A 57671-nucleotide genomic window follows, 5' to 3' on the forward strand; every position below is an offset into this window, starting at 1 on the left:
CGCCAACGCAAAAACGTTGGCGTGTCGCGCAAACCAAAGTTTGCGCTTGGCGCGGGGTGGAGCAGCCCGGTAGCTCGTCAGGCTCATAACCTGAAGGCCGCAGGTTCAAATCCTGCCCCCGCAACCAGTTCATGCATAAATCGCTGACCGCCTCGGTATAACCGGGGCGGTTTTTGCGTTTGGGGGATCCTGATAAATCCGCCAATACCACCATCCTGTCACTGCCGCCCAAGTCCCCGGAACTCAACCCGGTCGAAAATCTCGAGCTCTTCATGCGCGAGAACTGGCTGTCGAACGCACCTTCAAGTCCTACGAGGATATCCTCACCCATTGCTGTGAAGCCTGGCGCAAACTTTAAAACCAGCCTTGGTGCATCATGTCCATCGGGCGCAGCCATTAGGCGCATGGGTTCTGATCAGTGAGGACGCGTATAAGCAGAGGCTGCCAATGCCGTGCCGACCGCGGCTGAGATTTTACAAACCTCCAATGCCGGAAGCGCATGTCGGTCTCTCTAGCTTGTCACGCGGATGTAATCATCGAACTTGGTGACCAACCGGGCCTCCTTCGGTGAAGTTCGCTATCTCCTTCTCTAGCGTCTGCCGCTCTGCTTTCAGACGATCGAGGGCAGCGATGCGCCCCCCATGCCGGACTACAGAAAAGCAATGGGGGGCGACTTGGAAGCTCGCGTCTATAGCGGTAACCCGCGCTTACGCGGCCTGTTTCTCTCCGAGGTTTCCGGCTTCGACAAGGGCCGAGACGATCACGCCGGCGACCAAAGCCCAAAACGGTGCGCTGATACCGAGGAGCGTAACATTCGACATGGCGACAGCAAGCGCCACGAAGGCGCCGGTCTGGTTGCCGAGCGACTTGCCAAAGGCGTTCTGGAAGGCCGACAGCAACACGCTGATCATGGCGAGACCGGCGACAGTGCCGATGAGTGCTGATGGCAGGCTGAGCACGATCGGAACGGCAGCACCCGCGATGAGGCCGAAGGTGGCGAAGAGCACGCCGTTGACAACCGTCGCGGCATATCGCCCTTCTTTGTTTTCGCCAGCTTGTTCGGACGAGCATATCGCTGTCATCGGACCCGCAATATTGGCATTGTGGCCGCCGAGGAAGCCGGCCGCAACGCCGCCGATGCCGGAAATGATCGTCATCGCGTTGACCGGCGGACGATAGCCTTCGGCCATCAGGACACCGGTGGCCTGCGCGTTCTCGGCACCGATCACGAGAAGGGCGAGTGGGATGGCGATCGCGAAGAAGGCGTCAATGGTGAATACCGGCATGGTGAATTCCGGTGCCGCGAAGGCGATGTTGGCCGCTCCGCCGCCGATCGCGCCCGTCGCAAATGCCGCGATCAGGCCGGCGACGAGGGCGGCCAGCACTGGCGGGATGGTCTTGGTCAGCCGCATCGAGACGAAGAAGGCGAGGATCGCGGCACCGGCAATGAAAGGTGCCGAGCCAAGCGCCGTGACGGTTCCGATCGCAAAGCGGATCAGCGCTCCGGCGATCATCGCCATGACGATCGGCATCGGCAGCCAGCGCATGACCTTGCCGATGAGCCCGGTTACGCCGAGCAGCAGAACCAACAGCCCCGCCAGGATGAAGGCGCCAACCGCTTCATTGAAAGGAATGGTCGCAAGCGAGCCGGCGACGAGGGCAGCACCAGGGATCGAATAGGCGCCGTTGATCGGCTGCTTGTAGTGGAGCGCCAGCAGCATGCTGATAAACCCGCCGAGCACATAGATCGCAAACAGCCAGGCGGCGGTTTGCCCGTTGGTCAATTTGCCCGCCTCGGCCGCGCCGATGACGATTAGGGCCGGGCCGGAGCAGCCGAAGATGGCGGCGACGAGCCCGGCGCTCATCGTCTTGATGCCGAGATGTTTCGGCAGGTCGCGGAGACCCGACACGATGCCGGGTCCTCTTTCGACAAGGCGTCTTTCCTGTGTGGTCTGGTCGATTGTTTCCATGTTGGTTCCTCCCGAAGCGGATACGAGGCCGCTCCCTCCTCTTGGAAATAAAGCCGGGTTCCTGCCCGGCCGGTGGTTCAAAGTCCCTCTGGTTCAGCGTCCGACGAAGGCCGGCGTGCGCTTTTCGTGGAAGGCGAGCACACCTTCGCGGAAATCCTCCGATGTCCGAAGCCGGCTGTAGCAATGGCCTTCGAGCTCGATGGCCGTTGAAAGCGGAGCGTCGTCGGTATCGTTCAGGAGCTTCTTTGCCGTGCGCTGGGCGAGCGGCGAGAAGCCGATCAGTTCCTCGACCAGCGCATCGACGGCCTTTTCCAGATCGCCATCCGCAACGATCTCCGAGGCGATGCCCCAGTCGTAGGCCTCCTGGCCGGTGACCCGCTTCGAGCGCATCACGATGTTCTTGGTGCGGGTGACGCCGACCATCTTCTGAAGGCGGGCCGAGCCGCCGGAGCCCGGGATCTGGCCGAGCTTCTGCTCGGGCAGCGCGTAGCGGGTGGTCTCGGTCGCGATGCGGAAGTCGCAGGCGAGCGACAGTTCGAAGCCGACGCCGAAGCAAAAGCCGCGATTGGCGGCGATGACCGGCTTGGAGCAACGGGCAGGTGCCGCAATGTTCCAGGCGAGGTGCGAGACGTGCTCCGGGCTCGCCTCGAGGAAGCCCTTGATGTTGCCGCCGGACGAGAAGTGTTCGCCCTTGCCGGCAACCACGATGATGCGCACGCGATCGTCCTCGTCGAGCGCCTCGAAGACGAGGCGCAACTGGTCGCGTGCCAGCATGGAGACGACGTTGTAGGGCGGACGGTCGAGCGTGATGTCGGCGCGCTGGCGTGTCGTGTCGATCGTGATGGTGAAGCCGTCGAGTTCGGCGAGGCGCGGGTCCTGGAATGTGGCGTGTTCGGGCATGGAATGTCCTTTCATGGGTCTTGTGGCGGTCTGGCCGCTCACTGGTGTTCGGGAATGCGTTCCTCGGTGTATTCGCCAGCCACCAGAAGGCGGCGCAGCAGCTTGCCGACGGGGGATTTCGGGATCGCCTCGACGAAGACGAAGCGGCGTGGGCGGCGGAAATTGGCAAGACCGGAATCGCGGCAATGGCGGTCGAGATCCTCGGCCGTGACATCCCCCCGCCGCTTGACGAAGGCGACGACGATCTTGCCCCAGCGCTCGTCGGGCAGGCCGACGACGGCGACCTCGGCGACGCCCTCGTGCAGCGACAGGCAGCTTTCCACCTCGACCGGTGACACGTTCTCGCCGCCGGTGATGATCATGTCGTCGGCCCGACCGGTGACGAAGAGATCCCCGTCTTGGTCGACGAAACCGGTGTCGCCGGTGAAGTACCAGCCGCCGTGAAGTGCCTTGGCGTCCGCATCGGGCCGCTTCCAGTAGCCCTCGAAAGCCTCGTCGCTCTTCATCAGCGCGATGATCTCGCCTTCCTTGCCGACGGCCGCCCGCTCGTCCGGATTGCGGCTGCCGAGCTTGACGACGCGGATCGTCTGATTGATGCCGGCGCGGCCGGCGGAGCCGGGTTTCGCGGTCGCCGTCTGCTCGATCGTAAAGGTGTAGATTTCCGACGAGCCATAGTGGTTGACGAACAGCTCAGGCCGGAAGGTCTGGTCCAGACGCTTCAGCAAGCCGTCAGTCATCGAGGCGCCGGCATAGCCGAGCTTGGTGACGGAGGCGACGCGCTCGGGCGAGAATGCCTCGTGATGCACGAGGTCGTGGTAGAGCGTCGGCACGAGGTACAGATTGGTGATCTTCTCCGCTTCGATCAGGTCGAGCGCCTTCGCCACGTCGAAACGCGGCAGGCAGATGAAGGTGCCGCCGATCAGCGAGGATGCGATCAGGGAGCGCACGCCCATCGTGTGGTAGAGCGGCATGACGCCGAGCGTGCGCTCGCCATGCCGGTAGAGGTTCTGCGCCACGTGGGCGACGGCACCGGCGCGTTCGGCGCGGTGACGCCGTGGCACGCCCTTCGGCTTCGAGGTCGTGCCTGAAGTGTAGAGCATCAGCGACCAGTCGGCAGCGTCGGCGAAAGGCACTACATCGGGGGCCGTGCCTTCCATGAGGTCGGCGAGCGCCTCGGCCGAGAATTGCGGCAAGTCCTGCGCGCGCCGCGACAGGCGCACGGCCTCTTCCGTCGATGCCTCGTAGAACACGGACTTCGCGCCGGCATCCTCGATGCCGAAATCGATTTCATCGGCTTTCGCCCGCCAGTTGAGCGGCGTGACGACCAAGCCGAGAAACTGGCAGGCCCAGTGCAGCGACGCGTTCTCCCAACGGTTCTGCATGGCGGTCAGCACATGGTCTCCGCGCTGCAGACCGGTCTCGCGAAGGGCCGCGGCAAGTGCCGAAACTTTGTCGTACCATTGGCGATAGCTCAGTCGCATCTCCCCGTCGACGATCGCGAGCGCGTCCGGGTCGCGCTCCACGCTCGCGAGGAAGCTCGTTCCTAGATCAAGCATTGGGTGTCTCCTCCTTCCGTTGTTCCTCCGCGGCGGCGAGCGCCGCCTCGACGATGGTCGCGTAGCCCGTGCACCGGCAGAGATGGCCGGAGAGGTGTTCGCGTATCTCTTCCCGGCCGGCGTCCGGCTGCTCGTGCAAGAGCGCGTCGAGCGACATCAGGATGCCGGGCGTACAGAAGCCGCATTGCAGGCCGTGATGGCGGCGAAAGGCGGCCTGAAGCGGGGAAAGCTCGGCCGGACCGGGGGCCAGCGCTTCCACGGTCCGCACATCGCTGCCGCGCACCTGCTGGGCAAGCGTCAGGCAGGCGCGTGCCGGCTTTCCGTCGATCTGCACGGTGCAGGCGCCGCAGACGCCGTGCTCGCAGCCGACATGGGTGCCGGTCAGCCCGACTTCGTGGCGCAGCAGGTCCGAAAGCAGCATGCGGTTTTCGGCCTCTGCACGGACCTTCTGGCCGTTCAGCGTGAAATCGACCACATGCCTCTGGGCAGCGTTCATGCGCGGCATCGGCTTGCCTCCTCGAGGGTCTCGCGACCGAGATTGCGGACCAGTTCGCGCCGGTAGCGGGCGCTGGCGTGAATGTCGTCGCGGGCGTTTAGCGACCAGGCGATATCGTTGAGGGCATCGTCGAACTGGACGTCGTCGAGCGCGGGCAGCGCGAAAACGCGCGGCCGGTCGTCGACGCCGGCAATGCCGAGTCGCAAACCCTTTTCGTCGGCGACGGCAGCGCAGGCGACGATGGCGAAATCGCCATGCCGGCGGCCAATCTCGCGGAAGGCATAACCGCTGCCGGGGCGGGCTTTGGGGAAATGCACGGCTTCGATCATCTCGCCCTCGGCGAGATCGGTCGCCATCATGCCGATGAAGAAGTCGTCCGCCTTGACCTTGCGCTTCTGCTTTCGGCTGCGCAGGCTCACCGAACCGCCAAGCGTCACCAGTGAAAGCGGCAGCTCGGCGCTCGGGTCGGCATGGGCGACAGAGCCACAGACCGTGCCACGCGCCCGGGTCTGAACATGGCCGAGCCAGGGGAAGGCGGCGGCCAGAAGCGGCAGGTCGCACGAAAGATTTGTCCAGGCTTCCAGTTCGGCCTGCCGCACGCCGGCGCCAACGGTGATCTCGTCGCCCGACGTTTCGATCCGCCGCAATGCCTCAAGCCGCATGATGTCGACCAGCAGGCCTGGACGGGCGAGCCGCATGTTGAGCATCGGCACCAGAGACTGCCCACCGGCGATGACGCGAGCCTCACCGCCGCCCTCGGCGAGTGCGGAAAGCGCTTCCTCCAGCGTGTCCGGGCAGAGGAAATCAAAGGATGCAGGCTTCATCTGCGCCTCCTGAAAAGGCTCAAAAGCCGTTGAGTGAAGCCGGCGTCGGCGCTGGGAGGCCCTCCGCCGCCGGCATGACGGGCGAGCGCCTGGAAGAACTGTCCGATCACCACGCGCGCCGCGCCGTCAAGAAGTCGGCCACCCACAGAGGCGACCTTGCCGCCGATCGCGGCCTGATATCGATAGTCTATGCGGGTGCCGGTCGCCGTTTCCGTCAGCGTGACACGGCCCGTGCCGCGACCGGAACCGAGTGCGCCCTCCGTGCCGCCGGACAGCGTGACCGCCTCCGGCGCAAGCATGTCGGAGAGGCGGATGTCGGCGCGGTATCGGCCCTTGACCGGACCGATCCCGAGCGTGACCTCGGCGCGAAAATGCGTGTCGGAGACCTTTCGGACCTCATGTGCGCCTGGAATGATCGCCTTCAGCGTGTTCGGGTCGAGCAGCATCGTCCAGACGGACTCACGCGTGGCGACGACGTCGGCCGAGCCCGAGCCGGTCAGCAAACGTTCTCCGGAGGCGCCGGTGGCGACGGGGGGCGAATCCTGAGGTTTCGATGGCGGGCGCTCCTCGCCATAGAGCCATTCGCTGACCCGACTCGGCGACAGCGGCAGCCGGATGTCCTCGACCCCGAGCGCATCGGCGACGGCATTGGCGATGCAGACCGGCGTCGACATGCAATTGCCCTCGCCGACGCCCTTTGCGCCAAGTGGTGTGAAGGGCGATGGCGTCTCGTGATGGAGGATCAGCGGTTCCGGCGTCTCCATCACGGTCGGGATGAGGTAGTCGGCGAGCGTGCCGGTCAGGAAACTGCCGTCGCCGCCATAGGCATATTCCTCGTAGAGTGCGGCGCCTATAGCCTGGGCGAAGCCGCCGCGGACCTGGCCGTCGACCATGCCGGGATGCAGGATGCGGCCGCAGTCATGCATCGTTACATAGCGGTCGATGCGGACCTGGCCGGTCGCCCGGTCGATTTCCACGCCGCATATGTCGAAGATGAAGCCATGGCAAAGCGACGAGTTGATGCCGTCCGCTGCCGTCGGCGCCTCGAGTTGCTCCGGCGTCCAGAAAACTGTCTCGCGGATGGTCTGGCCGGTTCCATCAGGCAGCGTGCCGGGCGCCCAGTGGCTTGCTGCCGCCACACGCCCGAAGGAGATGGTATTGTCCGGATTGTCGCGATCGAAGAGCTTTCCGGCTCTGAAGTCTATGCGATCCGCCGTGACATTGAGTTGGCTAGCAGCGATCGCTGCAAGACGGTCCCTGATGCGGTCGGCGGCAAGGGCAGCGGCGCCGGCGACGGCAGCGGCAAACCGGCTTGCATAATTGCCGGAGGCGATCGACCAGGCGTCGCGCGCCGTGTCGAGTTCGGTATTGACACGCACGGCCTCCAGGGGAAGGCCGAGCCGCTCGGCGACGACTTGCGCCAGAACGGTGCGATGGCCCTGGCCCTGCGGCACTGATGCGACCTTGACGGTGACGGAGCCGAGTGGATCGATGGCCACCGTTGCAACGGATTGGGCGCCGTTCTTCGGACCCGCCTTCGCCCGTTCCTCCGGCGTCAGGACCGTCGTGATATAGCCCATATTAGAGACGCTCGGCTCGACAACCGTCGCATAGCCGATGCCGTAGAGGCGCCCTTCGGTACGTGCTTGATCCCGTCGCAGCAGGAGAGCCTCCAGGCCGCCTTCCTGACAGGCCCGATCGATTGCTGTCTGATAGTCGCCCGAATCCAGCAGCCCGCCGGTCGCTGTGCGATAGGGGAAGGCGTCGGCCGGCACGAGGTTCCGGCGGATGACAGCAAGCCTGTCGAGGTCCAGTTCGTCGGCGATCTTGTGGACGAGCCGTTCTAGCGCGAAGTAGACCTGCGGTCCGCCGAAGCCGCGGTTGAGCCCGGTCGGCGTCTTGTTGGTGAGCACGACGCGGTTGCGGATGGCGACGTTTTCGATCGCATAGGCGCCGGTCATGTTGCCATGCATGCGGTAGAGCGTCGCCGGCTCCGGTGCGCGGAGATGCGCGCCGCAATCTTCCAGTTGATCCCAACAGAGTGCTGTGATGCGGCCGTCGGCGGCAACGGCCGCCTCGAGCGTCGTGACACGGTTGGTCGCCGAAACCGAGGCCGTCAGGTGTTCGAGCCGGTCCTCGATCCATTTCACCGGACGCCCGGCGACGCGTGCGGCGACGGCCGCGAGGATGACATAGGGAAACACGCCCTGCTTGATGCCGAAGGAGCCGCCGGAATCGGGCGGTGTGCGCAGCCGCATGCGGTTGCCGGGCACGTTCAGCGCCCGGGAAATCACGGCATGGATCGAGAACGGTCCCTGAAAATTAGCCGTGACGTCATAGGCGTCCTCCCCCGGATCGTATTCCGCGATGACACCGTAGGTCTCGATCGGCGTGCAGGAATTGCGGGGATAGGCGATACGGATGGAAATGCGGTGGTCGGCAGTCGCAAGCGCTGCTTCCGGATCGCCATAGCGAAAGCTGCGCTCGTTGATGAGGTTGGTGCCGAGCGAGGGATGCAAAACCGGTGCATCCGCAGCCAGTGCCTTTTCCGGATCGACAATGGCGGCGAGCGTCTCGTACTCGACCTCGATCAGGTCGAGCGCATCCTCGGCGAGATAGCGGTTTTCGGCAACGACGAGGGCCACGGGTTCACCGACATAGCGGACCCGGTCCCGGGCGATCGGCCAGCATTCGACATTCGCCTTGACCCCCACGGTCATGCTGCGGGTGAGCCGCGCAACGTCGTCCCCGGTCAGCACGGCGGAGACGCCGGGCAGGGCCCGGGCAGCGGTCGCATCGATGGCACGGATTGCGGCATGCCCATGCGGCGAGCGCAGGATCGCCAGATGCGCGGTGTCGCGGCGGACCGGCAGATCGTCGATGTAGCGGCCGCGGCCGGTCAGAAGTCCGGCATCCTCGACACGTTCGACGGTCCGGCCGATCAGGCCTCCCGCCGTTTCCAAGTTCCTCATGCGCTCCTCCCGCACCCGTTGGTGAAGGGGTGCCGTCTGGGAAGAGTGAAGAAGAGCACGCGATCGGGCGATACCGCCGCGTCTCAGACCTTACCGAGGAGTCTCAAAAACATCAGCCGAGAGACGGCTGACGTTGCGAAAGATGCTCGGCGAGGAGCCGGCATGATCGTGGAAGAAACGCGAAAAATGGGCCGGCACGGAAAAGCCGAGCTGGTCGCCGATCGCCGCGAAGCTCTCGCTTCCGTCGGCGACAGCGGCAACCGCGCGTTCCAGTCGCTGAACGTTGAGGAAAACCCGCGGGGTCACCCCCATCGAGGTCTCGAACAGCCGGAAGAAATGCGCCCGCGACAGACCAACGTCGGCCGCCAGAAGATCGAGATCGGAGATCTCGCCGGGGGTTGCCTTGATGCGTTCGACGGCCTTGCGGATGCGGAAGTCGAGGACCGGGCGCGCGGCGAGATCACGGATCGAGTTCGGCACGGCGCGCCAGTCGGCGAAGCGCTCGATCACGGCGACCATGAGTTCGCCGAGCAGCACCTCGTGCACTTCGGCGCTGTTGGGCTCCTTCACCATGGCCTCAGCAAGTGTGCGCGTGCACGAACGGATGTGGGGTGTGATCGAGCCGACATTCGACGCGAAGAAGTCCGGCGCGTGGCTCGCCGCCCAGTTGGGTCGGAAATGACCGAGCCATTGCGGTTCAATATAGAGCGCGAGGATCACCGTCTTCGGTCGCGCCTGGTCATGCGCATAGGCATGCGGCTCCCAGGTATTGATCAGGACGGCGCTTTCGTCCGTGAGCGGCACGAGCCGGTCGCGCACTGAAAACTGCGTGTCTGCGCCCTCTACCTTCAACAGAACATGGCAATGCGGATGCGCGTGCCGCACCAGGGGCCGATCCATATCCAGCAGCGCCACTCTCCCGAAGCGACCACGTGCGATGCGTAAAGCATTCGACATTGCTTAAATATTGGGTTGTTCCGCAGAAACTACAAGTTCGAAAGAGCTTTCGCGCTCAAGACGGGTGTTGATCGGAAGTCTTCAGGCCGACGAGCCTGAGCCTTCGGAGAACTTCCTGGGGTGCGGGCGCCCGCCACACGGTCTGGAAGCACTCCACCACATTGCTTGCGGTGACCGCAAGGCCGGGAAGCGCGACCCAGTCGGGGGCCGGCCGGCCGAGGAGCGCGGTCACTGTGATGGAGCCTGCGCTCTCACCCTGGCGAAACGGCTGCTGGGCGGCAATCGCGACGAGGGGATCGCTGGCAGCAAGGCCGATCGCCGCTGAATGACCGAGATCCACGGTCGTCATCGGAATCTTGCGCCCGAGCGTTTTGAGAACGCCGGCGGCCATCATTGCCGGCGTGTCCCAGACGACAAAGAGGCCGGCGAGATCCGGATGGGCTTCGGCAAGAGCGCGCGTGGTTGCGGCAACTGCCGACAGGGATGGAAACCGCTGGACGCGCAGAGACACGTCCGGACGGTTGACCTGCATCCATTTGACGAAGGCGATTTCCCGCTCGTTGGTCGCGAAGAAATCGGCGTCATAGCCGAGGACGCCGACCTCCGCGCCATCAGGCAGATGCGGCGACAAGCCTTCCGCGGCGATCTTGCCGAGGCCGAAATTGTCCGCCGAGACGAGGGAGATGTAGTCCTTTCCCGGAAGAAGCCCGGTCGGTGCGTTGTCGAGCAGGATGAGCTTTATGCCGGCCGCAGACACGCGCGCATGGGCGGCCGCCACTTTCGAATTGGCGACGGGCAGGGATATGATGGCATCCGGTGCTTCCTCGATCAGCCGCCCGAGTGCCTCGATCTGGACCTCCGGCGTGAAGGCGCAGTCGATCACGTCAATGACCGCAACCCCGCAATTTCCGAGCATGCCGATGATGCCGGAAAGCTGCTGTTTGGCCCAGTCGCTTTCGAGCGTGTGCAGCACTACCGCGACCCGCAAGCCACTGGCCCGCGCCCGCTCCATGTCCTCCGGCAGCAGCAAAACCCGCTCGGGCGCCGATGCCCGCTCCCCATGAGGGCCGAGACCCGCAATCGTCATTCAATCCTCCTCACATATCCGGCGGCCGGACAATATCCCCCTCGATGACCTTTCGCCGGGCAATTTCTTTTTTCATCTCCTGGAAAAGCGGATGCGCCTGAGGCTGCCCGGCCATGATCCAGTCTTTCAGCATCGATGGTGCAAATAGCCCTTCGGACGCAACGATTGCGGCCCCGACAAGACCGGAAGAGCTGCCCATCTGGGAGCGGATGATCTGCATGTCGCGGCTGACGAGGGGGTGGCAGGCACCGTAGATGGCCTCCCGTGCGGAGGCGAGAAGAATGTCATTGGTCTGCGCGATCGAGCCGGACAGCACGATGAGCGCGGGGTTCAGCATGTTGGCGAGCGTCGCAACCACCTGGCCGATCAGCCGGCCGCTCTGAGCCAGGATATCGATGGCGGCGGCATCGCCCATCTGGGCGGCCTGGGCGACTTCCAGTGCCGTGATGTCGGCGCCACGCCGAACGAGATCGGCGATAACCGGGCTGGTGCCGTTCTCTGCCGCAAGCCTACCATCCTGGGCGATGCGATCCGATCCCGCCATCGCCTCAAGAGTGCCTGTCCTTTCGCCTACGGTGACCGGAACAGAACCGATGAGGCCGACGGCCCCCTGCGCGCCACGAAAGAGAATTCCGTCGCTTGCCAGCCCGGCCCCGATGCGTTTGCCGACCTTGACGAACATCATGGTGCGCTGATTGCGCCCGGCTCCGGCATGCAGTTCGCCCATCGTCATGGTCTCGACGCTGGAACGGAGCCAGACGGGCGCATCGAAGGCCGCAACGAGTGTTTCGACCAGCGGAAAACTCTCCCAGCCCGGCAGGACGCCGGGGGTGGCGCGTTGGAAAAGCGTCTCGGCACCGTCGGAGACGGCGCCTGGAACCGAGATGGAGATGCCGTAGAGCTGGATGTCCGAATGCCGTTCCAGGATCCAGCGAAAAAGCGTGACCAGACGATCGGCGAGGGCGGACACAGGTTGGCTGAGCTCGGTCGCCTCGTGATGCTCCATGAGCAGGGAGCCGCCGAGATCGGCAATCCCGACGCCGAGCGCGGTTTGGTCGAGCGTGGCAACGAGGATGCGGCCGCGATCTGTGGCAAATCGCACAAGGCGCGGCGCCCGCCCACCGGATGCGGTCGCAAGTTCGCTTTCGTCGACCAGACCGAGTTCGCCGAGCGTACCCAAGCGGTCTGCGACGACCGCGCGGCCGAGTTCACTCTGCCGCTCGATTTCCTGGCGTGTGGTGGCCTGTTCTGTCCGCACCAGATTGAGAATTTCGACAAGGCTCGGCGCCGCGGTCTCGGTGACGCGGGGCCGGCCTTTGCGCCGGGGAGCGGCGTCATTTGCCGCGGTTGCCGTCGTCGGCATGAATTCTTCCTTCCGGCGGATTCGCCCTCTCCATCCTTCTTAAAGCGGAGGCTTCCGACTGGCAACATCGATCTTTTGCATTAAATCAGCAAAAGTATGCTTAGTTATGCAGGTAAATAGTTGACATGCACTTTTTATGGACGTAAGACAGCTCGCACATCAACACGGTCACTGGGAGGAGGCGCCGATGTCGAACTTCAAGCTCGCCTATCATGCGAATTGCTGGGGCAGTCTTGGCGGAGACGCAGTCGGCGTCACGTCAATCACCAATCTCGCCTACCGCACCTTTGGCGACATGCGTCGCGCCTTTGCCGACATCGCGTCGGCGGGTTATGAGGGCGTCGAGCTCTTCGACGGCAATCTTCTCGATTTCGGCGTGGACGAGATGCGGGCTCTGCTTGCCGACAACGGGCTGACGCTCGTGGCAACCTATGCCGGCGGCAACTTCATCTTCGACGATATCCTGCCGGAGGAACTGGCCCGGGTGACCCGCGCGGCGGATCGTGCCGCCGAGCTCGGGGCCCCGCATCTCGTCGTCGGCGGTGGGGCCAAACGCTTCGATGGCATCCGCGAGGCTGACTATCACAAGCTCGCAGCCGCGCTCGACCGCGTGAAGGAAATCGCCGAGGCACGCGGCCTCACCGCCCATTACCACCCGCATCTCTCGACGATCGTCGAGGGGCCGGCGGAGGTGCGCAAGATCTTTGCGCTCACCGGCATTCATTTCTGCCCGGACACGGCCCATCTCGCCGCTGCCGGCGGCGATCCTGCCGCACTTGTCCGCGAGCATGCGGCGCGCATCTCCTATGTCCATCTCAAGGGTTTCCAGAAAGAACCCTTCGCCTTCACGCCGATCGATCGCGGCGACGTGCCGACGGACGACATCATCGCAGCCCTTCGGGAGGTTGGCTTCGATGGCTGGGTCTGCACCGAGCTCGATTCATGGTCTGACCCACTCGAAGGTGCGAAGGCGAGCATGACCTATCTAAAATCGGCCTGACGGCCGCGACCGGGGCGCATGCCCCACTTTCGGGAGGAGAAAGTGATGATAAAGAGACGAACCCTGTTGGGCACTGCCGCCGTGTTGGCGCTTGCCTGCACTTACTCAGCGCCGGCCTTCGCCGACCCTGACAGCGCCCTGGCCGCGCTCCAGCAGACGGTCCTGTCCGAGGGACCGTCGGGCGAAGATCCCTCGCCAGCCGCCGATGTTACTCTGTCCGACGAGGAGCTGGCGACGATCAAGGCCATGAATGCGACGGCCGCGATCGTCATGCACTACGGTGGCAACGACTGGTCACGCGCCCAGATCAACGGCCTTCAGACCCAATTCGCCGCGATGGGCATCAAGGTGCTTGCGGTGACCGATGCCGGCTTCAAGCCGGAAAAACAGGTCTCCGACCTTGAGACCATCATGGCGCAGAAGCCAAATGTCATCGTCTCCATCCCGACGGATCCGACAGCGACGGCCGCCGCCTACAAGGCTGCTGCGGAGGCCGGCACCAAGCTTGTCTTTATGGACAATGTCCCGGCCGGATTTCAGGCTGGAAAGGACTATGTTTCGGTCGTCTCTGCCGATAACTACGGCAACGGCGTCGCCTCAGCGCATTTGATGGCCAAGGCTCTGAACGGTGAGGGCGATATCGGTCTGGTCTTCCATGCCGCCGACTTCTTCGTCACCAAGCAGCGTTACGATGCTTTCAAGGCGACGATTGCCTCCGATTACCCCAATATCAAGATCGTGGCCGAGCAGGGCATCGGCGGACCTGATTTCTCGGGCGATGCGGAAAAGGCGGCCTCTGCGATCCTCACGTCCAACCCCACCATCAAGGGCATCTGGGCGGTCTGGGACGTGCCGGCCGAAGGCGTGATTTCGGCGGCCCGTGTCGCGGGTCGCGACGATCTCGTCATCACCACGATCGACCTCGGGGAAAACGTGGCGATCTCGATGGCCCAGGGCGGCTTCGTCAAGGGGCTCGGCGCGCAGCGGCCTTATGATGCCGGCGTCGTCGAAGCCAAGCTGGCCGGCTATGCGCTGCTCGGCAAGGAAGCGCCGGCCTTCGTCGCATTGCCCGCCCTTCCGGTGACCCGGGACACGCTGCTCGACGGCTGGAAGGCGGTCTATTCCACCGAGGCGACCGACAACATCAAGACGAGCCTCGGACAGTGATCCGCAGGACACGGGGTGCCTCTCGCGCCCCGTGTCCGACACGATCCGGCCTTTGCCGGCAGTCGAACTTGGCGCCCAAAGGGCGAGCTTTTTCAGGAGAAAACCGATGACCAAAGTGATGAACGTCGCCATGATCGGTGGCGGCTTCATGGGCAAGGCGCATGCCATGGCCTATGCCTCGATGCCAATGTTCTTCTGGCCCGCACCGGCCATTCCCCACCGCAAGGTCGTCGTCGACGTGACCGACGGCATGGCCGAGGAAGCGCGCCAGCGCTACGGTTTCGAGGAAGCGTCGTCTGACTGGCGCGCTGTCGTCAACCGGCCGGATATCGACGTCGTCGATATCTGCACGCCGAACAACGTGCATGCCGAGATCGCCATTGGGGCCGCCAAGGCCGGCAAGCACATCATCTGCGAAAAGCCGCTTGCCCGCACCGTCGAAGAGGCGAGGGCGATGCATGACGCGGTGAAAGCCGCCGGCGTCATTCACATGGTGGCCTTCAATTATCGCCGCACGCCGGCCGTGGCGCTCGCGAAGAAGTACATCGACGAGGGGCGCATAGGCCGGATCCTGAATTTCCGCGGCACCTATCTGCAGGACTGGTCGGCTGACCCGGATTCGCCCCTCTCCTGGCGCTTCCAGAAGAAGATCGCCGGCTCCGGCACGGTCGGCGACATCGCCACCCATGTCGTCGATCTCGCCCATTATCTCGTCGGCCCGATCGCAGAGGTCAACGCGATCACGACGACCTACAACAAGACGCGACCGCTGCAACAGGGCGGCGTCGACAAGCTCGGCGCGGCGGAAAAGGCCGCCGATGCAGAACGCGGCGAGGTGGATGTTGATGATGAGGTCATCTCCATGCTGAGATTCGAGGGCGGCGCGATCGGCAGCCTGGAAGCGACCCGCAACGCCTATGGCCGCAACAATTTCATCACGCTGGAAATCCACGGCACCAAAGGCTCGATCCACTTCAACTACGAGCGCCGCGATGAGCTTCAGGTGATGTTTGCCGACGACCCGGCGGATGCGCGGGGATTCCGCACCGTCTATACCGGCCCGGCCCATCCTTATGGCAACGGCCTGTGGCCAATTCCCGGTCTCGGCATCGGTTATTCGGAAACTAAGATCGTTGAATGCTACGATTTCTTCTCGGCCATCGCGAAGAACCGGCAGCCGAGCCCGAACTTTGAGGATGGCTTGCTGACGGAGCTCGTCGCCGACGCCCTTATCCGTTCCGGCGAAACCGGACTGTGGGAGAAGGTGGGATGAGTACGAGCGCCGCTGCGGTCCGCATGACCGGCATATCCAAGACCTTCGGCGGCGTGCGTGCGCTGGACGACGTGTCCTTCGAGGTCATGCCCGGCGAGGTCCATGCGCTGCTGGGCGGCAACGGCGCCGGCAAGTCGACGATCCTCAAGGTGCTGAACGGCGTGCATCGTCCCGACAAGGGCTCAATCGAGGTCGGTGGAGAGCCCTTGTCAACTCATTCACCGGAGGCGTCGCGGGCTGCCGGGATCGCCATGAACTACCAGGAAATGAGCCTTGTCCCGACGCTGACCGTGGCGCAGAACATCTTCCTGACGCGGGAGTATCGCGCCGGCACGGGGCTCATCGACGACCACGAGGCGGAGAAGCGTGCGGCGGACATATTCGCCATGCTCGACGTCTTCGTCGATCCGAAGGCCCTGGTCGGCGATCTCGGTGCCGGCCAGAAGCAACTGACGGAGATCGCGAAGGCGATCTCCCAGGATGCGACCGTGCTGGTACTGGACGAACCGTCAACGGCGCTCGCCGTGTCCGATGTCGAGCGGCTCTTCGTCTTCCTGCGCAAGCTGAAGGCAAAGGGCGTGGCGATCATCTATGTCAGCCACCGCATGGATGAGATTGCCCGCATTGCCGACCGCGCGACGATCCTGCGTGACGGCCGGCATGTCATCACGGCGCCGCTCAGTGAGCTGCCGATCGACACGATGATCGAGCATATCGTCGGCCGGCGCTCGAAGGGACTGTCGGACGTCGAGCGCGGCGTGGCCGTGAAGGGCGACGTGCTGCTGGAGCTCGACAATGTCAGCGGTCGCCACAAGCCGGAGAACGTGTCCCTGACGCTGCATCGCGGCGAAGTGCTGGGCCTCGCGGGCCTGCTCGGATCAGGCCGTTCCTCGCTGGCGCGGGTCATGGCCGGCATTGATCCGGTGGCCAAGGGCGAAATCCGGATCCAGGGCCGCACCGTCACGATCCGTAAGCCGGGCGATGCGATTGCCGCCGGTGTCGCGCTGGTGCCGGAAGCGCGCGCCACGCAGGGCATCATCCCTGATCATTCGGTCGCGTCCAACATGATCCTTGCCGTCATCGACAGGCTGTCCAAGAGTGGCCTCGTCGATACCAAGGCGGCGAACGACCTGACGGACGCGCAAATCGAGCGCCTGCGCGTGAAAACGGCGAGCCGCGACCATGCGGTCTCGACCCTTTCCGGCGGCAACCAGCAGAAGGTCGTCATCGGCAAGTGGCTCGCCACCAATCCCGACATCCTCATCCTCGACGAGCCGACCGCAGGCATCGATATCGGTTCCAAGTCCGAAATTATTCGCCTGGTGCGGGAACTCGCAGCCGCCGGCAAAGGCATCATCATGATCTCGTCCGAGCTGTCCGAACTGCTGACCGCCTGCGATCGCATTCTCGTCATGGCTGACGGGCGCGTTCACCAGGACCTGCCGCGCGAGGCGCTGGAAGATCCGTCCGTGCCCGCCGATGACCTAGCCCACCGTCTCCAGGCCGCCGAACAGCGGCTCCAGATCGAAATTCAGAAGGCCCTTGCGGTCCAGGAGGTTTCCCATGGCTAACGCCTTCTTCGCCAACTGGCGCCAGAACATCATCTATATCGGCTTCGTCGTCATCTTCCTCGTCTTCGCGGTGACCCTGGCAGACAAGGGGTTCCTCAACCCCAACAACCTGCTCAACATCGTGCGGCAGACCGCGATGATCGCCGTTATGGCGATCGCCATGACCTTCGTGCTCTCGGCGGGCGAAATCGACCTTTCGGTCGGTGCGGTCGCGGGCCTTGCGACGGTTACGGTCGCGATGGGCATCGCCGCAGGCGGGCCGATCGTCGGCATCGGTGCCGGCATCGCCACGGGTCTTGCCGTCGGCATGTTCAACGGCTGGCTCACCACCCGCATCGGCATTCCGTCGTTCCTGACCACACTGGCCATGATGGGCATCGCCAAGGGCGTCGCCATGTGGATATCGGCGACAGCCGCCGTGCCGATCCTGTCGCCTGGCTATTCCTGGCTCTTCGGCGGCGGCAATCTCGGGCCGGTGCCGGTGCTTATGCTCTGGATGGCGGTCCTCGGCGGCGTCGGCCACATCGTGCTGCGCCGCTCGGGCTTTGGCCGGCGGGTGCTGGCGACCGGCGGCGGCGAGACGGCGGCGCGCTATTCCGGCATCGACACCAAGGCGATCAAGTTCAAGGTGCTGGTCATCTCTTCGGTCGCGGCGGCGCTCGCCGGCATGCTTTATGCGGGGCGCCTGCAATCCGGCCGCTTCCAGCTCGGCGAGGGCGACGAACTTTCGGTCATCGCAGCAGCGGTGCTCGGCGGCACGAGCCTCTTCGGCGGCAGGGGAACCGTGATCGGCACCATCGTTGGCGCCCTGATGATCGGCCTCATCAACAACGGATTGATCCTCATGGGTCTGGAATTCAGCCAGCAATTGATCGCGCGCGGTGGCATCATCATTCTCGCCGTCGCGCTCAGCCAGAAGCGGAGCTGAGGCCATGGTCGTTTCCCTCATCGCAACGCTGACAGCCCGCCCGGAAACGCGAGAGGAGCTTTCCCGCCTTCTCACCGAGCAGGTCAGGCCCACGCGCGCCGAACATGGCTGCATCGACTACAACCTTCATGTCGATGCCAGCGATCCCTGCGTCTTCGTGTTCTACGAGAACTGGAAGAGCCAGGCGGACCTCGATGCACACATGAAAATGCCGCACCTCGAGCCTCTGCTGAGTCAGATCGACCGCCTGCTGGCAAAACCGATCGAGATGTGGCGGCTACACCCGGCGGAGTGCGCGGCGATCGGGTGACCGGATTGCGCATGACGAAAGATGAAATCATTCGGCGCTCCAGCGAAACGGTCGTCTCTGATCTGTCTTGTCGTGAGCAAAAACGCTTATATCTCGTCTCGTGAAGCGTCGATCGCCTCCCGCAAGGCCTCCGCAAGTTGCCGTCGGCTATAGGGCTTCGCGAGCGGCGACAATCGCGACGTGGCGCCGATGCCGTCTATATCCGCATAGCCGGTTGCAAGGACGACCGGCAGCGTCGGATGTCGAACCCTGATTTCGCTAGCTAGGGCGCGGCCGTCGATTGGGCCTGGCATAACCACATCCGAGAAGACCAGATCAAACGGGCCGTCCGTTTCGAGTGTCCGCAGCGCTTCCGTCGCATTGTCCACACTTGTGACGGAATAGCCGAGCGAAACGAGTGTTCCGGTCGCGAAATCACGGACCATGGGATCATCCTCGACGACGAGAATATGCTCCTTGCCACCCTGCAACCCCCATTGCGATGTGGGCTCGGCAGGAGTGTCCGTTGGCGCCAGTCGGGGAAAGGAGAGAGAAATGGTTGTTCCCTCGTCTGGCGCCGATTCGATATCGATCCTGCCTCCCGATTGCCGCATGAAGCCATAGACTGTGCTGAGACCCAGTCCGCTGCCCTTGCCGAAGGGCTTCGTGGTGAAGAAGGGCTCGAAGGCTTTCGCGCGCGTCTCCGCGTCCATGCCGAAGCCATCGTCGGAGATTCGGACCACGGCATCATCGCCGCTTCGGGCCGTCGAAATCGTCACCCTGCCACCATTGGGCATTGCGTCGCGGGCATTGATGCAAAGGTTCATGATCGATGCTTCCAGTTGCGCCGCATCCGCCCTCACATGTCCTGCTGAAGGATCGAGTTCGAGCCGCAGCATGATGGTTTCGCCGAGCGCAGAGGTAAGCAACTCCTCCATGGCACGTATGGAACCATTGATATCAAGAGAGGCCGGCTCGAGCGGCTGTCGTCCCGCAAAGGTCAGAAGTTGGCGGGTCAGGGCGGCGCCCTGCTGAGATGCCTTGTGGTTCAACTGTGCGATCGCGGACAGTCTGGGATCGGTGATTTCGTCGGCCAGGGTCTCCGCCGTCCCAAGAATGACCGTCAAAAGATTGTTAAAGTCGTGGGCGACGCCGCCGGTCAGTTGGCCAATCGCTTCGAGGCGCTGTGCCTGCAGCCGTTTTGCCTCGTCCAGCCTCGTTTCGGTGATGTCGCGGACGCCGCCGACCATGCGCGTCGCCTCGCCGGCGGCATTGCGGATGATGTGGCCTTGATCGAGGACCTCGGCATAAGTCCCCGCTCCACGCAGGAAGCGGTACTCCTCCCGCCACGTGTCGACCCGACCTTCGATCGCGGCCAGTACGCTGGACACCACGCTCGCGCGGTCATCCGGGTGGATCATGGATTCCCATTCCCTGAATCCATTCTCGACCGGCACATCGTCATGACCGAAGACGGATGCGATATTGCTGTTCCATTCCACCCGGCCGGTCGCGATGTCCCAGTCCCAGATCGCATCCGTCGTCATCATGGCGACGATCGCAAACCGTTCCTCGCTTTCGGCTAGGTGTTCTTCCGCAGCCCGTTTGTCGGTGATGTCACGCCCCGTTGCGACGAAATGGGTGGCGCGTCCGTCCGCGCCGACAATCGGCGCGATGCTCATGTCCACCCAGTATTCGCGTCCATCCTTGGCATAGTTGAGAGTTTCGGCCCGGATCGCCCTTGGGAGCGCCATGGCGCGATCGATCTGTTCGATGGTCTCGGCGGCTGTGTGCTTTCCTTGAAGAAAGCTCGGAGAACGGCCCAGCGCATCGCTCGGTGAATAGCCGGTGATCCGCACGAAGGCATCATTGACATAGACGATGGCATGGCTGTTTCCGGGCTGTGATGGGGCCTTCGTGACGATGACGAAGTCCTCAGTCCTCGAAATCGCCATTTCCAGCAGGTGCAAATGTTCATCGGTGGCGTGCCGTTTCGTCACGTCGCGAAAATAGACGGTCAGACCTCCCGGTCCGGGATAGGCCGTGACGGAGAACCATGCGTTCAGCGACTCGTAGAAGACTTCGAAGTCGGCCGTGATGTTTTCGCGGATGGCCCGCTCGTAGTGCTGCCGGATAATTCCCGACGAGGCCTCCGGGAATTCCTGCCAGATCAAGCGCCCCAGCAGCGTCGAACGCTGACGCTCCAGCAGAAGTTCGGCCTGCCGGTTGACGTAGATGAAGCGCCAATTCTGATCGAGCTGGAAAAAGGCATCGCTGATGTTGTCCATCGATTCGGCAAAACGCCGTTCGAGATCTCTTGCTGTGCTTTCCAGTCGCTTGTGCTCGTCAATGTCCTGCAGGGCACCCTGGATGCGGGCGACGCTGCCCATGTCATCTCGGATCGCGACACCGATCGCGCGAACCCATTTCCGCTGACCCGTGGCGTCGATGATCTCCACCTCGATGTCGTAGGGCATACCCGTCGCAACGCAGGTCTCGAAGTGCCGCATGATCGTGTCGCGCCACTCCGGTGCGAAGTACTTGATCCCTTCTTCGAGGGTTGCGGTCTTGTTGTTTGGTCTTCCATGTATCTCCCAGGTTTCGTCCGACCATTCAATTCTCCGCTCGGGCAGGTGCACCACCCACCCACCGAGCTTGGCGGCCTTGCCAGCGATTCCGAGAAGCGCCTGGTTCCCATAGACAGCGTGCTGCCTTGGCCAAGCGACGTCGTATCGATGCCGCCAGGCGATGACGAGGGCGGCTCCTATGAACCAGAGCCAGCCGGGCAGCGCCGGCCACGTCAGAACGAGAGCCGAGGTTCCTCCTGCAAGCAATCCGGCGGAAAACCGATCCGCTGCACATTGCCTGAGTGCGGTCACAAGAAAGCGAAAGACTTTGCCGGCGATTGCGTGTCCCGGTCGCATGGTTTGCCTCGTCCTCGGTCGCTGTGGAATTCAACCTTTCGATAATCTCCAGAGGCGGTGCAATCCATAGGGATCGCTTCAGTTTAACCTTTTTTAAATTTGGAGCGGCGGTCGCTTAAGAACGGTCCGCTTTAGTCGATGCATCCAAATGCGGTGGTTTGCCTCCCGATAGCGGGGCGGATTTCTGCAAGCATCGAGGCCATGCTGTGAAACACACCAAGAAAACAACCTATCTCAGCCGTGTTCAATCCGACTACTTCAGCCGCAAATGGTATTGCCGCAGCGTCACGCTCTTCTGCAATCTGCTGTTCACCGGACAATGGATGCGCAGGGCGCAGATCATTCGCTGTCTGGTCGTCGAAATCAGCGAGGGCGGCGCCACTGTGCGGATAGGCAGGTCGCAGATTCCGGATCACCTCTATCTCGTGATCGGCAGGTTTGACATCTTGGTCGGCAGTATCGTCGTCCAGCGCGATCCGGGACATCTGCAACTTTGCTTCCTGAAGGAGTTGAAGCCGGACTTCGTCAATCGCTTGTCTCGGATGACGTCCCCCTTCGCCACCTTGGAAAGCCTGGGTCGAGCCCCCATATCGGCAGGCGAAGACATGCAGCCAAAGCTGCGGCCGATGTTACCTGCGCCCCATGGTGCTCGGGAAGAACGCGTGGGCCACCCTATCAGGCACCCGAAAAGACAATGAACATAATGATCATAGAAGATCAACGCGACGTCGTTGATATGTTGCGGCTGAACTGGTCGGATTCGCGAGACCGGCTGGATTGCCTTGCATCCGTGAAGCAGGCGAGCCGCTTCATCCATTCCAACGAACTCGCCTCCTATGACTGCATCCTGATCGACATCAATCTTACAGACGGGAGCGGCCTCGAGGTGCTTCGCATTGCACGCGCGCGCTCTGATATCCCGATCATCATGATCTCGGGTGCCGGCGATGCCGACAGCCGCGCGGACGCCATCAGTGTTGGTGCAGACGACTATGTGATGAAACCGTTCAGCGTCAAGGAACTGCGCGCCCGCGTTCATCGTCTGCACGCCGCGCGCTTGGGCCCCAACGCCGCCCGGCACCGCCTTGCTTTCAAGGTCGGCAATATCGAATGCGACATCGGACGCCTGGCGATGGATTTCGATGGTGCCAGTCAGCCGCTGACCGCCCTCGAAGGACGGATATTGCAGGTTCTTCACGCCTGCGCCGGCGAGGACTGCCCGAAATCGTGCATTGCACGCCAGGCGCTCTTCCGCGAGTACGATCCGCGCGACAAGACGATCGACGTCTACATCAACCGGCTTCGCGGCAAGCTCGCGGAACTCGACGCCGCCAGCGGTGAGGTCATCAAGACGATCCGCGGCGTGGGCTATCGCTTGACCAAAATCCAACAACTGCAGGAGTAGAGGTGCCTATGCCTCAGTTCGTTGATCGGCATGTTTTTTCCCAAGAAATGGTCGAACCCGATCGATCCGGGCCCGATGAAGCGGCTCGCCTCAAACGATTGAGAGAAGTTTCCAGCGTTTCGTCCGGCTCGGATCCGGTGCTTGATGCGCTGGTTGACGCGGCCTGTCTCGCGGCAGACATGCCGATCGGGCTCATCACCCTGCTTGACGGGGAACGCCAGTGGTTCAAGTCAAAACGGGGCATCGAAGGATATGGGTCGCGCAGGGCAGACGCCTTCTGCGACCACACGATTCGCTCATCGCGACCCTTCATCGTACCCGATGCCGCTCGCGATGTCCGTTTTGCCGACAATCCTTTCGTGACCGGAGGCGACAGGATCCGCTTTTATGCCGGAATCCCGCTGGAAATAGAGCCGGGACTTCGGCTCGGCTCGCTCTGTGTTCTCGACCGCGTGCCGCGGCGGCTCGGCGCCGACAAGCGCGGGGTGCTGGAGCGGCTGGCACACTGCGCCGTGGAACGCCTGCTGCAATCCGAAGATCGGTATCTATTGTCCCGGATCGAACCGGGCAGGCTCAATCATGCAAAAACCGACAAGGCGGCGCTGGCGCTTGCTGAAGAGGCGATCGTTGAGGATCTCTTCACGCTTTACTACCAGCCGAAGATAGCGCTCGATACGGGACGGCGGATCGGGTTCGAGGCACTGCTGAGGCTGAAGAAGCCTGATGGTTCGATGCTCGGTCCTGCGGCCTTTGCCGCAGCTTTCGACGAGCCGGCGCTTTCCAGGCGAATCGGCAAACATGTGCTCCGGTGCTCGGTCGCACAGGCAAGGGAGTGGCAGGCGGCCGGCATCGATTTCGGGCATATCGCGATCAACGTCTCGTCGTCGCAGTTCACGGCATCGCCGCGCAGCCCCGGCCTGGTCGAAGAAATCCTGAGCGCAACCCGGTCGGCCGGGCTGTCGCCCCGACATATCCAGATCGAAGTCACAGAAGGCGTCATGTTGTCGGAGCAGAGCGCTGCCATAGGCAGGCAACTCGAGGCGCTACGGGCAGCGGGCTTCACCGTTGCATTCGACGATTTCGGCACCGGGTTCGCGTCCCTCGTGCATCTGAAGGAATTCGCCTATGACCAGATCAAGATCGATGGCGCCTTCGTGCGCGCGATGACTGGCTCCACCGCCGATCATGCCATCGTGAAGGCCATCGTAGACATGGCGAAGGCAATGGGAAAGCAGGTCGTTGCCGAAGGTGTGGAAACCATGATGGAGCTCCAGGCCTTGCAAGAGCTCGGCTGTCCCTATGGTCAGGGCTTCCTTTTCGGTCGACCAGTCAGTGCAACCGATATTCATTTCGCTGCCGATTGGAGGATGGATGTAATTACGGGCGCGTATCCCCGCGCCCTTGAGGCGGGCGAGGCTGTTGATCAGCGTGTTGCCACCGGGAAGCCATCTTGGTAGCGCAACCGCTCAGTTGTCAAAGCGGTTGCCGACAAGAATCTCAGCTGCACCATTGATTGGTATGTTTCATCGTCCCTCACCAAATGCGGACAGCGCTCTTCCTGGCCGATCCCGATTGTTGCTATGCTGCAAAGGCAAATCAACTCGACCCGAAGCAGCAATAGTTCCGCCCTTGCCGATCTATGTCGAAACACACAAGTCTCTGTGGATTCAGGCCCCCGCAACCAAATTTTAAAAACACCTCCGCACAGCACGCGGAGGTTTTTTGTTTTTAGGTTAGGTATTTAAGACGATATTGGACCCGGGCCCGCCGAACCGACGGATAAAGACCTTGAACCGCCCCGGCTTTGCCGGAGGCTCCAACTTCTGAGAAAGTGGAGCCACTATGAGCACGACAACGAACAAGTTTTCACCTGAAGTCCGTCAACGTGCCATTCGTATGGTGCTGGATCACGAAGCAGAACACTCGTCCCGGTGGGCTGCCGTTTCATCTATTGTGGCCAAGATTGGCTGCTCGCCAGCCACGCTGCACGAATGGGTTAAGAAGACCGAGGTCGACACCGGCAAACGAGCAGGCCTGCCGAGCGATGTGGCCGAGAAGATGAAGGCTCTGGAGCGTGAGAACCGCGAGCTTCGTCAGGCCAACGAGATATTGCGCAAGGCGTCTGCTTATTTCGCCCAGGCGGAGCTCGACCGCCCCTTCAAACGATGATCTCTTTCATCGACGAACATCGTCGCGTGTTCGGGGTCGAGCCGATCTGCAAACTATTGCCGATTGCCCCGTCAACCTATCACGAGAATGTCGCCAAGCGCCTGGATGTGGATCGCCTGTCGATCCGCGCCCGCAGCGATGTCAGCCTGAAGATCGAGATACGCCGTGTCTTCGAGCAGAACTTTCGTGTCTATGGCGTTCGGAAGGTCTGGCGGCAATTGCAGCGGGAGGGCGTCGACGTCGCCCGCTGCACTGTTGCCCGGCTTATGAGATCGATGAGCCTGCAGGGGATCATTCGAGGAAAGCCGATCCGCACGACATTCTCGGACAAGTCGGCTCCGAGCCCGCTTGACCGGGTTAACCGCCAGTTCAAAGCCCCTGCACCCAACAGGCTGTGGGTTTCTGACTTTACCTATGTCGCCACCTGGCAGGGTTTCGTCTACGTGGCCTTCGTGATCGACGTCTTCGCTCGTCGCATCGTTGGCTGGCGGGCGAGCAGGACAGCACATGCAAGCTTCGTCCTCGATGCCCTTGAGCAGGCACTTCATGATCGGCGTCCCGTTCATGGTGGCGGCCTTGTGCATCACTCGGATCGCGGCGTCCAATATGTGTCTATTCGCTACTCCGAGCGGTTGGCAGAAGCTGGCATCGAGCCTTCTGTCGGAAGCGTCGGCGACAGTTACGATAACGCCCTCGCAGAAACCATCAACGGTCTCTACAAGGCCGAGGTCATCCACCGGCGCGGGCCATGGAGGAACTTCGAAGCGGTGGAATTCGCCACTTTGGAATGGGTCGATTGGTTCAACCACCGACGCCTCCTGGAGCCCATCGGAAACATACCGCCAGCCGAAGCCGAAGAGCGATACTACGCCATGCTGGACGACCCAGCCATGGCCGCATAACTTAAACGAAATGGCCTCCGGCAAACCCGGTGCGGTTCAGTTTTGTAGTGTCGATGGATCTCCAAAGTCCATACAAAATTCAGATGTGGTTGCGCTCGAGGAAGTCGAGCACGGTGCGATCGAAGTCGGCGGGAGCCTCAAGATAGGGCAGATGCCCGGTCTCGAGCACAACCATTTCGGCACGCTCGAGGCGCTCAATGGTCTCCTCAATCACATAGTCGCTTATGAGCGCGTCGCGCGCGCCGCGGATCACGAGCACGGGGCAGCCCAGCTGCTCCAGCTCGGGCCGCTGATCCTGGGCAAGCTGCTCCAGAAACACACGCCGGATGTGATGCGGATCGATCTGAGCGAGGGATCGGTGAAATCCACGCGCGATGACCGGATGATCACTTACATCCATCAGGGCAAGCAACCGATCGGCCCAGAGAGTCACTCCACCTTCCTCCAGCAGCAGCTCATACAGTTCCTCACGCTGCGCACGATCCTTCGCGTTGAGGCGGAAGAACGAATTGACGATGATGACGGCCCGCACCCGCTCTGGGCGTTGCGCCGCGAGGGCAGCGCCAACGCGCGCACCGGCAGCGAGGCCGCACATGGTCGCAGACATCTCCCCGGCGTTATCGAGCATGGCTTCGATGACGCGCCAGTAGTCGGCGAAGTCGATCGCGCGGCCCGTCGACCTTCCGTGCCCGGGCAGATCGGGCGTGAGAACCCGGTGTGTCTGCGCCAGGCGACGACGCTGCAGCAGCCAATTTTCGGCGCTTCCGCTAAAGCCGTGTAGCAGGACAACGGCGGGGCCAGTGCCCTCGCTGACATAGCGGATGGTCTCGCCTCGCCATTCGAACCTCCGGACGGCCCGGCTGTCCGATCCGAAGGATTCCGTCTGCCGGATCACGTTGTTCATCTGCTGTCTCCAACCGGACTGGCCAAGGGTTAAGCGCCAACGTCGCGGCACCGTTGCGCATGGACATTGATATGGATTTGGATCTCATAGATAAATAGGGCGACATTTCCGAACATTGCGGAGCATTTCGAAGTCATGGGAATTCGGATAGAGAGCGTCGGCGCCATGTCGACGTTCGTGAGTGCGGCGGAATTGCTCAGCTTCAAGCTGGCCGGACAGCATTTCGGCCTGTCTTCATCGGCGATCGGGAAGACCATCGCCAAACTCGAAGATCAGCTGGGAGTGCGCCTGTTCCACCGCTCGACGCGCGCCATTCGACTGACGCATGAGGGTGAGATGTTCCTCGATCGGTGCCGCCGCGTCTTGGCCGAGCTCGAGGCTGCCGAAGCGGAGCTGGCCAAATCCACCGCCAAGCCGAAGGGGCGCCTGCGGGTGGGGGCACCGGCCGCCGGCGACCTCCTGACCCCGCTTTTTGCCGAGTTTGCCATAAGGTTTCCCGACATCACGCTCGACATCGACTACAACGACCGGTTCGTCGACGTTATCGACGATGGCTTCGATGCCGTCATCCGGTCGGGCGAGGTGACCGACAGCCGCCTGATGCACGTGAAGCTGGGCGACTTCACGAACCGCCTGATCGCGTCGCCAGGCTACCTCGACACGGCTGGCATGCCGCAGACGGCATCGGACCTAGCGCAGCATCGCTTGCTGCACCACCGCTTCTACGACACCGGGAAACTCGGCGACTGGGGCCCTGCCGTCCCAGAGGGTATCGACTTGCCGATGGCGCTGGCCGCGACATCCTTCGTCGCGCTCATCGAACTCGCGGAAGCCGGATGCGGGATCGCATCGGCGCCTTATTTCGCCATTGCGGGGAAGCTGCGCGCCGGAAGCCTGCAGGAAGTGCTGCCGGACGCTGAGAAGAAGACACGGGCGTTCCGCTTGCTTTGGCCGCGCAGCAAGTTCCCGCTCCCGAAGGTCTCGACATTCGTGAAGTTCATGACGGAGTCGCTGCGCGAGGCGCTTCGAGAGGAGATCAGTGTTGCTCCCTCCGCCTGACTCCGAATGTCAGAGACTGCCGGGCTCGACGAAATAGTCCCAGCCGCGCAGGTGGCGGATGAAGCGTTCGCTCAGTCCCCCCTGGCGGAGAAACTCGGCGGTGACCGGCAAAGTGGGGCTGCGATGCTCGGGGTTCGCCTTCACGCGCAGCGGAAAATCCCGCTCGAGGATGCCGGGGCGCCCGACAAGCACGAAGTCCGCGCCTTCGTCGAGAACCTCCGCGGCCCGATGGGCGCTCCAGATCTTACCGGCGACACCAAGGCGAACCCGCTTGCGTGGGATCTCGGTGAAGACGCTGAGCATGGTCTGTCCCTTGAACGTGCCGTCCTGCACGATCTGCGCCGTGTCCCAAAGCGCCACGTCGAGATAGTCGATCAGCTCGCGGTCGAAGATGGCCGCAGTGATCGTCTGCAGCTCGTCCAGGATTAATCCGTAGCGCTCCACGGACAGGCGCCAGCCGATCTGGAAGTCGGGACCGGACGCACGGCGGATGCCCTCCATCACCTCGGTGGTAAGGCGTGCCCTGTTCTCAAGGCTGCCACCATAACGGTCCGCGCGGTCGTTCAGAAGCGGTGACATGAATTCGGAAAGGATCCATCCGAAGGCGCCGTGAAGCGCGACGCCGTCGAAGCCGGCGATCTCGGCGCGCCGTGCGGCCGCAATGAAACTGTCGCGAATCCGCTCCACCTCCTCGGTCTTTAGCGCGTTCACCCCCTTTAGCGTCCGGCTCGACGCCGGAGAAGGGATGCCGCCAAGGAGCGGATTGGCACGATGCCCGGCGTGGTGCAACTGAACAGCCGAAAGGGCGCCACCCTCGCGGATGGCAGCGGCCATCTTGGCGAGACCGGGGAGATGGGCGTCGTCGTGGATCCCGAGCTGGCGGCTGAAAGCAATACCGCCAGCCTCGACGAATGTCGCGGCGGTGGTGATCAGGCCATAGCCGCCCTGTGACAGCTGACGGATCCATTCCTGGTCATAGTCGGATGCTGCCCCGCTGAGATCGCTCTGCTGATTGGTCAGCGGCGCCAGCATGAAGCGGTTCCGCATGGCGGGGCCGTGTATTAAGGAGAGCGGCTTAAATAGGTCTGATACGGACATGGTGACACCTTATTGTTCAAATTGCGCAGTGAGGCGACCGGCCGTCACACTAGGACGCCGGGCACCGTCCGAGACAGACACGTCTCGAACCTGCTGCGTGTTCGTCGTTGGGGGTCGGCTTCTGCTGAGCGACGCGATCAATCTAGCGATGGCCGTGGGTAGATAAACAGGCCGTTTTTCCGATCATTGCGTCCTACTTGTATCCTATAGGAAATATGCCGGGCTTCACCTTAGGGTCGCTGCGCCCGCGGAAGTATGTCGCATCAGGCTTTCGGCATGCGCATAAGCTGGCGGATGGAATCAGCGTTGTTGGGCGATAACAGATACTCCAGCGACGAAAGCCAGCCCATCGGCATTGCGGCCAATTGGGCCGCAATGATCGGAAAATCGGCCTGTTTATCCGCGCCGCCGCCGGCATTATCTCCATAACGATAGCCCGACAGGGTGAGAGACAAGCAAGCGTCCATCAGTTCCTTCCAGGAGATTCGACATGAGCGACCCGAAAGACAACCTGCCCGCCGGCTACGAGCCCGCAAAGATCTGGACCCAAAAAAACGCGTATGGAGGCGCCTTCGGAAGCAGCAATCGCCCTGTCTCGGGCGCCACGTTCGAGAAGGTGCTGCCAGTCGGCAAGCAGCCGCTGCAGCTCTACTCGCAGGGCACGCCCAACGGGCAGAAGGTCACCATCATGCTCGAGGAGCTCCTCGCGGTCGGCCATTCGGGCGCCGAGTACGACGCCTGGCTGATTGATATCTTCAAGGGCGACCAGTTCGGTAGCGGCTTTGCCGAGATCAACCCAAACTCGAAGATCCCCGCGCTTGTCGATCATTCGGTCGATCCCACGATTGAGGTGTTCGAGACCGGATCGATCCTGGTCTATCTTGCCGAGAAATTCGGAGCCTTTCTGCCGACCGAACAGCGCGCCCGCACCCGCACGCTCAACTGGCTGATGTGGCAAATGGGGACGGCGCCGTTCGTCGGAGGCGGCCTCGGGCACTTCTACGCATACGCGCCGCTCAAGATCGAATATGCAATCGATCGCTATGCGATGGAAGTGAAGCGCCAACTCGACGTTCTCGACAAGCATCTGGCGAAGAACCAGTATCTGGCCGGCGACGAATACACGATCGCAGACATGGCGGTATGGCCTTGGCAGCCCGGCAGCCTCTTCGGCGTCTATAACACCCACGAGTTCGTCAGCGTCCAGGAATACACTCACCTAATGCGCTGGTATCGCGAGATCGCCAAGCGTCCCGCCGTCGCCCGGGGACGTCTCGTGAACCGCATTTCGGACAAGCCAGGCGAGTTCCTATTCGAGCGCCATGCGGCCAGCGATTTCAACGCGATCTTGCCGACGCCGATCCCGGGGGCCTGAGCATCAAATCAAGCCTATCCGGCTATCGAACGCTTCATGCAACGCATGGAGCAGCGTCCCAGCGTCCGGACAGCACGCGCCGCAGAAGGACTGCCTCCGCGCTGAGCAGCAAACAGACCGCAAGCCGCCGGCCGAAACCAAGCGCTGGCGACGGCGGCCAATCTCCAAACTCAATAACCCCGCGCTAGCGGCGAACCAAAGGAAGCCAAAAATGGACTGGAATAAGAACCGTACCGATGCCCTGAGCAAGGTCAGCGAGCTGGCGAAGCTGACGCCTGACACGGTGAAGGGCTATATGACTGCATCAGGCGCAGGCTCAAAGACCGGCCAACTCGACGAGAAGACGCGCCAGTTGATCTCTCTCGCGGTCGCAGTAACCACCCGCTGCGACGGCTGCATCTCGATCCACAGCAACGAAGCCGTCAAGGCGGGCGCGACCCGTGGCGAACTGGCCGAGGCGTTGGGCGTCGCGGTTGCCATGAATGCTGGTGCCGCATTGGTGTATTCGTCCCGCGCGCTTGACGCCTTTGACGCCTCTACGGGCGCGTAGACCAATCCAACCGGCTTCCGGGCGCACCGCGAAGTGTGCCCGGTCCCGCTGTACGATTTGAAAGCGCGATGTCCCATCAGTTCGATTTCGATCTGTCCAGGGATCGGCGCCGGACCCGGCGACGTTTCCGGATCGAGACGCACCGCCGGCTATGGAGCCGACGTTAGCATCTACGAAGACGATCGGGCGATGTCGCCTGAAGGTTTATCCCGGTTCCATTTCCAACAACACAATCCATGCGCAGGTTCGATCGCGCAAACATATGATGGAGTTGACATGAAACTCTACTTTTCTCCGGGTTCCCTCGGCCTTGCACCGCAGATCGCCCTACGCGAGGCGGGACGGGATTTCGAACTCGTCAGAGTCGATTTCAGAACGAAGACGACCGTCGAAGGCGACTACTTCAGGGTCACGCCAAAGGGCTTCGTGCCTGCCCTGAAGCTTGATGACGGTGAAGTCATCACTGAAGCGCCGGTCGTTCTGCAATGGATCGCCGATCACAGCCCGGAACACAAGCTCATGCCTGCGCGTGACTCGCCAGAGCACTATCGCGCACTGGAATGGCTGAACTATGTGGCGACCGACATATACAAGGGTTACCACACGTTATTCTCGCCATTCCTGGACGTCGGCTCGAAGGCCCGGTACATCGAGGGTTATCTCGGTCCCCGGTTCGCATATCTGGACGAGCACCTCTCCAAAAATGACTACCTGCTGGAATCGGGCTTCTCGGTCGCCGACGCCTTTCTTTTCAACATCCTGAGCTGGTCGCCCCGCGTGAGGGTCGATCCCTCGGGCTTTACCTCGATCCAACGGTTCATCGTGCGAATGTTGCAGCGACCCAGTGTTCAGGCGTCTCTGAAGGCCGAAGGAATTTCCCTCAAATGAGGGAATCCGGCGAAGCGCTTGTGCTCGCCGATGCCCGATGAAATCAAACCAGACGCTGCGCAGTCCGCGCGCCGTCACTCAACAAAGGAAATCAACATTATGAGCACCCAACAAATACGGGGTGTTGCCGGACTGGCATTGTTGCTGGTCTGCGCTGCCCAATTCCTCGACTCGATCGACGTTTCGTCCATCGCCGTCGCCATTCCTGCCATCCAGGCAGAGCTCGGCCTGCCCGCCACGTCCCTGCAATGGGCGGTCAGCGCTTATGTACTGGGTTTCGGCAGCTTCCTCCTGCTCGGCGGTAAGGTCGCCGATATTTTTGGCCATCGCCGGACCTTTCTCTGGGGCCTTGGCGTCTTTGCCGTCGCCAGCGTTGCGGGCGGTTTTGTCGATAGCGGCCCGACCCTGATCGCCGCTCGGCTAGTCAAGGGCATCTCCGCCGCATTTACAGCTCCAGCGGCCCTCGCACTGCTGCTATCGGTCTTCGGCGAAGGGCCCGCTCGCGCACGTGCCTTGGGGATTTTTTCATCGACCGCAGCCGTGGGCTATGTGCTTGGCATGGTTGTCGGCGGCGTCGCCACGATCTTTTCATGGCGTGCGACTCTCGTAATGGGAGCACCCGTTGCGGTCCTGACATTGCTGGTGGCGCCTTTTGTGCTGCCGGCCGACAAGCAGCGTAGCGGGCCGCGGCCGAGCTTCGACTGGCTGGGTGCCATCACCATCACGCCAGGTCTGCTGCTCTTCGTCTTCGGCATCACCAATGCGGCCGCTGATGGCTGGAGCGCCCCCACCACCTGGGGCTCGCTGCTGGCCGCCGCCGCCTTGATCCTGCTGTTCATCGTGATCGAAGCCAACCACAGCGTGCCCATGGTGCCGCTCTCGATCTTCCGCCGCGCCAAGCTTACCCATGCCTATATCGTCGCTGGCCTGTTCCAGGGCGTCTATGTCGGCTTCCAATTTGTCGCGATGCTCTACTACCAGAACGTTCTTGGCTGGTCGGCGCTGAGCTCAGGTCTCGTCTTCGTTTTCGTCGGTATCAGCGTCATGGTACTGGCGCCCCGCTTTGCCGTCATGGCGCAAAAGCGAAGCACCCTGTTGATGGTCCTGGGCACCGGTTTGCTAACTCTTGGATATGTCATCTGGGTCTTCGGTCTCGGCCATATCGACCCGATACTGCTCACCGCGCTGTCGCAGATCCCGCTCGGCATAGGTTATGCCATGACCTATCCCGCCGTACAGATCGCAGCACTGGGCGAAGTCGGCGAAAGTGAATCCGGTCTCGCCTCGGGCTTGCTATTTGCCTCCTTCCAGATCGGCGGCGGCGTCGTGCTAGCCTTCACCGCCTCTGTCCTTGCCGCCGCGCCGGGAGCCGGATGGGAGGAATATATGGCAGGCTCAGCTTTCATCGCCGCCTTAGGTGTGGTGACGACACTCGTCTCAGCCATTGGGCCGCGCTCCAACCGGCAGCATGCTGGAGTTGGACAACCCTGCTAGACAGCCATTTGGGCCGCTGACATCAACATACGGATGCCGCATCGTAGGAGCGGCATCCGTATGTGTTTGCAACGAACGCGTCGGGCTTGTCTAGCGAAGAACCGCGCGCAGCCGGGGTGCGGCAAAATCGAGGAATGTCCTGAGTTTCAGGGGCATCAGACCCTGTGACAGGTGTACGAGATGCACGGGCGACGGCTCCTGTTCGAAGTCCTCCAGCAGAGGCACCAATAGACCGGTTTCGACCGCATTCCGTGCCTGATAGGACATCACGCGCGTGAGGCCGAGGCCCGATGCCGCTGCATCCACGGCCGCCTCGGCCGTATTGACGGAAAGCCGCGTGCGGATCGTCGTCGAGATATCCTGTCCACCATCCCTGAAGGTCCAGAACTTGGGCGAAAGCACGCCTTGAAAGGCGATGCAGTCGTGGTTCGCAAGGTCGCGGGGATGCAGTGGGCGAGGGTGGCGTTTCAGGTAGTCCGGATGGGCGTAGACCGTTGTGCGGATCGCGCCGAGACGGGTGGCGATCAGGTTGCTTTCCGCAAGCTGACTGATCCGCAGTGCCATGTCGATCTGCTCGTCTGCAAGGCTGACCGAGCGGTCGCTCATGGCGAGGCGTATATTGATATCCGGAAAAGCCTTCAGGAAATCGGTAACGAGGGGAAGCACGTGAAGCCGGCCGAAAACGATCGGCGCGGTGATCGTCAGGTCGCCCCGCGGCGCGACATATTCGCCCGAGGCGCGGCGTTCCGCCTCCTCCACGCGGCCGAGGATTTCGCGCGCCGCACCGATATAACTTTCCCCGGCCTCCGTCAGCAGGATCTTGCGGCTGGTGCGGGTCACCAGATGGACACCGAGATGGGCCTCGAGCTCCGAGATCTTACGGCTGACGGTCGGCAGCGGCGAGTGCAGAGCGCGTGAGGCTGCAGACAGACTTCCATTCTCCACCACGGCCAGAAGCACGGCCATCGCATCAAGACGGTCCATTTTTTACCTTCCATAAAACGAGAGGATAACTCCAGATAATGCAGTCTACCGCAGGAATGTGGATGGCACTAGCTTCTCAAGGGTCGCCGGAACCTCTGTTCCGCACCCAAAGGAGCCTTTCATGAAACTCTATCATTTTCCGCTTTCGGGCCATGCCCATCGGGCGGCCCTGTTTCTCTCGCTGCTCGGCGTGAAGGCAGAGATCATCGATGTCGACCTTGCAAACGGGGCGCATAAAAAGCCTGATTTCCTCAAGCTCAATTCCTTTGGCCAGGTGCCTGTTCTGGACGATGACGGGTTGGTCGTCAGCGACTCCAACGCCATTCTCGTCTATCTGGCCACCAAGCTCGGTCGCAAGGACTGGCTGCCGGACGATCTGGCGACCATTGCCAGCATCCAGAAATGGCTTTCCGTCGCAGCCGGAGAGATCGCTTATGGTCCGGCCGCTGCCCGCCTGATCACGGTATTTGGTGCCGATTTCCGCGCCGATGAAGTGATTGCCCGTGCTCACGGCATTCTGGGCCTGATCAATGCCGAGCTGCAGCGGCACCGCTTCATCACCGGCGACAAGCCGACGATCGCCGATGTCGCGCTCTACAGCTACATCGTCAGCGCCCCGGAAGGGAACGTGGATCTCGCGCGCCATCCGGATGTTCGCCACTGGCTGGCGCGGATCGAAGCACTGCCAGGTTTTGTCGCATTCCCCAGGACTGCAGTCGGCCTTGCCGCCTGACAGCGCTGAATGCGGCCGGCCGCCACCGGCTGCATTCCTTTTCGATCTGGAGGCGACAATGCTCGACAAAGTCACAACACGGGTTTCGCCCTGGCATGATGGCGAGCTGCAACTGCAGCGCCATGCCGGTGTCGCGGAGCATATGGATACGGTCGGACGCAAGGTCGTGCGTCGGTTCCTGCTCGACCAGCATCGTAAATTTTATCCGCTGCTGCCGTTCATCGCCATCGGTGCGGTGGATGCCGATGGCACTCCCTGGGCGACGATCCGCAGCGGCCAGCCCGGCTTCCTGCATTCGCCGGATCCGCTGACCCTTGATGTCGAGGCCGCAGGCGATCCCGGCGACCCGGCGGAACAGGGAATGAAGGATGGCGATCCGATCGGCATGCTCAGCATCGACCTCATCACCCGGCGCCGCAACCGCATGAACGGCACGATCCGCCGCAGCGGCAGCGATCGCTTTTCCGTCAGCGTCGAACACAGCTATGGCAACTGCCCGCGCTACATCCAGAACCGGCAGTTTGCCTTCGTGCGCGATCCGGCAGAGCCGTTCTCGTCTACCGCGCTTGTGCTGGACCGGCTGGACGACCGGAGCCGGGCCATCATCGAAGCGGCCGACACGTTTTTCGTCGCATCCTATGTCGACCGCGATGACGAGGGCCGGCAGGTGGACGTGTCCCATCGCGGCGGCCGGCCGGGTTTCGTGCGCATCGATGCCGATGGCGGCCTGACCATACCGGATTTCAACGGCAACCTGTTTTTCAACACGCTTGGCAATTTCCTCGTCAATCCGCGCGCCGGCATGCTGTTCGTCGATCACGAGACGGGTGATGTGCTGCAGCTTTCCGGCCGGGTTCAGGTCATTCTGGATTCCCCCGAGATCGCAGCCTTCGAGGGCGCCGAGCGGCTGTGGCGGGTGCTGCCCGACAAGGTGGTTCTGCGTGGCCAGGCGCTGCCTTTGCGCTGGACCTTTGCCGAGGACGGAATGTCGCCGAGCAGCCTGATGACGGGAAGCTGGAGCGAGGCGCAATCCCGTCTCCAGGCTGCCGCCAAAGCGACCACATGGAGACGGTTTCGCATCGAAGGGATCGTCGAGGAAAGCGAGACGATCAGATCGCTGCATCTCGCACCAACGGATGGCCAGGCTCTTATCCCGCATCTGGCCGGCCAGCATCTGCCGGTCAGGATTGCCGATGGCGATCAGCCGATCCGCCGCAGCTACACGATATCGAGCGCACCGTCCGACGGCTATTACCGGCTGAGCGTCAAACGCGAGGGCAGGGTATCCACCCTTCTGCATGGGCTGCAGGCGGGCGACGAGATCGAGGCGCTTGCTCCAGCGGGAGCCTTCACCATCGACGCGATGGAGCGCAGGCGGCCGGCAGTACTTCTTGCTGCCGGCATCGGTATCACGCCTTTGCTGTCCATGCTGCGGTACATCGTGCACGAAGGCGATAGGACCCGTCATCGCCGTCCGATCTGGTTGTTCCGGTCGTCGCGCAGGCACGGGGAGCGGGCTTTCGATCGCGAAATCGCCGAGCTGGTCGACCGTGGCAAGGGCTCGATCCATGATGTCAGGGTGTTGGGTCAAGCGGAACCCGGGGACGAAGGTAGTTACGATGCGGCAGGTCGCATCGACGTAGAGATGTTGAAGGCGCATTTGCCCTTTGCAGATTATGACTTTTATCTCTGCGGTCCTGCGTCCTTCATGCAATCGGTCTATGACGGGTTGCGCGGGTTGAATATTGTCGACGAACGCCTGCATGCGGAAGCTTTCGGCCCGTCGGGTGTGATGCGCGACCGGCTAGCGGCACCTGCCGTCCAGCAGGCTGCCACTGCGCCTGTCCGCGTCATCTTCACGCAGTCGGCAAAAGAGGCCCGTTGGAAAACAGGCGACGGCTCATTGCTGGATCTCGCCGAGCAGCGCAGCCTGAGCCCAGCATACGGTTGCCGGGCAGGCCATTGCGGTGATTGCAGAACCAGGGTCATCAAGGGCAGTGTTAGCTATTTCTCGCAGCCCAGCTATCCGGTCGCGAGAGACGATGTGCTGCTCTGTTGCTCGGTGCCTGCCGAGGGAGGCGACCTGCATCTTGATATATAGCTCTGCTTCGGCTTGGCCGCTTGCATGTCCGCCGGCGGCAAAAGTGAGTGTTGGACTTCACGTCCGGAGACGGTATCCGAAAAAGTCTTCCGATTGCCACTTTGAGATGATGATCGGGATCCCCGCCTGATCTCAAGTCGTCAAGATGATCGATCCGACAGCACGTCGAGCCGCGATGTCCTCGTGCGCTTGACTAGCATCGCGCAGGGGATACCGCGCAATGGCGAGTTTGCCGAAGACGCCCTCTTGAAGAGCGGCAAACAGATCGTCGCTGGCTTCGTCCAGGATTTTCCGGTTGTTGATGACCTGTCCGGTGGACGGCTTTACATAACGAATCGAACGTTTGACCAGCGCCGCTTCGTCTATGATAGGTGATCCGGACGCGTTGCCGCTATGGACAAGATCGCCCCCATCCCGGATTGCCGCGACGGATTGGTCGAACGTCGATGCACCGACCAGTTCGTAGACCGCATCCACCCCGTTTCCGCCATTGGATGCTTTGATCGTGCTGGCAAGGTCCGGATCATTCGCATCGAGAACAGGGTCAAAACCGCGTTTACGAACCGCATCGGCCTTTGCCGGACTTCCTACCGTCGCTATCACACGTGCGCCAAGCGCTTGTGCCCATGCAGCGACGAGCGATCCAACACCGCCGGCCGCTGCGTGCACCAACACCGTTGCCCCCAGCTTAACGATGTGAACACGCTTGACAAGCGCCCAGGCTGTAAGCCCTTTCGCAAGGAGGGCCGCCGCCTCTTCCGTCGAGACTTGTGGCGGCAGGTTGACAAGCGCATCGGCGTTGATGATGCGCTTGTCGGCATAGCTCCCGAACGAAAACCAGTAGGCAACGCGATCGCCGGCTTTGAATCTGGAAACGCCGGGTCCGATTGCCTCGATGATCCCCGCACCTTCGACGCCCATCGCAAATGGAAGCTGCACGCCGAAGGTGCCATCGCGAAACATCGTGTCAACGAAATTTACCCCGGCAGCATCCTGCCTCAGTCGAACTTCACCGGCTCCGGGCTCGCCTGGTTCGAAATCCTCGTATCGAAGAACGCTTGGAGCACCTTGTTGATAGATGCGAATGCGATGCGACATGGGTCAACACTCTTGATTGCATTTGATGAATGGTGCGAACACCGTTGTTAAGACGATGCCTCAGGCAGTCTGCCCACCGTCGACGTTGAGCGTCGTGCCGGTGATATAGCCTGCGTCCGGACCGACCAAGAATGCGACCGCCGCAGCGATATCCTCCGGCTGTCCGTACCGCCCGAGCGCCGCCAAACCGCTGAGCATCGCCGCAAACGGACTGTCTTCGGGGTTCATCTCGGTATTGATCGCGCCCGGCTGGACGATGTTGACAGTGATGTTACGTGGCCCGAGATCGCGCGACCAGCCACGGGTATAGGCAGCAACCGCAGCCTTGGTGGCGATATAGTCCGACGCGCCCGCAAACGGGATATGATCCGCACCCGTGGTGCCGATGGACACAATGCGACCCTCGTCGCTCATCAATGGAACCGCGGTGCGGACGGCAGTGACGACGCCCTTCAAATTGATATCGAGCTGCCGGTCAAAGCCTGCGATATCCGCTGCGGGATCGCCGACGACGCCGGTGACGAACACGCCTGCCGAATTGACGAGTATATCAAGCCTGCCGAACACCTCGTGGGCTTTCCTGACGAGTTTTTCAACTTCGGCTCCAACAGCCTGGTCCGCTTTGATGGCAATAGCACGACCGCCGGCTGCATCTACAGTCGCGACGACTTGGTCGGCACGATCCTTCGAATTGGAATAGCTGAAGACAACATCTGCGCCATCGCTGGCCAAGCGCTTGACGATAGCAGCGCCGATACCGCGAGCCCCGCCGGTGACGAGGGCAACTTTACCTTTTAGAAGCTGAGACATGATCGATCCTTTGGTTATGTAGTTGTGGCTACACATCAAGGACTGGACACCAATAGTCAAGGCACTTATATAGTTTAGACTAGATAAATTGCTGGAGGCCGGTGATGGCTATGGGTCGTCCGAGGGAGTTCGATATTGATGAGGCGGTCGCGGCCGCGCTGCCGTTGTTCATCGAAAAGGGCTATGAGGGGGCGACGTTCGGGGAGCTGATCGCCGCCATGGGGATCAAGCCTCCGAGTTTCTATGCTGCCTTTGGCAACAAGGAGGGATTGTTCCGTTTTGTGATGAAGTTGTACGCCGACCGCGGAGCGCCGATCGTTGCGGATGCGCTATCACAGCCGACCGCTTACCGTGCCATCGAAAGATTGCTGCGCCTGACTGCTGACGCTGACACAGATCCGACCAGACCTGCCGGATGTCTTTACGTGCAGGGTGCGCTATCGTGCAGCGACAAGGCGGTGGATATTCGCGACGAACTGAAAGTCCTCAGAACCGCAGCCGAACCGCTTCTTGAGGCGCGAATCGAGCAAGCATTTTACGAGGGCGATGCTTCAATCGAAGGCGTACCACGGAAACTTGCCCGTTACGTCTCGACGGTCATCCAGGGCTTAGCGGTGCAAGCGGCCGGAGGAAGTACCCGCACGGATCTGCATGAGATTGTGGATGTCGTTCTCGACAACCTGTCGCGACACCACATTATACTGACGTCAGACGAGTAGCGGTCAGCAACGTCTCTGACCAGCAGCCTCAAACGCCGTCTCTGGGGATCTATGCAGAGGAGAAAATCCAAGGGGCGTGACGTGCGAGGAGCTCTTTTATGATCAATGGTTTAAGCGATGGACATCGCGATCACCGAGTCAAGTGTTCACATGCCTGCAAGGCGAGCGGATGGAAATGGGATGAATGCGGAAATTATTTCCGCATTCAATGGAGGGTCGACGGTTCACATCCTATCAAGGGAGCCGACAATATGCGGGCGATAGCCGGGGGGTCTTGAGGTTTTACTTTTCGTCGTTGCGACAGATGAGAGTGGCGCTGTATCTTTGTGTTCGTCGACATGGGCCGGATCAGGTCCACTTGGACAATTTGGCTCGACCCTCGAACCATTGCCCGCGCACTCCCAGAACTTTGCAATTATTGCTAATATCGCAATTATATCGAAACAATTGATGCAATTGTTGGGCCGGCGGTAAACCGGCAATATGTGTCCATCAGACGAGCCAAGCACGGCTGACTCCGAACCGACACAATTGCAGGATGCGACATGACCGAGACTTTTCCCATGACGCGCCGTGGCGCGCTGCTTTCAGCCGGTGCTGCCGCAGCCACGATGACAATGTCACCCACTTTCGCTTTTGCAGCCAACGCTGCGCCTATCACGAACTCATTTGAAGGACAAAACACGATGGCATACGTAACCACCAAGGACGGCGTCGAAATCTTCTACAAGGACTGGGGTCCGAAGGACGCGCAGCCAATCGTTTTCCATCACGGCTGGCCGCTTTCGTCGGACGACTGGGATGCGCAGATGCTGTTCTTCCTGTCGAAGGGTTTTCGCGTTGTCGCCCATGACCGTCGTGGCCACGGCCGCTCCGCCCAGGTCTCCGACGGGCATGATATGGATCATTACGCCGCCGACGCATTCGCCGTTGTCGAGCATCTCGACTTGAGGAATGCCGTCCACATCGGCCACTCGACCGGTGGCGGTGAAGTTGCCCGCTATGTTGCCAAGCATGGCCAGCCGGCCGGCCGCGTTGCCAAGGCCGTGCTCGTCTCAGCCGTTCCGCCGCTGATGCTGAAAACTGCCAGCAATCCGGGCGGCCTGCCGATGGACGTGTTCGACGGCATCCGCAAGGGTGTTGCCGAGAACCGCGCTCAGCTCTTCCTCGATTTTCCGACTGGTCCGTTCTATGGCTTCAATCGTCCCGATGCGAAGGTCTATCCCGGTGTCATCCAGAATTGGTGGCGGCAGGGGATGATGGGCAGCGCCAAAGCCCATTATGAAGGCATCAAGGCCTTTTCCGAGACCGACCAGACCGAAGACCTGAAGGCGATCACCGTCCCTGTTCTCGTGATGCATGGCGATGACGACCAGGTGGTGCCGATCGACAATGCCGGCAGGCTTTCGGTCAAGCTCGTCCAGAACGGCACGTTGAAGGTCTATGCCGGTTACCCGCACGGCATGCTGACCACCCACGCGGACGTGCTGAACGCAGACCTGTTGGCGTTCATCCAGAGCTAACCCTCCCAAGGGCGCGGCTGCGACGGGAAACCGTTGCGGCCATTCTGCCAAATCCATGCCAGACGTTGATCGAGACGATGATGGAATTAACCCCTGATCTTGTTGCCCTGACGATCAGACATGTCCGTGACGACGGCCCCGAGCCGGGCTGGACCGCGCTTTCTGAGGCGGAGCTCGACGGTCTCGTTGAGAAGATAGAAGACGAAGTCGGCGGCGATCCACTGATGGTCTTTGCCTATGGGTCGCTAATGTGGAACCCAGAGTTCGAACCCGCCAGCCGGCAGCGGGCCACCGCTTACGGATGGCATCGCTCGTTCTCCCTGAAGATCAAGCGTTGGCGAGCAACCAGTGACCAACCCGGCTTGATGATGGCCCTTGAGCGTGGCGGCCAATGCGATGGCGTCGTCTTTGAACTGTCAGCCGACCGGCGGCGTCAGGATCTTCGCGCGCTCATCGCACGTGAGGTCAAGTATACCGAGGTCATCGATATGGTCAGTTGGCTGCCAGTCCGCACGGAACATGGTGTCTGCAAGGCTTTGACTTTCTGGGCGAGCACGAAACGCAGCGGGCTCACACGACCTCTGCCAATCGAGGAAGCCTCCTGTCTTATTGCAAGAGCCTGTGGTGAGGGCGGATCCTGCGCCGAATATCTGCACAAGACGATCATCGATCTTCAGACGGAAGGTATCCGCGACCGCAATCTGTGGCGTTTGCAGGCGTTGGTGGCCGCGGACATCGCCGCAGGCCGCGATGCATTGGTCTCGACGCTCTTGGCTGTTCCTGTCCAACCCAGGTGAGAATTAGTCGAGCATCACCATATGCGCCCCAACCTGCTCCTCGAAGAATTTTGAAAACGAGGCGATGCGGGGCGGCAGAGCTTGATAAGGGGGATAGTAAAGGGTCAGCCATAGATCGGGCGGCGCCCATCCCTTTAGAACCTGGACGAGGCGCCCGCTTTGCAAGTGCTCGGAGATATGGAACCCTGGCAGCATTGCAACGCCGGCGCCATCGGCCGCCATGTCGGCGAGGACCTCGCCATTGTTGGCACTGAACCCACGGCCGGCCGAGATCGTCATGCTCGATCCGCCATCCGACAGCACCCAGTTTTCCCGTCTGCTTTCGCCACTATAGGCAAGGCAATCGTCCGGCGTCAGTTCGCTTGGATGTTGCATCTCAACGAACCGGCTTCCGGGGGCTGCCACGAGGATGCGCGGGACGAGCCGGATCTTGCGCCAGATGGTGAATTTGTCCGACGGCTGAGACGAGATACGGATTGCGAGATCGAAATCGTCGTCGATGATGTTCACCATGCCATCCGAAAGGGAAATCTCAAAACTCATCTTCGGATAGAGCTCTCTGAACCCTGACAGGATCGGAGGCAAAACAGCCTTGCCGAACCAGGTCGGCGAGCTGATGCGCAAACGACCCTGATCTGCCTTATGCGCATTTCTGACATCCTTGCGGGCACTTTCGAGTGCCGCGATTGCCGGCTGGATCTGCGCGGCAAAAACCGCCCCGTCGGTTGTCAGCGAAACCTGGCGGGTCGTGCGCACAAACAGTTGCACACCGAGATCGTCTTCAAGGGCTGCAATGGCACGCGTTACCGCTGCGGGTGTCATATCCAGCTCGCGCGCAACCTGCGCAAAATTGCGCTTCTCGGCAGCCAGTAGGAAGGTTTTCAGCGCTTTGTAATCGTTCATCTCATTATTTCAAAATGTGCAATTCATTCGAGAGAAATATTGCAATTCTGCGTCGGGATCAATCGGTTTAAACCTGCATCCAACGAAACAGGAAAGCTTGGAAAGTCACGGACCATGATCAAGGATATCAAAGGACTGCATCACATCACATCGATGGCCTCCGATGCGCGACAGAACAACCGGTTCTTTACCGAGACATTGGGCCTGCGCCGCGTCAAGCAGACGGTGAATTTTGACGATCCAAGCGTCTACCACCTGTATTATGGCGATGAGAACGGCTCCGCCGGCTCGGTGATGACTTACTTCCCGTTCCAGAACATGATGCTGGGCCGGCCTGGCGTAGGTGAAGTGAGCGAGACGCAGTTTTCCGTTCCGAAAGGTTCTCTGAAGTTCTGGCAGGATCGCTTCACCGCGCAAGGTGTCGATGGATTGGAAACGGACACGGCATTCGGCGCCAACCGCCTTCGCTTCATGGGACCGGACGGTGACGGCCTTGCGCTGATAGAATCGGCAGACGACAACCGCGCTCCCTGGCTTGCCGAGGGCATTCCGGACGATGCGGCTATCCGCGGTTTCGCGGGCGCGCGTTTCAGCCTGAATAATACGGGTGCAACCGAAGAACTGCTCGGCTTCATGGGATATCAGCGTGCCGACAGCGAGGGCGATGTCACCCGCTTTATCATTCCCGATGGAAATGGTGCGGATACGATCGATCTTACGGCATTGCCCAAAATACCGTTTGCCCGACCAGGTGCCGGCTCAGTCCATCATATCGCTTTTGCCGTCGATAACCGCGAAAAGCAGCTCGAAGTGCGCAAGGCGCTGATGGATACGGGCTATCAGGTGACGCCTGTCATAGACCGCGACTACTTCTGGGCCATCTACTTCCGCACGCCCGGCGGCGTTCTTTTCGAGGTCGCCACCAATGAACCTGGCTTCAATCGCGACGAAGATACTGCGCATCTGGGTGAAGCGCTTAAGCTGCCGAGCCGGTACGAGGATTTCCGGGATCAGATCCAGACCAACCTCGCTCCACTGGCCGCCTGAACCCGGCATCGTTCCAGAGGTGAAGGAATAACTGAAGCGTCGTGGCCCCTTTGGTCACGGCGCTTCAGTGCGTCTTGCGCGACGAGTGAGCGGTCCACGTCATCCCGGCCGATCAAAGGGAGGAGCGCTGCCCCTATGTCTCGCACGGTCGTATCGCCCATGCCACGACAGACCGTCAGATCACCAACACAAGGCTGGCCTGTCTTCTCCCCAAGTTCGCTCAGATGCTTTCGTGGGATATGAACGACCAGTGCATCGAACTGGCCTTGGACGGCGATAGCTGCCCCGGTCACGAGGCTGATGAGGCAGATGGAACCCTTCGGATAGAGCCTTGGCGGCGAGGGTGGCCTGCCATCGGAATGTACGACGTCGATCATGTATAGCAGAATCAGAAAGGCATCATCGGCAGGGATGACGACGGAAGGCTACGCTCCGTCATAACCGCGGATGACGTGGGCCATCGTAATTTCAGCCTTCTGGAGAGGTCGAGTTACGAGAGTGGGTGGGCTGGCCGCCCCGAACCACCTACTCATGTTGTTCGGCGATCGCCGATGTTTCGGTCACAACAAAACTCTTATGAAAAAGTCACGGACGTCGAACTGACTTCTTGATCCGGAGGTTTGCAATATCACGTTCAATTCACTGTTGTGGCGTATCATAGCACGGTAGTGAACGGCCAAGAGTTTCCCGATGAGCGACGGGAAAGAGACTAGCCGTCTGGCTTGGTCGAACTGGAAGGTAGCGTTTTTGCTGAAGAAATCCACCGTTCCTTCGGAAATTCCCGGCATTGCATCGGTCGACAGCTTCGGATGCCCGTTCGACAAACTATACACGAACCAGAAAATTCGCGGAGCTGGTCTCACCATACAGCGCAAGGGATCGCAGGAAGCGCTTCTGCAGCAGGTAGCCACTCCGGCAAGCGATCGCGGGTTTGTCGTGGGTGTTTCCACGCTGCCCGGCCATACGCGTCGCATCTTTCACGAATACCACGCAACAACCCATGTCTTCGAAAACGACGCCGTCTATATCCGCAGACTGGGCGACGACTACAAAGCCGAACTTGAGACCCCTTTCGACTTCGTCCTACTCGAAATATCCCCGAACTCCCTGGCCCTGATCGCGGAGGAGGCCGACCTTTCGATGGTATCGGCGTTGAACACCGTTACCGCCCAGGCGGATCCCGTTCTCGCGAGCCTCGCGCGTGCGCTGGTACCCGCGCTCCAGCATCCGGAGAAGGCGAGCGCCCTGTTCATTGATCAACTGGCCACCGCGATTGGAACTCATGTCGTTCAGAAGTACGGCGACCGTGTCGTCTCGTCCGGCACAAGAACGCGGAAACTCTCCCGTGCTCAGGAAAATGTCGCCAAGTCGCTGATGCTCGACAATCTTCATGGTCACGTCTCGGTCGCGGAATTGGCGCAAGCCTGCAGTCTTTCACGCGGCTATTTCATCCACGCTTTTCGTGAAACCACGGGCATGACACCCTATCAATGGCTGTTGCGCGAGAGGGTTGCTCAAGCACGGGCAATGTTGCTCGACACGAGTTCAAGCCTTTCCGAAGTGGCGATCTCATGCGGTTTTTCGGACCAGAGCCATTTCACGCGCGTCTTTGCGAATGTCGTCGGCACCACACCAGGCATCTGGCGGCGCAACGCCTGAACATCCGGGCATCATGATCGCGACTGCGTCGGGTGTTTCGCCGGTCTTTCGTTCTACGCACCTGACTATTCAACAAGACCCGCTGTGCACTTTAAGCGAAAACGCCTGTGATCGGGGAGCGGCAAGCGCCTCCTACAATAGCGACGGCAACAGGCGGCAATTTTGATTGTTGCGGAAATGGCAATTCATTCACAAATAATATTGCAATTCTGCGTCGAAAGCCGATGCGATAGTTTTCTAATCAGCAGCCAAGACAACGAGTGAACGGCTTACCTCGCAGGTGCCGGGAGCTTTGAGGATTGCAGAGCGAGCGTCACCACCCGACGCCCCATCGAACGCTGCCGCCTGTTTCTGATCCCGCAAAAGCGGTCCACATAACCCACGAGGAATTGACCATGTCCAAGCTCGAAGTCCTGACCCCGGCAAACAGCCAGCTCATCTTCATCGACCAGCAGCCGCAGATGGCGATGGGCGTTCAGTCGATGGATCGCCAGACGCTGAAGAACAATGTCGTTGGCCTTGCCAAGGCTGCGAAGATCTTCAACGTTCCGACCATTATCACCACGGTCGAAACGCTTTCCTTCTCCGGTCATACCTTCCCCGAACTGCTCGCCGTATTCCCGGAGAACGACATTCTCGAGCGCACCTCGATGAACTCCTGGGACGACCAGAACGTCCGTGACGCGCTGGCTAAGAACGCCACCGAGGGCCGCAAGAAGATCGTCGTCGCTGGCCTGTGGACCGAAGTTTGCAACACCACCTTCGCGCTGTCGGCCATGCGCGACGTTCCGGATTACGAGATCTACATGGTTGCCGACGCCTCCGGTGGCACCTCCAGCGATGCGCACAAATACGCGATGGACCGCATGGTGCAGGCCGGCGTCATCCCGGTCACCTGGCAGCAGGTTCTGCTCGAGTGGCAGCGCGACTGGGCACACCGCGAAACTTATGATGCGGTCACCTCGCTCGCCAAGGAACATTCCGGTGCCTACGGCATGGGCATCGATTACGCCTACACCATGGTCCACAACGCCGCCGAACGCGTAACCCACGGCAAGCGCATCGGCCCGAACCCGGCCCAGAAAACCGGCAAGTAAGAACCTGATCTGGCCGCTTCGACAACCCCGTCGGAGCGGCCTTTCCGTAATCGTGGAGGACATCCTATGAAGATGTATCTTTTGTCGCTCGGCGCAGGTCTGCTCGTCGGCATCGTCTACAGCCTCTTGAACGTCCGCTCGCCGGCTCCGCCGGTCATCGCCCTCGTCGGTCTTCTCGGCATTCTCGTCGGCGAACAGATCGTCCCGCTCGCCAAATCTCTGTGGAGCAAGGAGCCCGCGGCCGTTTCCTGGCTCAATCAGATCAAGCCCCACATGTTCGCTCACCTGCCAAAAGGTGGCGAGGGCTTGGAGGTTGCTCGTCGTGCAGAAAGCGAGAATAAGGAGCAGAGCTGATGACAACGCGTCGGACCTTTCTTGGCGGAGCCTCGAGCTTGGCGTTCTCAAACCTCTTCTCACCGGCCAACGCCGCGGATCCCAACCAGACCGGAGTACAAACCATGCATCCCGACCTGATCTTTCATAGTGGGCGCGTCACGACACTCGATCGCGCCAATCCAAATGCGACAGCGATTGCCATCAAGGACGGCCTGTTTCTGGACGTCGGCACGGACGGCGAGATCATGGCGCTGGCAGGTCCCGATACCAAGATCGTCGACTTGAAGGGCAAACGAGTCCTGCCGGGTCTGATCGACAACCATACCCACGTCGTTCGCGGCGGCCTCAACTACAATATGGAACTGCGCTGGGACGGGGTCCGTTCGCTCGCCGACGCGATGGACATGCTGAAGCGGCAGGTGGCGATCACACCCGCTCCACAATGGGTCCGTGTTGTGGGCGGTTTCACGGAGCACCAGTTCGCGGAAAAGCGTCTGCCAACAATCGAAGAGATCAATGCGATCGCACCCGATACCCCGGTCTTCCTGCTTCATCTCTATGATCGGGCACTTCTGAACGGCGCAGCGCTCCGCGCCGTCGGTTATACCCGCGACACGCCGAACCCGCCGGGCGGCGAGATCACCCGCGACGCCAATGGCAACCCGACCGGACTGCTGCTGGCCACACCGAATGCCGGCATTCTCTATTCGACGCTTGGCAAGGGGCCGAAGCTGCCGCTCGACTACCAGGTCAATTCGACCCGCCACTTCATGCGTGAGCTGAACCGCCTGGGCATTACCGGTGTTATCGATGCCGGCGGTGGTTTCCAGAATTATCCTGACGACTACGAAGTCATCCAGAAGCTTTCGGACGAGAACCAGATGACGGTGCGTCTGGCCTACAATCTCTTCACCCAGAAACCCAAGGAAGAAAAGGAAGATTTCCTCAACTGGACGTCCTCGGTCAAATACAAGCAAGGCAACGACTATTTCCGCCACAACGGTGCCGGCGAAATGCTGGTCTTTTCCGCCGCCGATTTCGAGGATTTCCGCCAGCCGCGCCCGGAAATGGCGCCGGAAATGGAAGGCGAGCTCGAGGAAGTGGTTCGGGTTTTGGCCGAAAACCGCTGGCCATGGCGTATGCACGCGACCTATGACGAGACAATCTCGCGTTCGCTCGACGTCTTCGAGAAGGTCAACAAGGACATACCGCTCGAAGGCCTGAACTGGTTCTTCGACCATGCCGAGACGATCTCGGATCGCTCCATCGACCGTATCGCAGCGCTTGGCGGCGGTATCGCCACCCAGCATCGCATGGCCTATCAGGGCGAATATTTCGTTGAGCGTTACGGCCACGGCGTTGCCGAAGCGACACCGCCAATCCGCAAGATGCTCGACAAGGGCGTCAATGTTTCGGCCGGCACCGATGCGACCCGCGTCGCCTCCTATAATCCGTGGGTCTCGCTGTCGTGGATGGTGACGGGCAAGACGGTTGGCGGCATGCAGCTTTATCCGCGTGCCAATTGCCTCGACCGCGAGACGGCGCTTCGCATGTGGACCGAAAAGGTTACGTGGTTCTCCAACGAGGAGGGCAAAAAGGGGCGCATCGAGAAAGGCCAGTTCGCCGATCTCGTCGTACCGGACAAGGACTTCTTCTCCTGCGCCGAGGACGAGATTTCTTTCCTGGTCTCGGAGCTGACCATGGTCGGCGGCAAGATCGTCTATGGTTCCGGCGACTTCAGAGCGCTCGACGAGAACGACGTGCCGCCAGCCATGCCTGACTGGTCGCCTGTGCGCAAGTTCGGCGGCTATGCTGCCTGGGGCGAGCCGGAAGGGGCAGGTGCCCGCTCGCTTCGACGTACCGCGATCTCCACATGCGGATGCGCAAGCGACTGCGGTGTGCATGGTCACGACCACGCCGGGGCCTGGACGTCGAAATTGCCGATCGCTGACCTTAAAGGCTTCTTCGGTGCGCTGGGCTGCTCCTGCTGGGCAGTCTGACCTCTAGACCAGCTTGGGCGGCCGTATTGTCGCCCAAGCGATCCATATGATAATTGCAGTTTGCGCAATTGAATCGACACTATTGCTGCAATTGTTGGCATGGCAATAACCAGCCAATATCGCTCCATCAAACGCAGCCGTTCGATCAGACCGGCGAACCTGCAGGAGCAACGATGCCACATCATACCTACACCTCTCAGACGGCCATGTCCGGTCTGCCACGTCTCATCGGTTCGCCGATCGTACGCACAGTCGCGCTGCTTGCGCTCTGCGCAGCCTATATTCAGGGCCCGCTGACGAAGATCTTCGATTTCAATGGCGCACTGGCCGAGATGGATCATTTCGGCCTCCATCCTGCACCCTTCTTCGCTGTCGCTGTCATCGCGTTTGAGCTTGCGGCCTCGGCATTGGTGGTTTCCGGCGTCCTTCGTTGGGCCGGAGCCTTGGCGCTCGCAGGCTTCACCATCCTGGCGACTTTCCTCGCCCTTCGCTTTTGGGAAATGGCGCCCGGCATGGATCGCATGATGGCGACCAATGCCTTCTTCGAGCACCTCGGCCTTGCGGGTGCTTTCATCTTGGTCGCTGCGAACGATCTCACCAGGGGAAAAGGCAAATGAGCGCTTTGAAATCCTCAGGAGGCAGCTTTGCCCCCCTTGCACAACCCATCTTTGCGGTTCTCTGGATCGCCACAGTGCTTGGCAACACTGGCAGCTTCATGCGCGATGTCGCCAGCTCCTGGCTGATGACGGACCTGTCTGCATCGCCCGCCGCAGTTGCCATGGTCCAGGCGGCCGGCACCCTCCCGATCTTTCTGCTGGCCATTCCTGCGGGGGTTCTCACCGACATCCTCGATCGTCGCAAGTTTCTGATTGCCGTTCAGCTCTTGCTTGCATCCGTCAGCATAAGCCTCATGGTTCTTTCCAAGACCGGCATGCTTTCGGTGAGCGCCCTGATCGGCCTGACCTTCCTCGGCGGCATCGGTGCGGCTCTGATGGGGCCGACCTGGCAGGCGATCGTGCCTGAACTGGTGAAGCGCGAGGATGTCAAAAGCGCTGTGGCGCTCAACTCGCTGGGCATCAATATCGCCCGCTCCATCGGCCCAGCCGCTGGCGGCCTGCTGCTTGCAGCATTCGGAGCCGGGATCACCTACGGCGCCGACGTGGCCAGCTACATCTTCGTCATCGCGGCGCTCGTCTGGTGGCCACGGGCGAAGAACGCCAACGACGCACTCCAGGAAAATTTCTTTGGCGCCTTCCGGGCAGGCCTTCGCTACACACGCTCGAGCAGGCCGCTGCATATCGTCCTGCTGCGCGCCGCAATCTTCTTTGCCTTTGCCAGTGCTGTCTGGGCGCTTCTTCCGCTCGTTGCCCGGCAATTGCTGGGTGGTGATGCGAGCTTCTACGGCATCCTGCTTGGCGCCGTGGGTGCTGGTGCGATCGGTGGAGCACTGATCATGCCGAGACTGCGCGAACGCCTGAGCTCGGACGGTCTGCTCCTCAGAGCAGCCCTGATCACAGCCGTCGTCATGGGTGTCCTCTCGCTCGCCCCGCCGAAGATTGTTGCCATTATCGTTCTTCTTTTCCTCGGCGGCGCATGGATCACTGCGCTGACCACTTTGAACGGCGCGGCGCAGGCGGTTCTTCCCAATTGGGTGCGCGGTCGTGGTCTTGCCGTGTATTTGACCGTCTTCAACGGTGCGATGACGGCGGGAAGCCTGGGTTGGGGTGCGGTTGGCGAAGCTGTCGGCATCCAGATCGCCTTGCTCATCGCGGCCGCAGGACTGCTCGTGGCTGGGTTCATCATGCACCGCGTGAAGCTTCCGGCAGGCGACGCCGACATGGTGCCGTCCAACCATTGGCCGGAGCCCCTTGTTGCCGAACCCGTTGCCCATGACCGGGGTCCGGTTCTGATCCTGATCGAGTACAAGGTCGAGAAGCAGCACCGCAGCGCATTCCTGCATGCCATCGATCATCTGTCCAAGGAACGTCGCCGGGATGGTGCCTATGGCTGGGGTGTCACCGAGGACTCCGCCGACCCTGAAAAGATCGTCGAGTGGTTCATGGTGGAATCCTGGGCTGAACATCTTCGCCAACACAAGCGGGTTTCAAACGCAGACGCCGACCTTCAGGGCAAGGTGCTGACCTACCATGTCGGCCCGGAGAAGCCGGTTGTCCGCCACTTCCTGACAATCAATCGGCCGGGCGCTGCGTAAATTGAAAAAGGGCGCGGCGGCTTCGGCCGCCCTTTCCATTATGTCGATTGGCGCAATGAACTCGAAACAATTGATGCAATTGTTGAAAAGGGCGGTCGGCGCGAAACTCACCCACGCCGCGGGATGGACATCCCAAAATTCAGCATAGAGCGAGACCAAGACAATGAAGCTTCCCGCCCTTCCCACTCTCCTGAGTTTCAATGGTGGCTATGTCGACACCCTTGGCTTCCTGTCACTCTCCGGTCTGTTTACCGCGCATGTCACGGGTAACTTCGTGACTTTAGGTGCAACGATGGCGCACGGTCTGGATGGCGCATGGTCGAAGCTGCTGGCGCTTCCGATGTTCTGTGTGATTGTGTTCGCGTCTCGCCTGGTCTGCTTGAGAATAGAAAGCCGAGACCGCTCACCGATCCGTCCGATGCTTGTCGTCAAGCTGATCTTGCTCCTGGTGGTCGCGATGATGGCCTTCTTCTATGGACCCTTCCAGGGCGACAACAGCGGCATCACACTGGTCGTCGCGATGACCCTTGTGTCGGCAATGGCCATCCAGAATGGCCTGCACAAGGCACATCTCGCCAAGGCTCCGCCATCAACTCTGATGACCGGGACGACAACCCAGATCATGCTTGATCTTGCCGACCTCCTTGCCAACCCTAAGGCTGACGAGATCGCTGTCGCAAAGGCGCGGGTGAAGAAGATGGCCACCGCTGTCGCCACCTTCGCTTTCGGCTGTGGGATCGGTGCGGCTGGCTACATGTTCGCTCCCGTGGCGGCCTTCAGCCTGCCGGTCATCCTCGCCACTCTCGCTCTCTTCGCGAGCAGTACCGGAGTAGAATCCTGAACCTGCAAGAGGCTCGGCCTTATTTCCATTTCATGAAAGGAACCTCCGATGGACGTCGGGCATGATACGAGCGGTCTCTCCAGTCTGATTGCTCCCGTTCTGAAGCCTCTTGCGATCGGCCTCGAATTCTTCGGAGTCGGCGTGATCCTGGTTGGCGTCGTGATCGCGACGGTCGCCTATGCGCGAGACATTTTCGCAATCGACCACCGGGACGCATACGAGCGATACCGCGCCAACCTCGGTCGCGGCATATTGCTTGGCCTTGAGATCCTGATAGGTGCGGACATCATCGCAACGATCATTTCGCCCTTGACCTGGGAAAGCGTCGGGCTTCTCGGGATGATTGTCCTCATCCGGACTTTTCTGAGCTTCTCGCTGGAAGCCGAAATCGATGGACAATGGCCGTGGACGAAAAAATCTCATCCGCCAGTACACGCCCGCTCGCCGTCATCATCGCGGCTCGACGCTTAACGACATCACAGAGCTGTTCGTTCGATTGACACCTGATGAGCTGACGATTGTCGGACATACAGAATGGCCTTGCGCTCAAGATGGTGGGCGCTGATCTTCTCATGCATCATGACCGGCCTCCTTCGACTGGGAGGCGCTTCCGCCGTTTGCGTGGTCGACGAGCAGCCGCACGATGAGTGCCGTTTACGCCTGTTGTGTTCCTTCCGGAAATGTCTGTCATTGCGGCATCGCTGGCGTCTTCCCGCTGTGTGTGCTCGAGAACAGATCGAACTGATATGTCGTGAACTGGCGTGGCATGGACATCTCCCCGACTCGTTTCGTGAGAGATAAATGCTGCGCTCATATCCGCGCCTTGCGACGGGGTGCCTGCCTCTTCCAGCAACTTTGCCAAAGCAAGCAGGCAAGCAAAATCGGCATACGCGATTGGCAAGACCAACCAACGTGCACTCAGTGTTCGGTCAAACATCCACACCGGAACTTCGGGCAGCCGGCATGATCTCGAACCCGAAAGACTGCAGTGGAACACAGCAGATCCCTTGTCCACCAACCCATGGATATGGACGAGCCGCCCAGACCAAGGGTGCCACGGATATAAAAGCTCCCGAACCTCGGTCCCGTGGGTGTTCCGTCGCCCTCTTGTACAATAGCCGACGCCCACATTCATCCCTTGACGGGCAGACACCGGATCAGGCCTACTTCAACGCGCTGCCACCAATGAAGGTGGCGGCATAATCGAGGCGGAAATCCACCTAGCGAAACGCACGAAACTGTTCAGACAAGCCGAGCCACCTCTTTGCTCATTCCCTGTTCCCGGCATAGCTCGGGGACAGGGACGCCACCTTCCGCCTGGCGAAGGATGGCCAGGATTTGGGGTTCGCTAAATCTGCTCGTCTTTATCAAAATATCCTCGTTCACAAAGCCCGAGAAAACTCTACTTTTGAAGCCGTTAATTGCCGGGGGATTACCCACTCACCGAAGCGAGAGGCGCGCTCCATCGGGGTTAGAAAATTTCTGTCTTGCTCGCCTGTAACGTCGCTAGGCGAAGAGCGTCTAACGGGCAGACAAGGCCGTCGCGACCATCGTTGGTCTAGCTGACATTCTTTAGGGAGTTCAGATCGTGCAAAAACCTACATGCGTGATTGTGACCGGTGCTGCCGGCAATCTCGGCCGTGCAACAGCCGCGAGACTTGCTGGACAGGGTGTAAACTTGGTTTGCGTCGATCGAACGGCCGAGGTTTTGGATGCTCTCGTTCGGTCGCTTCCCTCAGGGACGAAAGCACTGATCTTTGCCGGCGCCGATCTCGGCGATCCGGCTGTCGCGCAGGCCATGGTCGAGGCGGCGGTGGATTGTTTCGGCGGCATCGATGCTCTCGTCAATACGGTCGGAGGGTTCGCGACCGGGCCGGTTGCCAGTGACGCACTTGCCCAGTGGGATCTGATGATGGCCCTGAATGCGCGGGTCGCACTGGTAACAAGCATCGCCGTCCTACCCGTGATGCAGGCTGCCCGCTATGGCCGCATCGTGCACATCGCAGCCGCCCCGGGATTGAAGGCCGGCGCAAATCAGGCTGCTTATGCTGCATCAAAGGCTGCGGTGCTCAGGCTGACGGAGAGCATTGCGCTTGAACATCGCAGCAATCGCATTACGGCCAACTGCATCCTGCCCGGCACGATCGATACGCCGCAAAATCGCGCAGCCATGCCGGATGCAAAGGTCTCTGACTGGGTGGCGCCGGATTCCATCGCCCGGCTGATCGCTTTCCTCATCTCTCCCGAGGCAGCAGTCGTGACCGGCGCTGCCATTCCCGCAACAGGATTGGAGTGAGGTCGAACGCATGGATATTTTTGCTGACCCCGTTTTCGCCGCTCTCTTTCTCTGGGTCACACCGGGTCTCATTGTGGCTGTCGCCTTTCTGGCCATCGGGATTGACCGGATCGATCACGCAGCCGTTGGTGCCTACGCGTTTCGGCCGCTGCTGATCCCCGGCATCCTTCTTCTCTGGCCACTGGTGGTGTGGCGATGGGCCATCCTTGCCCGCAGCAGCGGAGACTAGACGCATGCAGCGCGCGCACCGCAAGGCTCATGCTTGGATATGGACGGCACTGGCGGTTGCCCTGCCTGTGTGCCTGGCACTTGCCTTCACATCGACATCGAAGCTTTCCCGCGACGCTCCGTCCATACGGCTCGCGCCTGCCGATCGGCCGGAGGCTCCATGAGCACGGCATACAAGCCCGTAGGCTGGAACCGCAACAAGCTCATCTATGACGCCGTCCTGTTGTGCGGGGTGGTTGCCTACATCCTCCTCTATCTCAAGCTCGCACCGCTCCTGTCACCGACCGTGCGCGCGGTTGATACGCCCATCCTCCGGATGCGTGCCTTCGGTTCCCTGGCCTTTCTGTTGCTGACCGTCGTGCTGGCCATCGGCCCGCTCGCCAGGCTCGATCCGCGTTTTTTGCCCTTGCTGTATAATCGACGCCATTTCGGCGTCATGACGGCGGCGGTTGCGTCTACGCATGCGATGTTCGTCCTCGACTGGTACTTCGCCTTCAGCGCCACCCCGAAGCTCACCGCGCTTTTCACGAGCAATACGAGCTTCGGCAGCATTTCCGGGTTTCCGTTTGAGCTGTTCGGCATCTTCGCGCTGCTGATCCTGCTGGTGCTGGCGGCCACGAGCCACGACTTCTGGCTCTCCTTCCTCTCGCCGCCCGTCTGGAAGGCCATGCATATGAGTATCTATGCCGCCTATGCGGCTGTCGTGCTGCATGTGGGCCTGGGGGCGGTGATCGATGGATCCAATCCAATGACGGCATTGTCCCTCGGTGCAAGTCTGGTCGCGCTGTCGGTGCTGCATCTGCAGGCCGGGCGTCGGGAACAGGCGATCGATGAGGCCCCGTCCCGGATCGAAGCGGAGACAGGCTGGGTAGATGTCTGCGATCTGAGCGCCATTGAGGAAGGACTTGCCATTGTCGGCGTGTTGCCTGAAGGCGAGCGGGTCGCTGTCTTCCGGTTCAAGAACCAGTTGTCGGCTCTCTCCAATCTGTGTTCACACCAGAATGGCCCGATCGGAGAAGGCAAGGTCGTCATGGGTTTTGCGACCTGCCCCTGGCACGGCTACCAGTATCGCCTGGAAGACGGATGCGCGCCGCCGCCATTCAAGGAAAGGGTGCGCAAGTATCATGTGAAAGTCGTGGGGACACGGGTCCTCGTCGATCCTGTCGCCGTGCCGCTCGGCACAAGGATCGAGCCTGTCACGGTCACTGGCGCTATGTCCCCAGCCTCTCAGACAATGCCGACAACAAGGACTTCGCCATGATGCCTCGTCCGCCAGATCCTGGTTTTTTCATCGGTTATGCGAAGAAGGTCCCGCCGGCGATCGCGCAATGCATGCTTCTCTTCGTCGTATTTTTCCTCCTGGGCCTCGCCTTTGCCTCCCTGGCGTTCTCGCTCTCCGCTCAGAACCCCGGTTCCGGCGGTTATGTCGACGAATTGCAGGGCGGGCGACTGGCCGGTGTGCTGGAAATGCTGCCCTATCCGATCCTGCGCGTGCCCGCACGCGATGGCAGAGGCCCGCGCGCCATCATGCTGTCCGGGCAAGGCAAAGCGGGTGTCGCCAAGGACGCCGATCCTCTCAACGGGCAATGGGCCGAGGTCTCCGGCATCTTCGTCAAGCGCGGCGACCTCGACATGCTGTTGGTGGGTGGCAACCCTGGTTTGGCCAGCGCCACTTCGCCCGTGGAAGCAATTCAGCCTGCTGCACCGGTATCCCTCGGTCGTTGGCGACTGACCGGCGAAATCTGCGATGGCAAGTGTTATGCCGGAGCCATGCGGCCGGGAACCGGTCTCGCGCACAAGGCCTGCGCCAATCTCTGCATTACCGGCGGCGTGCCGCCTGTATTCGTGACGACATCACCGGTCGAGGGCCATAACTTCCTGCTGATGGCAGGCTCCGACGGAGGGCCCTTGCCCCGCGCACTGCTGAATCGGACCGGCTTGCTGATCGAGCTTGACGGCGAGGTGGAGCAGCGCGACGACATTTTGATTTTTCGCGTCAAAATGCCCGCGAAGCGTGAGATGGGCTCATGAGCCAGGACGGCAAGCCTTCACTCCTACGCCATCTCCTAGGACTTGCCGTGGCCGCAGGCCTTAAATGGTTGCTCGTGATCCTCTGGTCATACGGCCCGATTTTTCTTAGGGGCACGGCCTTCCAGGATCTGTTCACTATCGCCTATGTCGTCGCCGCTTTCGGAATTCTGACCCTCACCGAACGGATCGCAAGTGCTTGGACCGGGCCCTGAATCCGGCCACCTCACCTCAATCCGAGTCCAGCAGCCGCAGGACTGCCTCCCGATCGGCGTCGAGATGCGGCGGGCGGCTGTGGTACTGAACTGGCGTCACGGACATCTTGAGCGGATTTCCAAGAAGACTAACCGGATCCTCGGTCTCATCTCCTGGCATATCCACCACCATCCCGCGCGCCAGCGTATGGGGATCGGCCAGAACGGTATCGATCGTCGCGACGCGGCCAGCCGGTACACCGGCACCGAGCAGGCGCTGCTCCCAGGATAGGGCGGTATCCTTTGATATTTCTGCCTGGATCAAGGCTTGCAGTGCCTCAAGATTGGCGAGCCTGTCCCTGTTTCGCCGGAACCGGTCGTCTGTGGCGAGGTCGGCTCGCCCGATCGCCTCTGCAAAGCGCAGGAACTGCTGGTCATTGCCCACCGCCACCGCCAGATACTCATCGTATGCCGCAAAGGTCTGGTAGGGGGCGATATTGGGGTGTGCATTGCCGAGAGGCTTGGGCACCCGGCCTGAAACCAGGTGATTTGTGGCCGCGTTTATCAGCCAGGCAACCTGGCTGTCATAAAGGGCTAGATCGATATGCTGACCCTGACCAGTGCGGTCACGGTGTCTAAGGGCCGCAAGAACGCCGACGGTTGCATACATGCCGCACATCACATCCGCGATCCCAACTCCCACCTTGACCGGTTTACCGCCGGCTGCCTCCGGTTCACCGGTGATGCTCATGATCCCACCCATAGCCTGGATGAGAAAATCGTAGCCGATACGGTCGGAATAGGGGCCTGTCTGGCCAAATCCGGTGATAGCGCACCAGATGATATCAGGCTTGATGTGTCTCAGGTCCTCGTAGCCGACACCGCGGCGAGCGAGATCGCCAGGCTTGTAGTTTTCGACCACAACGTCCGAAATGGCCACCAGC

General features: G+C 61.2%; 52 protein-coding genes, 1 tRNA gene, 2 pseudogenes and 1 other annotated feature (1 of these 56 running past the window's edge). Of the genes and pseudogenes, 36 read left to right on the forward strand and 19 right to left on the reverse strand.

Annotated features, from left to right (window positions below; translation table 11 throughout):
• Positions 1-50: 50 nt before the first annotated feature.
• Together GVK95_RS22635 and GVK95_RS25340 are read left to right on the forward strand one after the other, a co-directional pair.
• A tRNA-Met gene (locus tag GVK95_RS22635) sits at positions 51-127 on the forward strand.
• Between the two features lie 73 nt (positions 128-200).
• Positions 201-358, forward strand: a pseudogene (locus GVK95_RS25340) (transposase); the annotation flags it as partial.
• A gap of 349 nt (positions 359-707) precedes the next feature.
• Here the strand turns inward: GVK95_RS25340 and GVK95_RS22640 are convergent.
• The 9 genes from GVK95_RS22640 to GVK95_RS22680 all read right to left on the reverse strand — a co-directional run bounded on the left by GVK95_RS22640 (position 708) and on the right by GVK95_RS22680 (position 12125).
• On the reverse strand, positions 708-1970 hold the full coding sequence (locus GVK95_RS22640) for a benzoate/H(+) symporter BenE family transporter (protein ID WP_159952954.1): 1263 nt from the start codon (positions 1968-1970) through the stop codon (positions 708-710).
• 93 nt (positions 1971-2063) lie between these two features.
• A complete protein-coding gene (locus GVK95_RS22645; RefSeq protein ID WP_159952955.1) occupies positions 2064-2870 on the reverse strand; it encodes an enoyl-CoA hydratase/isomerase family protein in 807 nt (268 codons plus the stop codon).
• Positions 2871-2908: 38 nt separating this feature from the next.
• Complete coding sequence (locus GVK95_RS22650; protein WP_159952956.1) at positions 2909-4426, reverse strand: AMP-binding protein; 1518 nt, start codon at positions 4424-4426, stop codon at positions 2909-2911.
• Positions 4419-4931, reverse strand: a complete 513-nt coding sequence (locus GVK95_RS22655; protein ID WP_159952957.1) for a (2Fe-2S)-binding protein — start codon at positions 4929-4931, stop codon at positions 4419-4421. Before GVK95_RS22655 ends, GVK95_RS22650 begins: the two co-directional genes overlap by 8 nt.
• A complete protein-coding gene (locus tag GVK95_RS22660) occupies positions 4919-5746 on the reverse strand; it encodes an FAD binding domain-containing protein (RefSeq protein ID WP_159952958.1) in 828 nt (275 codons plus the stop codon). Before GVK95_RS22660 ends, GVK95_RS22655 begins: the two co-directional genes overlap by 13 nt.
• On the reverse strand, positions 5743-8718 hold the full coding sequence (locus GVK95_RS22665) for a molybdopterin cofactor-binding domain-containing protein (RefSeq protein ID WP_159952959.1): 2976 nt from the start codon (positions 8716-8718) through the stop codon (positions 5743-5745). The genes GVK95_RS22660 and GVK95_RS22665 overlap by 4 nt, the downstream gene beginning before the upstream one ends.
• A gap of 90 nt (positions 8719-8808) precedes the next feature.
• The gene (locus tag GVK95_RS22670) at positions 8809-9675 is read right to left on the reverse strand and encodes an AraC family transcriptional regulator (RefSeq protein ID WP_159952960.1); all 867 of its coding nucleotides are present in this window, start codon (positions 9673-9675) and stop codon (positions 8809-8811) included.
• Between the two features lie 55 nt (positions 9676-9730).
• Positions 9731-10762, reverse strand: a complete 1032-nt coding sequence (locus GVK95_RS22675) for a substrate-binding domain-containing protein (RefSeq protein ID WP_159952961.1) — start codon at positions 10760-10762, stop codon at positions 9731-9733.
• A gap of 10 nt (positions 10763-10772) precedes the next feature.
• On the reverse strand, positions 10773-12125 hold the full coding sequence (locus tag GVK95_RS22680; protein ID WP_159952962.1) for an ROK family protein: 1353 nt from the start codon (positions 12123-12125) through the stop codon (positions 10773-10775).
• A 187-nt stretch (positions 12126-12312) separates the two neighbouring features.
• Between GVK95_RS22680 and GVK95_RS22685 the strand changes: the two genes are divergently transcribed.
• The 6 genes from GVK95_RS22685 (at position 12313) to GVK95_RS22710 (ending at position 18374) form a co-directional block, all read left to right on the forward strand.
• Positions 12313-13125 (forward strand): sugar phosphate isomerase/epimerase family protein, encoded by an 813-nt coding sequence (locus GVK95_RS22685; RefSeq protein WP_159952963.1) that lies wholly within the window; start codon positions 12313-12315, stop codon positions 13123-13125.
• A gap of 45 nt (positions 13126-13170) precedes the next feature.
• Positions 13171-14292 carry a substrate-binding domain-containing protein gene (locus GVK95_RS22690; protein ID WP_159952964.1) on the forward strand — a complete coding sequence of 374 codons (1122 nt, stop codon included), beginning with the start codon at positions 13171-13173 and terminating at the stop codon, positions 14290-14292.
• A gap of 106 nt (positions 14293-14398) precedes the next feature.
• Complete coding sequence (locus GVK95_RS22695) at positions 14399-15565, forward strand: Gfo/Idh/MocA family oxidoreductase (protein WP_159952965.1); 1167 nt, start codon at positions 14399-14401, stop codon at positions 15563-15565.
• Complete coding sequence (locus GVK95_RS22700) at positions 15562-17136, forward strand: sugar ABC transporter ATP-binding protein (RefSeq protein WP_159952966.1); 1575 nt, start codon at positions 15562-15564, stop codon at positions 17134-17136. Before GVK95_RS22695 ends, GVK95_RS22700 begins: the two co-directional genes overlap by 4 nt.
• Entirely contained in the window at positions 17129-18064 is a 936-nt protein-coding gene (locus GVK95_RS22705) for an ABC transporter permease (protein ID WP_159952967.1), read from the forward strand. The genes GVK95_RS22700 and GVK95_RS22705 overlap by 8 nt, the downstream gene beginning before the upstream one ends.
• A 4-nt stretch (positions 18065-18068) precedes the next feature.
• A complete protein-coding gene (locus GVK95_RS22710; protein ID WP_159952968.1) occupies positions 18069-18374 on the forward strand; it encodes a putative quinol monooxygenase in 306 nt (101 codons plus the stop codon).
• Positions 18375-18460: 86 nt separating this feature from the next.
• On the opposite strand, the gene GVK95_RS22715 is transcribed toward GVK95_RS22710, so the two are convergent.
• A complete protein-coding gene (locus GVK95_RS22715; RefSeq protein ID WP_159952969.1) occupies positions 18461-21277 on the reverse strand; it encodes a PAS domain S-box protein in 2817 nt (938 codons plus the stop codon).
• A 206-nt stretch (positions 21278-21483) separates the two neighbouring features.
• Between GVK95_RS22715 and GVK95_RS22720 the strand changes: the two genes are divergently transcribed.
• The 4 genes from GVK95_RS22720 (at position 21484) to GVK95_RS22735 (ending at position 25753) form a co-directional block, all read left to right on the forward strand.
• The gene (locus tag GVK95_RS22720) at positions 21484-21975 is read left to right on the forward strand and encodes a hypothetical protein (protein ID WP_159952970.1); all 492 of its coding nucleotides are present in this window, start codon (positions 21484-21486) and stop codon (positions 21973-21975) included.
• 5 nt (positions 21976-21980) lie between these two features.
• Positions 21981-22682 (forward strand): response regulator transcription factor, encoded by a 702-nt coding sequence (locus GVK95_RS22725; RefSeq protein ID WP_280178093.1) that lies wholly within the window; start codon positions 21981-21983, stop codon positions 22680-22682.
• 8 nt (positions 22683-22690) lie between these two features.
• Complete coding sequence (locus GVK95_RS22730; protein WP_159952972.1) at positions 22691-24139, forward strand: EAL domain-containing protein; 1449 nt, start codon at positions 22691-22693, stop codon at positions 24137-24139.
• Between the two features lie 385 nt (positions 24140-24524).
• Positions 24525-25753, forward strand: a protein-coding gene (locus GVK95_RS22735; RefSeq protein WP_159952973.1) for an IS3 family transposase whose coding sequence is annotated in 2 segments (ribosomal slippage) — positions 24525-24816 and positions 24816-25753 — 1230 coding nt in all. Because the reading frame shifts where the segments join, the coding sequence is not laid out codon by codon here.
• Positions 24806-24922: a sequence feature (AL1L pseudoknot), on the forward strand. Its footprint overlaps the gene before it by 117 nt.
• A gap of 79 nt (positions 25754-25832) precedes the next feature.
• Here GVK95_RS22735 and GVK95_RS22740 read toward each other — a convergent pair.
• Positions 25833-26657, reverse strand: a complete 825-nt coding sequence (locus GVK95_RS22740) for an alpha/beta hydrolase (RefSeq protein WP_159952974.1) — start codon at positions 26655-26657, stop codon at positions 25833-25835.
• Between the two features lie 165 nt (positions 26658-26822).
• Here GVK95_RS22740 and GVK95_RS22745 point away from each other — a divergent pair, with 165 nt between their 5' ends.
• Positions 26823-27716 (forward strand): LysR family transcriptional regulator, encoded by an 894-nt coding sequence (locus GVK95_RS22745; protein ID WP_244618869.1) that lies wholly within the window; start codon positions 26823-26825, stop codon positions 27714-27716.
• A gap of 9 nt (positions 27717-27725) precedes the next feature.
• Here GVK95_RS22745 and GVK95_RS22750 read toward each other — a convergent pair whose 3' ends face one another.
• Positions 27726-28814: an NADH:flavin oxidoreductase gene (locus tag GVK95_RS22750; RefSeq protein ID WP_159952975.1), complete on the reverse strand. Its 1089-nt coding sequence runs from the start codon at positions 28812-28814 to the stop codon at positions 27726-27728.
• A gap of 263 nt (positions 28815-29077) precedes the next feature.
• On the reverse strand, positions 29078-29269 hold the full coding sequence (locus GVK95_RS22755) for a hypothetical protein (protein ID WP_159952976.1): 192 nt from the start codon (positions 29267-29269) through the stop codon (positions 29078-29080).
• A 35-nt stretch (positions 29270-29304) separates the two neighbouring features.
• On the opposite strand from GVK95_RS22755, the gene yghU reads away from it, so the two are divergent.
• From yghU to GVK95_RS22775, 4 genes are all read left to right on the forward strand, one after another.
• Entirely contained in the window at positions 29305-30189 is an 885-nt protein-coding gene (yghU, locus tag GVK95_RS22760; protein WP_159952977.1) for a glutathione-dependent disulfide-bond oxidoreductase, read from the forward strand.
• A 211-nt stretch (positions 30190-30400) separates the two neighbouring features.
• Entirely contained in the window at positions 30401-30739 is a 339-nt protein-coding gene (locus tag GVK95_RS22765) for a carboxymuconolactone decarboxylase family protein (RefSeq protein ID WP_159952978.1), read from the forward strand.
• 276 nt (positions 30740-31015) lie between these two features.
• Positions 31016-31627 carry a glutathione transferase GstA gene (gene gstA, locus GVK95_RS22770; protein WP_159952979.1) on the forward strand — a complete coding sequence of 204 codons (612 nt, stop codon included), beginning with the start codon at positions 31016-31018 and terminating at the stop codon, positions 31625-31627.
• A 99-nt stretch (positions 31628-31726) separates the two neighbouring features.
• Positions 31727-33121: an MFS transporter gene (locus GVK95_RS22775; protein ID WP_159952980.1), complete on the forward strand. Its 1395-nt coding sequence runs from the start codon at positions 31727-31729 to the stop codon at positions 33119-33121.
• 90 nt (positions 33122-33211) lie between these two features.
• On the opposite strand, the gene GVK95_RS22780 is transcribed toward GVK95_RS22775, so the two are convergent.
• A complete protein-coding gene (locus GVK95_RS22780; protein ID WP_159952981.1) occupies positions 33212-34105 on the reverse strand; it encodes a LysR family transcriptional regulator in 894 nt (297 codons plus the stop codon).
• 121 nt (positions 34106-34226) lie between these two features.
• Here GVK95_RS22780 and GVK95_RS22785 point away from each other — a divergent pair, with 121 nt between their 5' ends.
• Together GVK95_RS22785 and GVK95_RS22790 are read left to right on the forward strand one after the other, a co-directional pair.
• Positions 34227-34838, forward strand: a complete 612-nt coding sequence (locus tag GVK95_RS22785; RefSeq protein WP_159952982.1) for a glutathione S-transferase — start codon at positions 34227-34229, stop codon at positions 34836-34838.
• A gap of 58 nt (positions 34839-34896) precedes the next feature.
• Positions 34897-36939, forward strand: a complete 2043-nt coding sequence (locus GVK95_RS22790) for a pyridoxamine 5'-phosphate oxidase family protein (protein ID WP_159952983.1) — start codon at positions 34897-34899, stop codon at positions 36937-36939.
• 132 nt (positions 36940-37071) lie between these two features.
• Here GVK95_RS22790 and GVK95_RS22795 read toward each other — a convergent pair whose 3' ends face one another.
• Both GVK95_RS22795 and GVK95_RS22800 read right to left on the reverse strand, forming a co-directional pair.
• Positions 37072-38037, reverse strand: coding sequence for a quinone oxidoreductase (locus tag GVK95_RS22795; RefSeq protein ID WP_159952984.1), 966 nt, complete (start codon positions 38035-38037; stop codon positions 37072-37074).
• Positions 38038-38097: 60 nt separating this feature from the next.
• Positions 38098-38847, reverse strand: a complete 750-nt coding sequence (locus tag GVK95_RS22800; RefSeq protein ID WP_159952985.1) for an SDR family oxidoreductase — start codon at positions 38845-38847, stop codon at positions 38098-38100.
• Positions 38848-38951: 104 nt separating this feature from the next.
• On the opposite strand from GVK95_RS22800, the gene GVK95_RS22805 reads away from it, so the two are divergent.
• The 3 genes from GVK95_RS22805 (at position 38952) to GVK95_RS22815 (ending at position 41886) form a co-directional block, all read left to right on the forward strand.
• Positions 38952-39566, forward strand: a complete 615-nt coding sequence (locus GVK95_RS22805) for a TetR/AcrR family transcriptional regulator (protein ID WP_159952986.1) — start codon at positions 38952-38954, stop codon at positions 39564-39566.
• 686 nt (positions 39567-40252) lie between these two features.
• Complete coding sequence (locus GVK95_RS22810; RefSeq protein ID WP_348532458.1) at positions 40253-41089, forward strand: alpha/beta hydrolase; 837 nt, start codon at positions 40253-40255, stop codon at positions 41087-41089.
• 80 nt (positions 41090-41169) lie between these two features.
• Entirely contained in the window at positions 41170-41886 is a 717-nt protein-coding gene (locus GVK95_RS22815) for a gamma-glutamylcyclotransferase (protein ID WP_159953027.1), read from the forward strand.
• Between the two features lie 3 nt (positions 41887-41889).
• On the opposite strand, the gene GVK95_RS22820 is transcribed toward GVK95_RS22815, so the two are convergent.
• Positions 41890-42789, reverse strand: a complete 900-nt coding sequence (locus GVK95_RS22820; RefSeq protein ID WP_159952988.1) for a LysR family transcriptional regulator — start codon at positions 42787-42789, stop codon at positions 41890-41892.
• Positions 42790-42903: 114 nt separating this feature from the next.
• On the opposite strand from GVK95_RS22820, the gene GVK95_RS22825 reads away from it, so the two are divergent.
• The 9 genes from GVK95_RS22825 (at position 42904) to GVK95_RS22865 (ending at position 52452) form a co-directional block, all read left to right on the forward strand.
• Complete coding sequence (locus tag GVK95_RS22825) at positions 42904-43836, forward strand: VOC family protein (protein ID WP_159952989.1); 933 nt, start codon at positions 42904-42906, stop codon at positions 43834-43836.
• Positions 43837-44526: 690 nt separating this feature from the next.
• Positions 44527-45495 (forward strand): helix-turn-helix domain-containing protein, encoded by a 969-nt coding sequence (locus tag GVK95_RS22830; protein WP_159952990.1) that lies wholly within the window; start codon positions 44527-44529, stop codon positions 45493-45495.
• A 395-nt stretch (positions 45496-45890) separates the two neighbouring features.
• Positions 45891-46592: a hydrolase gene (locus tag GVK95_RS22835; RefSeq protein WP_159952991.1), complete on the forward strand. Its 702-nt coding sequence runs from the start codon at positions 45891-45893 to the stop codon at positions 46590-46592.
• Positions 46593-46658: 66 nt separating this feature from the next.
• Complete coding sequence (locus GVK95_RS22840) at positions 46659-46946, forward strand: XapX domain-containing protein (RefSeq protein ID WP_159952992.1); 288 nt, start codon at positions 46659-46661, stop codon at positions 46944-46946.
• A complete protein-coding gene (locus GVK95_RS22845) occupies positions 46946-48928 on the forward strand; it encodes an amidohydrolase (RefSeq protein ID WP_159952993.1) in 1983 nt (660 codons plus the stop codon). The genes GVK95_RS22840 and GVK95_RS22845 overlap by 1 nt, the downstream gene beginning before the upstream one ends.
• Before the next feature lie 173 nt (positions 48929-49101).
• Complete coding sequence (locus GVK95_RS22850) at positions 49102-49545, forward strand: DoxX family protein (protein WP_159952994.1); 444 nt, start codon at positions 49102-49104, stop codon at positions 49543-49545.
• On the forward strand, positions 49542-51140 hold the full coding sequence (locus tag GVK95_RS22855; protein WP_159952995.1) for an MFS transporter: 1599 nt from the start codon (positions 49542-49544) through the stop codon (positions 51138-51140). The genes GVK95_RS22850 and GVK95_RS22855 overlap by 4 nt, the downstream gene beginning before the upstream one ends.
• 163 nt (positions 51141-51303) lie before the next feature.
• On the forward strand, positions 51304-51981 hold the full coding sequence (locus GVK95_RS22860; RefSeq protein WP_159952996.1) for a YoaK family protein: 678 nt from the start codon (positions 51304-51306) through the stop codon (positions 51979-51981).
• Positions 51982-52029: 48 nt separating this feature from the next.
• The gene (locus GVK95_RS22865; RefSeq protein WP_159952997.1) at positions 52030-52452 is read left to right on the forward strand and encodes a DUF1622 domain-containing protein; all 423 of its coding nucleotides are present in this window, start codon (positions 52030-52032) and stop codon (positions 52450-52452) included.
• Positions 52453-53247: 795 nt separating this feature from the next.
• Here GVK95_RS22865 and GVK95_RS22875 read toward each other — a convergent pair.
• Positions 53248-53349: pseudogene (locus tag GVK95_RS22875) on the reverse strand (transposase); the annotation flags it as partial.
• Between the two features lie 220 nt (positions 53350-53569).
• Between GVK95_RS22875 and GVK95_RS22880 the strand changes: the two are divergent.
• The 5 genes from GVK95_RS22880 (at position 53570) to GVK95_RS22900 (ending at position 56748) form a co-directional block, all read left to right on the forward strand.
• Positions 53570-54277 (forward strand): SDR family NAD(P)-dependent oxidoreductase, encoded by a 708-nt coding sequence (locus GVK95_RS22880; RefSeq protein ID WP_244618871.1) that lies wholly within the window; start codon positions 53570-53572, stop codon positions 54275-54277.
• Between the two features lie 10 nt (positions 54278-54287).
• Positions 54288-54506, forward strand: coding sequence for a hypothetical protein (locus tag GVK95_RS22885; RefSeq protein WP_159952999.1), 219 nt, complete (start codon positions 54288-54290; stop codon positions 54504-54506).
• 159 nt (positions 54507-54665) lie between these two features.
• Entirely contained in the window at positions 54666-55766 is a 1101-nt protein-coding gene (locus GVK95_RS22890; protein WP_159953000.1) for a Rieske 2Fe-2S domain-containing protein, read from the forward strand.
• 71 nt (positions 55767-55837) lie between these two features.
• Positions 55838-56536, forward strand: a complete 699-nt coding sequence (locus tag GVK95_RS22895) for a hypothetical protein (protein WP_244618872.1) — start codon at positions 55838-55840, stop codon at positions 56534-56536.
• Positions 56533-56748: a hypothetical protein gene (locus GVK95_RS22900; protein WP_159953001.1), complete on the forward strand. Its 216-nt coding sequence runs from the start codon at positions 56533-56535 to the stop codon at positions 56746-56748. Before GVK95_RS22895 ends, GVK95_RS22900 begins: the two co-directional genes overlap by 4 nt.
• A 16-nt stretch (positions 56749-56764) precedes the next feature.
• Here the strand turns inward: GVK95_RS22900 and GVK95_RS22905 are convergent, their stop codons facing one another.
• Positions 56765-57671, reverse strand: partial view of a CoA transferase gene (locus GVK95_RS22905; RefSeq protein WP_244618873.1) — the 3' portion only. 323 nt of this gene lie beyond the right edge of the window; the window shows 907 of its 1230 coding nt (coding positions 324-1230); its start codon lies off the right edge, out of view; its stop codon occupies positions 56765-56767.

This window comes from Rhizobium sp. 18065 (assembly GCF_902706095.1).
Classification (GTDB): domain Bacteria; phylum Pseudomonadota; class Alphaproteobacteria; order Rhizobiales; family Rhizobiaceae; genus Allorhizobium.

Coding starts and splice junctions, on each gene's coding strand:
- GVK95_RS22640 (WP_159952954.1), bottom strand. CDS start 1,970: ATGGAAACAATCGACCAGACCACACAGGAAAGACGCCTTGTCGAAAGA.
- GVK95_RS22645 (WP_159952955.1), bottom strand. CDS start 2,870: ATGCCCGAACACGCCACATTCCAGGACCCGCGCCTCGCCGAACTCGAC.
- GVK95_RS22650 (WP_159952956.1), bottom strand. CDS start 4,426: ATGCTTGATCTAGGAACGAGCTTCCTCGCGAGCGTGGAGCGCGACCCG.
- GVK95_RS22655 (WP_159952957.1), bottom strand. CDS start 4,931: ATGCCGCGCATGAACGCTGCCCAGAGGCATGTGGTCGATTTCACGCTG.
- GVK95_RS22660 (WP_159952958.1), bottom strand. CDS start 5,746: ATGAAGCCTGCATCCTTTGATTTCCTCTGCCCGGACACGCTGGAGGAA.
- GVK95_RS22665 (WP_159952959.1), bottom strand. CDS start 8,718: ATGAGGAACTTGGAAACGGCGGGAGGCCTGATCGGCCGGACCGTCGAA.
- GVK95_RS22670 (WP_159952960.1), bottom strand. CDS start 9,675: ATGTCGAATGCTTTACGCATCGCACGTGGTCGCTTCGGGAGAGTGGCG.
- GVK95_RS22675 (WP_159952961.1), bottom strand. CDS start 10,762: ATGACGATTGCGGGTCTCGGCCCTCATGGGGAGCGGGCATCGGCGCCC.
- GVK95_RS22680 (WP_159952962.1), bottom strand. CDS start 12,125: ATGCCGACGACGGCAACCGCGGCAAATGACGCCGCTCCCCGGCGCAAA.
- GVK95_RS22685 (WP_159952963.1), top strand. CDS start 12,313: ATGTCGAACTTCAAGCTCGCCTATCATGCGAATTGCTGGGGCAGTCTT.
- GVK95_RS22690 (WP_159952964.1), top strand. CDS start 13,171: ATGATAAAGAGACGAACCCTGTTGGGCACTGCCGCCGTGTTGGCGCTT.
- GVK95_RS22695 (WP_159952965.1), top strand. CDS start 14,399: ATGACCAAAGTGATGAACGTCGCCATGATCGGTGGCGGCTTCATGGGC.
- GVK95_RS22700 (WP_159952966.1), top strand. CDS start 15,562: ATGAGTACGAGCGCCGCTGCGGTCCGCATGACCGGCATATCCAAGACC.
- GVK95_RS22705 (WP_159952967.1), top strand. CDS start 17,129: ATGGCTAACGCCTTCTTCGCCAACTGGCGCCAGAACATCATCTATATC.
- GVK95_RS22710 (WP_159952968.1), top strand. CDS start 18,069: ATGGTCGTTTCCCTCATCGCAACGCTGACAGCCCGCCCGGAAACGCGA.
- GVK95_RS22715 (WP_159952969.1), bottom strand. CDS start 21,277: ATGCGACCGGGACACGCAATCGCCGGCAAAGTCTTTCGCTTTCTTGTG.
- GVK95_RS22725 (WP_280178093.1), top strand. CDS start 21,981: ATGATCATAGAAGATCAACGCGACGTCGTTGATATGTTGCGGCTGAAC.
- GVK95_RS22730 (WP_159952972.1), top strand. CDS start 22,691: ATGCCTCAGTTCGTTGATCGGCATGTTTTTTCCCAAGAAATGGTCGAA.
- GVK95_RS22740 (WP_159952974.1), bottom strand. CDS start 26,657: ATGAACAACGTGATCCGGCAGACGGAATCCTTCGGATCGGACAGCCGG.
- GVK95_RS22745 (WP_244618869.1), top strand. CDS start 26,823: ATGTCGACGTTCGTGAGTGCGGCGGAATTGCTCAGCTTCAAGCTGGCC.
- GVK95_RS22750 (WP_159952975.1), bottom strand. CDS start 28,814: ATGTCCGTATCAGACCTATTTAAGCCGCTCTCCTTAATACACGGCCCC.
- yghU (WP_159952977.1), top strand. CDS start 29,305: ATGAGCGACCCGAAAGACAACCTGCCCGCCGGCTACGAGCCCGCAAAG.
- GVK95_RS22765 (WP_159952978.1), top strand. CDS start 30,401: ATGGACTGGAATAAGAACCGTACCGATGCCCTGAGCAAGGTCAGCGAG.
- gstA (WP_159952979.1), top strand. CDS start 31,016: ATGAAACTCTACTTTTCTCCGGGTTCCCTCGGCCTTGCACCGCAGATC.
- GVK95_RS22775 (WP_159952980.1), top strand. CDS start 31,727: ATGAGCACCCAACAAATACGGGGTGTTGCCGGACTGGCATTGTTGCTG.
- GVK95_RS22780 (WP_159952981.1), bottom strand. CDS start 34,105: ATGGACCGTCTTGATGCGATGGCCGTGCTTCTGGCCGTGGTGGAGAAT.
- GVK95_RS22785 (WP_159952982.1), top strand. CDS start 34,227: ATGAAACTCTATCATTTTCCGCTTTCGGGCCATGCCCATCGGGCGGCC.
- GVK95_RS22790 (WP_159952983.1), top strand. CDS start 34,897: ATGCTCGACAAAGTCACAACACGGGTTTCGCCCTGGCATGATGGCGAG.
- GVK95_RS22795 (WP_159952984.1), bottom strand. CDS start 38,037: ATGTCGCATCGCATTCGCATCTATCAACAAGGTGCTCCAAGCGTTCTT.
- GVK95_RS22800 (WP_159952985.1), bottom strand. CDS start 38,847: ATGTCTCAGCTTCTAAAAGGTAAAGTTGCCCTCGTCACCGGCGGGGCT.
- GVK95_RS22805 (WP_159952986.1), top strand. CDS start 38,952: ATGGCTATGGGTCGTCCGAGGGAGTTCGATATTGATGAGGCGGTCGCG.
- GVK95_RS22810 (WP_348532458.1), top strand. CDS start 40,253: ATGGCATACGTAACCACCAAGGACGGCGTCGAAATCTTCTACAAGGAC.
- GVK95_RS22815 (WP_159953027.1), top strand. CDS start 41,170: ATGGAATTAACCCCTGATCTTGTTGCCCTGACGATCAGACATGTCCGT.
- GVK95_RS22820 (WP_159952988.1), bottom strand. CDS start 42,789: ATGAACGATTACAAAGCGCTGAAAACCTTCCTACTGGCTGCCGAGAAG.
- GVK95_RS22825 (WP_159952989.1), top strand. CDS start 42,904: ATGATCAAGGATATCAAAGGACTGCATCACATCACATCGATGGCCTCC.
- GVK95_RS22830 (WP_159952990.1), top strand. CDS start 44,527: ATGAGCGACGGGAAAGAGACTAGCCGTCTGGCTTGGTCGAACTGGAAG.
- GVK95_RS22835 (WP_159952991.1), top strand. CDS start 45,891: ATGTCCAAGCTCGAAGTCCTGACCCCGGCAAACAGCCAGCTCATCTTC.
- GVK95_RS22840 (WP_159952992.1), top strand. CDS start 46,659: ATGAAGATGTATCTTTTGTCGCTCGGCGCAGGTCTGCTCGTCGGCATC.
- GVK95_RS22845 (WP_159952993.1), top strand. CDS start 46,946: ATGACAACGCGTCGGACCTTTCTTGGCGGAGCCTCGAGCTTGGCGTTC.
- GVK95_RS22850 (WP_159952994.1), top strand. CDS start 49,102: ATGCCACATCATACCTACACCTCTCAGACGGCCATGTCCGGTCTGCCA.
- GVK95_RS22855 (WP_159952995.1), top strand. CDS start 49,542: ATGAGCGCTTTGAAATCCTCAGGAGGCAGCTTTGCCCCCCTTGCACAA.
- GVK95_RS22860 (WP_159952996.1), top strand. CDS start 51,304: ATGAAGCTTCCCGCCCTTCCCACTCTCCTGAGTTTCAATGGTGGCTAT.
- GVK95_RS22865 (WP_159952997.1), top strand. CDS start 52,030: ATGGACGTCGGGCATGATACGAGCGGTCTCTCCAGTCTGATTGCTCCC.
- GVK95_RS22885 (WP_159952999.1), top strand. CDS start 54,288: ATGGATATTTTTGCTGACCCCGTTTTCGCCGCTCTCTTTCTCTGGGTC.
- GVK95_RS22890 (WP_159953000.1), top strand. CDS start 54,666: ATGAGCACGGCATACAAGCCCGTAGGCTGGAACCGCAACAAGCTCATC.
- GVK95_RS22895 (WP_244618872.1), top strand. CDS start 55,838: ATGCTTCTCTTCGTCGTATTTTTCCTCCTGGGCCTCGCCTTTGCCTCC.
- GVK95_RS22900 (WP_159953001.1), top strand. CDS start 56,533: ATGAGCCAGGACGGCAAGCCTTCACTCCTACGCCATCTCCTAGGACTT.